Source organism: Janthinobacterium sp. ROICE36, assembly GCF_002869965.1.
Taxonomy (GTDB): domain Bacteria; phylum Pseudomonadota; class Gammaproteobacteria; order Burkholderiales; family Burkholderiaceae_D; genus Janthinobacterium.
The window spans coordinates 1-57671 of record NZ_PEBS01000030.1; the positions used below are offsets into that span (position 1 = coordinate 1).

49 protein-coding genes and 2 pseudogenes (1 of these 51 running past the window's edge) are annotated in these 57671 nt (G+C 59.6%); 27 read left to right on the forward strand and 24 right to left on the reverse strand.

From position 1 onward, the window contains the following. Positions 1-729: 729 nt before the first annotated feature. The 15 genes and pseudogenes from CSZ94_RS13765 (at position 730) to CSZ94_RS13835 (ending at position 18462) form a co-directional block, all read left to right on the forward strand. Positions 730-1881: a DegT/DnrJ/EryC1/StrS family aminotransferase gene (locus CSZ94_RS13765; RefSeq protein ID WP_258000971.1), complete on the forward strand. Its 1152-nt coding sequence runs from the start codon at positions 730-732 to the stop codon at positions 1879-1881. Positions 1882-1886: 5 nt separating this feature from the next. Continuing rightward, positions 1887-3017: a DegT/DnrJ/EryC1/StrS family aminotransferase gene (locus CSZ94_RS13770; RefSeq protein ID WP_180977471.1), complete on the forward strand. Its 1131-nt coding sequence runs from the start codon at positions 1887-1889 to the stop codon at positions 3015-3017. Between the two features lie 40 nt (positions 3018-3057). Next, positions 3058-4071, forward strand: coding sequence for a nucleoside-diphosphate sugar epimerase/dehydratase (locus CSZ94_RS13775; RefSeq protein WP_070254302.1), 1014 nt, complete (start codon positions 3058-3060; stop codon positions 4069-4071). Positions 4072-4179: 108 nt separating this feature from the next. Further along, positions 4180-5688: a lipopolysaccharide biosynthesis protein gene (locus tag CSZ94_RS13780; RefSeq protein ID WP_102122020.1), complete on the forward strand. Its 1509-nt coding sequence runs from the start codon at positions 4180-4182 to the stop codon at positions 5686-5688. A gap of 58 nt (positions 5689-5746) precedes the next feature. Further along, positions 5747-6931, forward strand: a complete 1185-nt coding sequence (locus tag CSZ94_RS13785) for a glycosyltransferase family 2 protein (protein ID WP_102122021.1) — start codon at positions 5747-5749, stop codon at positions 6929-6931. Positions 6932-7038: 107 nt separating this feature from the next. Then, on the forward strand, positions 7039-8079 hold the full coding sequence (locus CSZ94_RS13790) for an EpsG family protein (protein ID WP_102122022.1): 1041 nt from the start codon (positions 7039-7041) through the stop codon (positions 8077-8079). A gap of 3 nt (positions 8080-8082) precedes the next feature. Further along, positions 8083-8889 (forward strand): glycosyltransferase family 2 protein, encoded by an 807-nt coding sequence (locus CSZ94_RS13795; RefSeq protein ID WP_102122023.1) that lies wholly within the window; start codon positions 8083-8085, stop codon positions 8887-8889. A 102-nt stretch (positions 8890-8991) separates the two neighbouring features. Then, a complete protein-coding gene (locus CSZ94_RS13800; RefSeq protein ID WP_102122024.1) occupies positions 8992-10083 on the forward strand; it encodes a DUF1972 domain-containing protein in 1092 nt (363 codons plus the stop codon). A 75-nt stretch (positions 10084-10158) separates the two neighbouring features. After that, positions 10159-11103 (forward strand): UDP-glucose 4-epimerase family protein, encoded by a 945-nt coding sequence (locus CSZ94_RS13805; RefSeq protein ID WP_102122025.1) that lies wholly within the window; start codon positions 10159-10161, stop codon positions 11101-11103. Further along, a complete protein-coding gene (locus CSZ94_RS13810) occupies positions 11104-11664 on the forward strand; it encodes a sugar transferase (protein WP_102122026.1) in 561 nt (186 codons plus the stop codon). A 40-nt stretch (positions 11665-11704) separates the two neighbouring features. Then, the gene (locus CSZ94_RS13815; RefSeq protein ID WP_102122027.1) at positions 11705-13612 is read left to right on the forward strand and encodes a polysaccharide biosynthesis protein; all 1908 of its coding nucleotides are present in this window, start codon (positions 11705-11707) and stop codon (positions 13610-13612) included. An 82-nt stretch (positions 13613-13694) separates the two neighbouring features. Beyond that, a complete protein-coding gene (locus CSZ94_RS13820; protein WP_102122028.1) occupies positions 13695-14921 on the forward strand; it encodes a lipopolysaccharide biosynthesis protein in 1227 nt (408 codons plus the stop codon). Between the two features lie 261 nt (positions 14922-15182). Beyond that, positions 15183-16034 (forward strand): GNAT family N-acetyltransferase, encoded by an 852-nt coding sequence (locus tag CSZ94_RS13825; RefSeq protein WP_102122029.1) that lies wholly within the window; start codon positions 15183-15185, stop codon positions 16032-16034. 110 nt (positions 16035-16144) lie between these two features. Next, positions 16145-17119: pseudogene (locus CSZ94_RS13830) on the forward strand (IS30 family transposase); the annotation flags it as partial. 296 nt (positions 17120-17415) lie between these two features. Beyond that, positions 17416-18462 (forward strand): alginate O-acetyltransferase AlgX-related protein, encoded by a 1047-nt coding sequence (locus CSZ94_RS13835; protein ID WP_180977472.1) that lies wholly within the window; start codon positions 17416-17418, stop codon positions 18460-18462. Here CSZ94_RS13835 and CSZ94_RS13840 read toward each other — a convergent pair. The 4 genes from CSZ94_RS13840 to CSZ94_RS13855 form a co-directional block, all read right to left on the reverse strand. Beyond that, a complete protein-coding gene (locus CSZ94_RS13840; protein WP_102122031.1) occupies positions 18459-19769 on the reverse strand; it encodes a hypothetical protein in 1311 nt (436 codons plus the stop codon). The genes CSZ94_RS13835 and CSZ94_RS13840 overlap by 4 nt on opposite strands. Positions 19770-19830: 61 nt before the next feature. After that, a complete protein-coding gene (locus CSZ94_RS13845; RefSeq protein WP_102122032.1) occupies positions 19831-20169 on the reverse strand; it encodes an EamA family transporter in 339 nt (112 codons plus the stop codon). A 113-nt stretch (positions 20170-20282) separates the two neighbouring features. Next, positions 20283-21242 carry a glycosyltransferase family 2 protein gene (locus tag CSZ94_RS13850; protein ID WP_258000972.1) on the reverse strand — a complete coding sequence of 320 codons (960 nt, stop codon included), beginning with the start codon at positions 21240-21242 and terminating at the stop codon, positions 20283-20285. Between the two features lie 166 nt (positions 21243-21408). Continuing rightward, positions 21409-22290 (reverse strand): sulfurtransferase, encoded by an 882-nt coding sequence (locus CSZ94_RS13855; RefSeq protein ID WP_102122034.1) that lies wholly within the window; start codon positions 22288-22290, stop codon positions 21409-21411. Between the two features lie 137 nt (positions 22291-22427). On the opposite strand from CSZ94_RS13855, the gene dnaE reads away from it, so the two are divergent. Continuing rightward, positions 22428-25967 (forward strand): DNA polymerase III subunit alpha, encoded by a 3540-nt coding sequence (dnaE, locus tag CSZ94_RS13860; protein WP_102122035.1) that lies wholly within the window; start codon positions 22428-22430, stop codon positions 25965-25967. Positions 25968-26030: 63 nt separating this feature from the next. On the opposite strand, the gene CSZ94_RS13865 is transcribed toward dnaE, so the two are convergent. From CSZ94_RS13865 to CSZ94_RS13880, 4 genes are all read right to left on the reverse strand, one after another. Next, positions 26031-26261, reverse strand: a complete 231-nt coding sequence (locus CSZ94_RS13865; RefSeq protein WP_102122036.1) for a DUF6139 family protein — start codon at positions 26259-26261, stop codon at positions 26031-26033. Between the two features lie 178 nt (positions 26262-26439). Beyond that, the gene (locus tag CSZ94_RS13870; protein WP_180977474.1) at positions 26440-27438 is read right to left on the reverse strand and encodes a VirK/YbjX family protein; all 999 of its coding nucleotides are present in this window, start codon (positions 27436-27438) and stop codon (positions 26440-26442) included. Positions 27439-27484: 46 nt separating this feature from the next. Continuing rightward, a complete protein-coding gene (locus tag CSZ94_RS13875; protein ID WP_102122038.1) occupies positions 27485-28045 on the reverse strand; it encodes a universal stress protein in 561 nt (186 codons plus the stop codon). A gap of 88 nt (positions 28046-28133) precedes the next feature. Then, positions 28134-28955, reverse strand: coding sequence for a MipA/OmpV family protein (locus tag CSZ94_RS13880; RefSeq protein ID WP_180977475.1), 822 nt, complete (start codon positions 28953-28955; stop codon positions 28134-28136). Between the two features lie 157 nt (positions 28956-29112). Here CSZ94_RS13880 and CSZ94_RS13885 point away from each other — a divergent pair, with 157 nt between their 5' ends. The 4 genes from CSZ94_RS13885 to CSZ94_RS13900 all read left to right on the forward strand — a co-directional run bounded on the left by CSZ94_RS13885 (position 29113) and on the right by CSZ94_RS13900 (position 33490). Next, positions 29113-29799 carry a response regulator gene (locus CSZ94_RS13885; protein ID WP_102122040.1) on the forward strand — a complete coding sequence of 229 codons (687 nt, stop codon included), beginning with the start codon at positions 29113-29115 and terminating at the stop codon, positions 29797-29799. Continuing rightward, a complete protein-coding gene (locus tag CSZ94_RS13890; RefSeq protein WP_102122041.1) occupies positions 29796-31184 on the forward strand; it encodes a sensor histidine kinase in 1389 nt (462 codons plus the stop codon). The genes CSZ94_RS13885 and CSZ94_RS13890 overlap by 4 nt, the downstream gene beginning before the upstream one ends. Before the next feature lie 112 nt (positions 31185-31296). Then, positions 31297-32892, forward strand: a complete 1596-nt coding sequence (locus CSZ94_RS13895) for an ATP-binding protein (RefSeq protein WP_102122068.1) — start codon at positions 31297-31299, stop codon at positions 32890-32892. After that, positions 32879-33490, forward strand: a complete 612-nt coding sequence (locus CSZ94_RS13900; protein WP_102122042.1) for a response regulator transcription factor — start codon at positions 32879-32881, stop codon at positions 33488-33490. The genes CSZ94_RS13895 and CSZ94_RS13900 overlap by 14 nt, the downstream gene beginning before the upstream one ends. A gap of 13 nt (positions 33491-33503) precedes the next feature. On the opposite strand, the gene CSZ94_RS13905 is transcribed toward CSZ94_RS13900, so the two are convergent. The 4 genes and pseudogenes from CSZ94_RS13905 to CSZ94_RS13920 all read right to left on the reverse strand — a co-directional run. Further along, entirely contained in the window at positions 33504-34604 is a 1101-nt protein-coding gene (locus CSZ94_RS13905; protein ID WP_102122043.1) for a glycosyltransferase family 9 protein, read from the reverse strand. A 35-nt stretch (positions 34605-34639) separates the two neighbouring features. Next, positions 34640-36373, reverse strand: coding sequence for a lipid A export permease/ATP-binding protein MsbA (gene msbA / locus CSZ94_RS13910; protein ID WP_102122044.1), 1734 nt, complete (start codon positions 36371-36373; stop codon positions 34640-34642). Between the two features lie 51 nt (positions 36374-36424). Beyond that, positions 36425-37798 carry an O-antigen ligase family protein gene (locus CSZ94_RS13915; RefSeq protein ID WP_258000973.1) on the reverse strand — a complete coding sequence of 458 codons (1374 nt, stop codon included), beginning with the start codon at positions 37796-37798 and terminating at the stop codon, positions 36425-36427. Positions 37799-37894: 96 nt separating this feature from the next. Next, positions 37895-39133: pseudogene (locus tag CSZ94_RS13920) on the reverse strand (malic enzyme-like NAD(P)-binding protein); the annotation flags it as partial. A gap of 207 nt (positions 39134-39340) precedes the next feature. On the opposite strand from CSZ94_RS13920, the gene CSZ94_RS13925 reads away from it, so the two are divergent. Next, entirely contained in the window at positions 39341-40366 is a 1026-nt protein-coding gene (locus CSZ94_RS13925; RefSeq protein ID WP_102122047.1) for a LacI family DNA-binding transcriptional regulator, read from the forward strand. 1 nt (position 40367) lies between these two features. Next, positions 40368-40973 (forward strand): hypothetical protein, encoded by a 606-nt coding sequence (locus CSZ94_RS13930; RefSeq protein WP_258000974.1) that lies wholly within the window; start codon positions 40368-40370, stop codon positions 40971-40973. Here the strand turns inward: CSZ94_RS13930 and CSZ94_RS13935 are convergent. The 11 genes from CSZ94_RS13935 to CSZ94_RS13985 form a co-directional block, all read right to left on the reverse strand. Next, on the reverse strand, positions 40949-41572 hold the full coding sequence (locus CSZ94_RS13935; RefSeq protein WP_102122049.1) for a LysE family translocator: 624 nt from the start codon (positions 41570-41572) through the stop codon (positions 40949-40951). The two genes, CSZ94_RS13930 and CSZ94_RS13935, sit on opposite strands and share 25 nt — an antisense overlap. Positions 41573-41651: 79 nt before the next feature. Next, the gene (locus CSZ94_RS13940; protein ID WP_102122050.1) at positions 41652-42440 is read right to left on the reverse strand and encodes an AraC family transcriptional regulator; all 789 of its coding nucleotides are present in this window, start codon (positions 42438-42440) and stop codon (positions 41652-41654) included. 2 nt (positions 42441-42442) lie between these two features. Next, positions 42443-43906, reverse strand: coding sequence for a ribonuclease G (rng, locus tag CSZ94_RS13945; RefSeq protein ID WP_102122051.1), 1464 nt, complete (start codon positions 43904-43906; stop codon positions 42443-42445). Positions 43907-43949: 43 nt separating this feature from the next. Further along, on the reverse strand, positions 43950-44570 hold the full coding sequence (locus CSZ94_RS13950) for a Maf family protein (protein WP_102122052.1): 621 nt from the start codon (positions 44568-44570) through the stop codon (positions 43950-43952). 7 nt (positions 44571-44577) lie between these two features. Next, positions 44578-45048: a 23S rRNA (pseudouridine(1915)-N(3))-methyltransferase RlmH gene (rlmH, locus tag CSZ94_RS13955; protein WP_102122053.1), complete on the reverse strand. Its 471-nt coding sequence runs from the start codon at positions 45046-45048 to the stop codon at positions 44578-44580. A 6-nt stretch (positions 45049-45054) separates the two neighbouring features. Next, entirely contained in the window at positions 45055-45741 is a 687-nt protein-coding gene (rsfS, locus tag CSZ94_RS13960; protein ID WP_102122054.1) for a ribosome silencing factor, read from the reverse strand. After that, entirely contained in the window at positions 45742-46413 is a 672-nt protein-coding gene (nadD, locus tag CSZ94_RS13965) for a nicotinate (nicotinamide) nucleotide adenylyltransferase (protein ID WP_102122055.1), read from the reverse strand. Next, the gene (hemF, locus tag CSZ94_RS13970) at positions 46410-47324 is read right to left on the reverse strand and encodes an oxygen-dependent coproporphyrinogen oxidase (protein WP_102122056.1); all 915 of its coding nucleotides are present in this window, start codon (positions 47322-47324) and stop codon (positions 46410-46412) included. The genes nadD and hemF overlap by 4 nt, the downstream gene beginning before the upstream one ends. A 103-nt stretch (positions 47325-47427) precedes the next feature. Beyond that, the gene (locus CSZ94_RS13975; protein WP_102122057.1) at positions 47428-48222 is read right to left on the reverse strand and encodes a hypothetical protein; all 795 of its coding nucleotides are present in this window, start codon (positions 48220-48222) and stop codon (positions 47428-47430) included. A gap of 133 nt (positions 48223-48355) precedes the next feature. Beyond that, positions 48356-49624, reverse strand: a complete 1269-nt coding sequence (gene purD / locus CSZ94_RS13980) for a phosphoribosylamine--glycine ligase (RefSeq protein WP_102122058.1) — start codon at positions 49622-49624, stop codon at positions 48356-48358. Positions 49625-49697: 73 nt separating this feature from the next. Then, the gene (locus tag CSZ94_RS13985; RefSeq protein ID WP_102122059.1) at positions 49698-50423 is read right to left on the reverse strand and encodes a YebC/PmpR family DNA-binding transcriptional regulator; all 726 of its coding nucleotides are present in this window, start codon (positions 50421-50423) and stop codon (positions 49698-49700) included. A gap of 156 nt (positions 50424-50579) precedes the next feature. On the opposite strand from CSZ94_RS13985, the gene CSZ94_RS13990 reads away from it, so the two are divergent. From CSZ94_RS13990 to CSZ94_RS14005, 4 genes are all read left to right on the forward strand, one after another. After that, entirely contained in the window at positions 50580-53051 is a 2472-nt protein-coding gene (locus CSZ94_RS13990; protein WP_102122060.1) for an alkaline phosphatase D family protein, read from the forward strand. A gap of 73 nt (positions 53052-53124) precedes the next feature. Further along, positions 53125-54045 (forward strand): DMT family transporter, encoded by a 921-nt coding sequence (locus tag CSZ94_RS13995; protein WP_102122061.1) that lies wholly within the window; start codon positions 53125-53127, stop codon positions 54043-54045. A gap of 29 nt (positions 54046-54074) precedes the next feature. After that, positions 54075-54464: a methylglyoxal synthase gene (locus CSZ94_RS14000; RefSeq protein WP_102122069.1), complete on the forward strand. Its 390-nt coding sequence runs from the start codon at positions 54075-54077 to the stop codon at positions 54462-54464. A gap of 93 nt (positions 54465-54557) precedes the next feature. Continuing rightward, on the forward strand, positions 54558-55487 hold the full coding sequence (locus CSZ94_RS14005; protein WP_258000975.1) for a quinone oxidoreductase family protein: 930 nt from the start codon (positions 54558-54560) through the stop codon (positions 55485-55487). Positions 55488-55656: 169 nt separating this feature from the next. Here the strand turns inward: CSZ94_RS14005 and CSZ94_RS14010 are convergent, their stop codons facing one another. Continuing rightward, a complete protein-coding gene (locus CSZ94_RS14010) occupies positions 55657-56286 on the reverse strand; it encodes a DUF4136 domain-containing protein (protein ID WP_102122063.1) in 630 nt (209 codons plus the stop codon). 196 nt (positions 56287-56482) lie between these two features. Here CSZ94_RS14010 and pepN point away from each other — a divergent pair, with 196 nt between their 5' ends. Then, positions 56483-57671: the 5' portion of an aminopeptidase N gene (gene pepN / locus CSZ94_RS14015; RefSeq protein ID WP_102122064.1), read on the forward strand. 1466 nt of this gene lie beyond the right edge of the window; the window shows 1189 of its 2655 coding nt (coding positions 1-1189); it begins with the start codon at positions 56483-56485; its stop codon lies off the right edge, out of view.

Here is a 57671-nt window from a genome sequence, read left to right on the forward strand (position 1 = left end):
CGGCTGTGAAGGGCTTGGGTCATGGCGCTGGCGGTGAGGTGACAGGAATCAACAGTGTACTCAACAGGCGCCTGGCTTTGAAGTAGGGCAAGCTGCGAATAGGAATATGATCACCCAATTCTAAACATGTAAGTATTCTTGAGAAATTTAATATGTGCATTGCTGACGTGTTGTATTTTCTGTTGGGGCGTGATTTGATTTCCGATGCCGAGCTCTGGTAATAAATGTGCGTTTCATTTAAAATGGATATCCGAATTTTGCGTTGCACGATGTTGATTTATTGGCAATTTTCAGTGCCGGGTTTGTTTTTCTTCCATAATGGAATGCTTAACCCAACACAAGGATTCGTTGATCTTTCTTGTAAAGGCAGTGCGTGCGAGCCTCTCGCACGGTAGTGTCTGGAGTGCGATTGACGGCGCGAGTTGCATGGCAGCGCATGCGTAGCACAGCCGATTTGCATCCAGCTTGGGGCGCATGTGTGCCTGGTGTGGTGTCGCCAGCCGGTGCGGCTTTGACAGTGCACAGTCCCCATGATCGTGGTGCGATCAAAGAAAATTGATTTCGCAAATGATTGTCAATGCGTAAGCAATTGCCTATGCATGGCGATGGGTCGCCCGCCCGTGGCAGTGCCAGCCTGGCCTGTCTTCGTTCATTGCTTGCTGATACGGGGCAATGTGTGGTGTGACCACTTTATGCCAGCATTGATGTATGGTATGCCGGGAAGTCGGGGTGCTGCTGCGCCTTAGCGTTGCTGCCCATTGTTTAGTGCCTTTGGTAAACCGAGAGTTGAAGATGATTCCTTTAGTAAAAGTTGGCTTCCCTGACAAGCAGGTTCTGATGCCTGCGCTTGAGCAAGTGCTGTATAGCGGCCAAGTTGGGGAGGGAGAGCCGGTCTACGAGTTTGAGCGGCGTTTCGCCGAGCATTTTGGTTTGCCTTTTGCATTGGGGATGAGCAGCGGTACCGCCGCATTGCACGCGGCATTGCATCTGGTTGGCGTAAGGCCAGGCGATGAGGTCATTTCGACCAGCATGACGGCGGAGCCAACGAATGTCGTTATCCTGCAAATGGGCGCGGTGCCCGTGTTTGCCGATGTCGATGCGCTTTCCGGCAACCTTGATCCCGCCGCCATCGAGGCAGGCATTACCAGCAAGACCAAGGCTATCCTGATTGTGCACTATGCCGGGATGCCGGTGCGACTGGCCGAGATCGCTGCCATTGCGCGTCGTCACGGCATTGCGTTGATCGAAGATTGTGCGCATGCCATGGGTGCGCGCTACGATGGCGCGGCAATTGGCACCATTGGCGACTTTGCCATTTTCTCGTTGCAAGCCATCAAGCACATGACGACCGTTGACGGTGGCATGTTGACCATGCGCGATGCGTCGCTGATCCGGGAAGCAAAGAAATTCCGCTGGTTCGGATTGGAAAAGGGCGTGCCGCGTACCGAAGTCGACATCACGTCCATCGGTTATAAATACAATATGAATAATGTGACGGCCACGTTTGGGCTGGCGCAACTGCAAGACATTGATGCCCGTGTACTGAACCCGCACAAGGAAAACGGCCGTTATTTTGACCGTGCTATCGGCGCCATCCCGGGTCTTGCCGTGGCCGCGTTCGATGCGCTGGCCGAGCCCAGCTACTGGCTGTACACCGTCTTGTCGGACGACTCCGCCGATGTCGAGCGCCGGCTTGCCGCCATCGGGGTATCGGCATCGAAGCTGCATCGTCCGAACCACTTGCACAGCATTTTCAAGGAACTGGCCGGTCCCCTGCCGCAGCTGGATACCTATTATCGCCGCATGGTGCATATTCCGTGCGGCTGGTGGCTGGGTGCGGAAGATCGCGAGCGCATTGTCGATGCCTTGAAAAAAGGGTGATGTCCATGTCCGTACTGCCTTTGTTTGGCGTGGTAAATACGCCCGAGATGGAAGCGGCGGCCCTGGCCGTATTGCGCTCGGGCCGCATTGCGTCCGGCCCGCACGTTGCGGCATTCGAGGCTGGCTTGGGGGAATTGCTGGGCCAGCCGCATGTCGTGACCACCGTGGACATGACCAGTGCGCTGCACCTGGCCTTGTATCTGGCAGGCGTACGCCCGGGGGATGATGTGCTGACCACGGCTTTCGCCTGCATGTCGACCAATTCGGCCATTGCCGGATGTGGCGGGCGCCCCGTCTGGGTGGATGTGGCACCCGCATCGGCCTGTATGGACGTGGCCGATTTTGAGCGTGCCATCACGCCAGCCACGCGCGCCGTGATTCTGTATCACCTGGCCGGCTATCCGGGCCCGGCGCAGGCGATCGCTGAAATTTGCCGCCAGCGCGGCATTGTTTTGATTGAAGACTGCGACAACGCCTTGCTGGCGACAATTGATGGAGAGCAGGTGGGTACGTTCGGTGATTTCGCGGTGTTTTCTTTTTATCCTAACCGGCAAATCAATACCACCGAGGGGGGCGCGCTGGCGTGCCGTGATCCCGACGATGCTGTGCGTGCGCGCAAGCTGCGTCGTTTCGGTATCGATGCCGGCAGTTTTCGCACTGCGGCAGGTGAAATCAATCCGCAGTCCGATATTCCCGTCATCGGCTGGTCGATGGCCATGAATAATTTGTGCGCGGCGCTGGGCTCTGTACAATTGCAGGGAGTCACGCAGCGCATGGCACAAACGCGCCTGCATGCACAGCAGATCAAAGATGGGCTGGCCTCCTGTGCCGGCTTGACCCTGTTGACGCCGAGCGTCGGAGCGTTGCCATCATATTGGGCCGTATTAATTGCAGTTGAGCAACGTGACCTTGTCCTGGAAGCGCTGAAAGCGCGCGGCGTAGCAGCGTCAATATTGCATCAACGTAATGATATTTATTCCGGGTTTGTGGCTTGTCGCCGTGAATTGCCGAATACCGACATATTACAACGTAACATAATCGCCCTGCCGTGTGGCTGGTGGCTTTCCGCGCAGGACATCGAGCAACTGATCGCTGCAGTGGAGAGCGCGCTGCACGAGTCTGCCGGTCAAGCCTGACGGCAGCGCCATTTTTAATTCTACCTTTACCTGGACTGACATGTTTGATAATAAAGTTTTAATGATTACTGGCGGCACTGGATCCTTTGGTAATACCGTGTTGAACAGATTCTTAAACACGAATGTCAAAGAGATTATTGTTTTTAGCCGCGACGAAAAGAAGCAGGAAGACATGCGGATCGCGTTGAACAACGATAAGGTCAAATTTCATATTGGCGATACGCGCGATTACCAGAGTGTCGCGCAGGCGATGGCTGGCGTAGATTATGTTTTCCACGCGGCGGCACTCAAACAGGTACCGTCATGCGAGTTTTATCCCATGGAAGCGGTGCGGACCAATGTGCTGGGTACGGAAAATGTCCTGAATGCAGCGATTGCCAACAACGTTCAAAAAGTCATTTTGCTGAGTACGGACAAGGCAGTGTATCCAATTAATGCGATGGGTATCTCCAAGGCCATGGCCGAAAAAGTGCTGGTCGCCAAGTCGCGCATGGTGCGCCCAGGTGGCCCGGTGATGTGCGCCACGCGTTACGGCAATGTGATGGCATCGCGCGGTTCGGTGATTCCGCTGTTTATTGAAAAGCTCAAGGCTGGCGTACCGCTGACGGTGACCGATCCGGAAATGACCCGTTTTCTGATGTCGCTGGAAGATTCGGTTGACCTGGTAATTCATGCTTTCGAGCATGGACAGCAAGGCGATATTTTTGTGCAGAAGGCGCCTGCCAGCACCATCGAAGTATTGGCGCAGGCTATACAGGAACTGTTTTCCAGCAATGTGCCCGTCAAGGTGATCGGTACCAGGCATGGTGAAAAGCTGTACGAGTCGCTGGTGTCGCGCGAAGAGATCGCCAAGGCAGAGGACATGGGCGATTATTATCGCGTGCCGGCCGATAACCGCGACTTGAACTACGATAAATTCATCTTGGACGGACAGCCCGAAGTGAATCAGGCGCAGGACTACACCTCGCATAATACGCAGCGCCTTGATGTCGAAGGCGTCAAGAAATTGCTGCTGTCCCTTGATTATGTGCAACAGGAATTGAAAAATAGCTGATAAGCAGCGGAAATGGTACGGCATCGATGACCGATGCCGAACATATTGCTTTAAGAATTATAATAAAAATGAAATCTTCCATCTTGCTGCACCATTCCCCGGATATTCATGATTAAGCGGAATATCACTGCCAATATCGTGGGACGTGCATGGGGCTTCATTTCAGTGTATCTGTTTGTGCCCCTGTATCTGCACATGCTGGGGGCGGAAGCGTATGGCCTGGTAGGGTTTTATTCCACGCTGCTCGGTGTCATGGCGTTTGCCGACATGGGTTTTTCCGCCACCTTGAATCGCGAAATGGCGCGCCTGTCAGCGAGTGCGAATGCCGCGCAGGAGCGGCGCGACCTGTTGCGCACCTACGAATTGAGCTACCTGGTGATTTGCTGTGTGATCGCTGTGGCGCTGTGGCTGGGCGCACCATTGATTACCGAGCATTGGCTGCAGGCCGGCACTTTGCGTTCCGACGATATCACGCTGGCGATCCGGCTGATGGGCGTGGCCATTGCGTTCCAGTTGCCATCAGGACTGTATATCGGTGGTTTGATGGGCTTGCAGCAACAAGTGCGTGCTAACTTCTTGCAGATCGCCTGGAGCGCCTACCGGGGCTTTGGCACCCTGTTGGTGCTGTGGCTGTTTTCGCCTACGATCGTCACCTTTGCTGTCTGGCAACTGGTGGCGAATGCGATTTATTGCCTTACAGTACGGCATGGCTTGTGGCATGCGCTGAGAACCGATGGCGTGCGCGCTGTCGGCTTTTTCCGTAAGCAAGTGTTTCATAATACCTGGCGCTATGCGTCAGGGATGGCGGGTATGGCGCTGCTGTCGATTTTGCTGACCCAAATTGATAAGTTGACGGTTAGCAAGATGTTGTCGCTTGAAATGCTGGGCTTTTATACGCTGGCAGGAACGCTGGCATCGGTCCCGTTGATATTGGCAAGTCCAATCGCCTCGGCAATTTTCCCCCGCTTTACAGAATTGGTCGCACGCAATGAGCCCGAGCAACTCATTGCCTTGTATCACCGGACCTGCCAGTTTGTTGCCATCGTGACCGTGCCTGGCTGCCTGGTGGTGGCGCTGTTTTCGCATGATGTGATTTATTTATGGACAGGTTCCGCAGCTAGTGCCCAGGCCGCTGCTATCGCCGCCTCGCTGTTGCTCGGCGGACAAGTATTGCAAGCGCTGACCGTCGTGCCCTATTACCTGGCCCTGGCGCATGGCAATATTCGCTTGAATTTGCAGGTCGGCATGGTGTCCGTGGTCGTCGTGACGCCGATGATGATTTACCTCGTGCTGCACCACGGTTTGGCCGGGGCTGGCTTGTCATGGCTGATCATGAATCTGTGCACGATGCCGCCGTATATGTATTTCTTGCATCGCCATTTTTTGCCGGGTCAGTTTGGACGGTGGTTCCGGGAAAGCCTGGCATTGCCGGTCCTGGCCAGCTTGCCATGCCTGATGTTGGGTTACTGGTGCCTCTCTACCATCGATGGCCGGTGGCTGCGCTTGTTGCTCATCGCTGTGACGGCAGTGCTGTCTATTGGATGCAGCGCGTTGTGCGCACCAGATATCCGGCGTTGGCTGGCTAACACCAAATTTTCCCGACGGCTGCAGCATTAAAGCAGCATCTGATTGCATTGTTGATACACCACCCATTTGTTTATACATCATACTTATAATGCCTCTTCTGTCTGCAATCATTCCTACGCATAATCGTCAACGCTATGCGATCAATGCGATTACCACTATTCTGACAAACTTTCCGGACACGGAAGTCGTTGTGTCGGATACCAGCGATACCATGCAAATCGCTGAAGAATTGGGGCATTGGATCGAATCGGGACGGCTGATTTATCACCATCCGCAACGTCCCATGGATGTGGTCAGCAATTTTCAGAATGGACTGCGCCTGGCAACTGGCGATTATCTGATCTTCCTCGGCGATGACGATTGCCTGGGACCCGGTGCAGAAGAGCTGGCGCGCTGGGCGCGCGATACGCAGGTCGAAGCGGCCGCTTGTTCCCTGGGTGCGGCTTATTTTTGGCCGGACTTCAAGTCCCTGTATTTTGGGGCTGACTTTACGGCCAAGCTGACGGTGCAGCCATTTGCCGCCACTATTTCCCGGCTCGACGGACCGCAGGTGCTGCAGCAGGCGTTGAAAAATCTGGGAACGGGCGTCATGTCCATGCCACGCGCCTATCTGGGCATGATGTCGCGTGCGCTCGCCGGACGTATCGAGCAAAAATATGGTGCGCTTTTTGGCGGAGTCAGCCCTGATATTTATAGCGCGGCGCTGATTGCCGAGGAGTCGCGCAGCAGCGTGCAGATCGACTTTCCCTTTATTATCGCGGGTAGTTCGGGGGGCAGCACCTCGGGACAAAGTGCGGAAGGTGGGCACAAGGGGGGCTTGCGCGACAATGCGCACATCGGCGCCTTCAGCAATCTGGTGTGGGATCCGTTGATCCCTGAGTTCTACAGCGTGCCAACGGTGTGGTCTTACTCGTTCAAGGCGGCGATCGATAAGATCGGCAAAGCCGATTATCGTCCCAATCTGCCCCGCCTGTATGCCAAGTGCTGTCTGCATCACCCTAAATATTGGCGTGAAACGAAGGCTTCCCTGTGCGCCTATGTCAAGCGCGAACGTTATAGCCCTGCCTGTTTATCGTTCGTATGGGAACTGTTGCGCGAGTTTTCACGCCGTGCCTATCGTTTTATGCAGATCAAATTCAAACCGGCAATTAACCGCCAGGCCTATGCCAAGCAAGAGCTGACGAATATTGGCGAGGCATATGCGCATTTGTTGACGCATGTGCAACCGAGTCTGAGCCAGTTGCAATCCGCCATGAAAGAGTTCAAGCGCTGAGATGTTGCCGAAGTGCGTAGCCGGGCCCTTCGGTGCCGTGCACGCAGCGCTGCAGGTGTTGCGTTTTTGTAGCGCAAGTTCGGCACCGCCCGTTTGAAAAAAGAAAAATGCCAATCGGTCAAGTTTATATACTCGTTTTCCTGCCTGTCTTGATACTCGGGATGTTTACCCAGGATAAGTCGCGTCTGTCATTTCAGATTGCGATGTGCTGCCTGATCACTTTGTGCGCCTTTGCCTTCCGTTCGCCGGAATTCGGCACGGATTCCTCGACATACCTGAACTATTTCTTGACGGCTTGCCAGGGAGGCGGCGGGGCCATCGAAGCCGATGACTATTCCTTTTATGTGATGGACTTCTTTTTCTCGATGGCGCCCGGGGTATTGTGCAACCGGTATGCTTTCGCAAGCATCTGGATTCTCTTCATTGTGTTACCGATTTTGTTTATGAAGGGCAATATTCGGGTCAAGTTCTTCATGCTGTTCTTCCTGGTTGTTTCCCCGGTTGGCACCGAGTTCTTTACCAATGCATTCAGGCAATCCGCATCGGCCATCCTGTTTTGCGTGGCTGTCTCGCGCGGAATGAAACACAAGTCTGGCCTGCTCTTCCTGGTCCTGTCGCTGCTGTTGCACAAAAGTTCATTGCTATTGCTGGCAATTTATCTGTTGTCCTGCTGTGACATGCGGCGCCTGCTCCAAGGCGGTTTGGTGGCCTTGCTCTGCCTGTTTATTGTGCCAGCGGACAGCGTCCTGTATGCGCCGGTCAACGGTTTTATCTACGAGGTCACGAAATATCTGGCGCATGATAACGATGAAATTTTGGCGCGGATCAGTATCTATGCCAGTTTTTTCTGCCTGTATGCGTTCATGCGTCATTTGAACAAGCGCGACTATATTGACCTGAAGCCCTATGCGAGCTTCCTGCGGCTGCTGTTTATCGCCAGCGTCCTGCTATTCCCCCTGCCGTACTTCAGCTATCGCTTTGTGTATTCGATTTATCCGATCTTTGTGTGGTGCTTTGCCTATGAGCTTGAGCGCAGCCGAGCCTTGGAGATGTACCCGCGCGTGTACTGCTATGTGCTCGCGTCATTTGGCCTGACCATCGCTTTCCTGCTTGGTTCGTCTTCCATTAATTCGGTAAGCTTCTTTTAAATTATGACTATCGGAAAAACATTTGGCATTACCGTGGTCATTCCCGCATATGCGCGCTATGACGCTTTGCTTGATGCCATTGAGTCGGTCACGACCACCGCAATTGAACAGGTTGAGATCGTGGTCGTCGACGACTGCTCGCCCAATCTACTGCTGGCCGAGAAGTTGCCTGTTTGCAATTCCTCGGGTGTGCCGGTACGGGTTTACCGCCTGGCGAAAAACAGTGGTCCCCAATCGGCACGCAACCTGGGCGTGCGACGCGCGCGCTTCAGCTTCGTGGCGTTTTTGGACTCCGATGACCGGTTTTCTCCAGAGAAAATTGATTTCCTGCTTGGCTACCTGAAGCAGGGTAGGTGCGACATTGTTTATCATCCCGTCGATACGCCGACCAATATCAATGCCATCAATGCGCGCTGGTATACGGGGCGCCTGCGTCATTTGCCGTTCAAGTATCTGCTGGCGGCGCTCAATCCCGTGTATACCCCTTGCCTGGCAGTGCGGCGTAACCTGGGCCTGGGCGTGCCGTTGATGCGCTATTGCGAAGATTATGCGTATCTGCTCAATATTAATGCGCGGGCCAAGGCCGTGCATTTCGTTCCTTTGCCGATGACGACGCTGTCGCGCGCGCCTGGCAGCACGGGCGGCCTGTCTTCTGCACTGTTCAAGATGCGTATGAATGAATTCCGCGCAAAGAAAGTGATGCTGCGCCATTGGCGCTTTTATGGCATCGGCTGCCTATTGATTTCCGTCGCATTCGGTTGCTTGAGAATATTGTCCGATGTGCTGAAGCTAAGGTATTTCCGGAAATAATTACCTGTATTGCCTATCGGATCGTCTTGCTGCAGTCAGTGTGCAGCGTATCCGGGAGAGGGCATTTGTGTTGAATGACAAGTTTAAAATGAAGGTTGGTAAATGAAGATTGCAATTATTGGAACGGTGGGCTTGCCGGCAAAATACGGTGGATGGGAAACGCTGACCGAGCACCTGACGGATAATCTGTGCGACAAGTTTGATATCACCGTATACTGCAGTGGTAAAAAATATGCCGAGCACCCGCCAACGTACAAGGGCGTCCAGCTGAAATATGTCAATCTGGACGCGAATGGTGTGCAGAGTATTCCATACGATATCGTTTCCATGCTGTCCGCACTACGCTTTGCGGACGTGCTTGTGATCCTCGGGGTTTCAGGCTGTATTTTCTTGCCTGTTATTAAGTTGCTGAGCAAGAAGAAAATCATCGTCAATATCGATGGCATGGAGTGGCGCCGCGCCAAATGGGGGCGTTTCGCCAAATGGTTCTTGAAGCTTTCCGAAGCGACGGCGGTGCGTTTTGCCGATGTGACGATTGCCGACAACAAGGCGATTCAGCAATATGTCAGCGCGCAATATGGCCGTCCCAGCGAATTGATTGCGTATGGTGCCGACCATGTGACGCAGCAGCCCATCAGCGGCGAAGTATTGCAGCGCTTTCCCTTCTTGCGGCATGATTATGCCTTCAAGGTATGCCGCATCGAGCCGGAAAATAATGTGCAATTGATCATCGATGTCTTTGCTTCGCAGACGCGCATGCCCCTGGTTATTGTCGGTAATTGGGCCAATAGCGCATATGGGCAGGAGCTGAAGCAAAAATATGCGCAGGTGGCGCATGTGCACTTGCTTGATCCGATTTATGACCAGAGCATCCTGAACCAGTTGCGCAGCAATTGCCGCATGTATGTGCATGGCCACAGCGCCGGTGGAACGAATCCTTCGCTAGTGGAAGCGATGTACCTGGGCTTGCCCATTCTGGCATTTGGCGTGAGTTATAACCGGGAAACAACGCAAAATCAGGCCCGTTACTTCGACGATGAAGCCGGTTTGCTGGCCATCCTCAATACCGTGCAGCCAGATGAGCTGCAAGCAATTGGGCGCACCATGAAGCGGATCGCCGAAGAAAATTATACGTGGAGCACAATTTCGGCTAAGTATGCCGCCTTGTTTGACACGCCGCGCCAGGTGCGCTAATGGCAGGATAAGCCGCTCATGCGGCGGACAGGATGCCGGCCCGGTGTCCTGCCCGATGTTTTTGATTAGGAATGTATTGTGGTGTTATTGACTGGAGCGACCGGATTTGTCGGCGCCGCATTGATTGAACGGCTGGCCCGCATGGGCGATGGACGTATTCGTGCCTGCACGCGCGATGCCGGTGCCGTGTTTCCTGATACGGTGGAAACGTTTGTCATTGACGATCTGTCCAGCCAGACATGCTGGGATCATGCTTTCGACTCGGTGAATGTCGTCGTGCATGCTGCGGCGCGCGTGCATGTGATGAACGAGACGGCGGCCGATCCCTTGCAGGAATTTCGCCGTGTAAATGTCGATGGCACTCTGCACCTGGCACGTTGCGCCGCCCGCGCGGGCGTACGGCGTTTTGTGTTTATCAGTTCCATCAAGGTGAATGGCGAAGCGACGCTGCCTGGACAGGCATTCTCTGAAAGTGATGTTCCTGCACCGTCGGATCCGTATGGTATTTCCAAGCTGGAAGCCGAGCAGGGATTGTTTGCGCTGGCCCAGGAAACCGGCATGCAGGTGGTGGTGGTGCGGCCGCCGCTGGTGTATGGGCCTGGCGTCGGGGCCAATTTCCTCAGCATGATGCGCTGGCTGCGGCGCGGCGTGCCGCTACCGCTGGGAGCGATCAAGAATCGGCGCAGCCTGGTCGCGCTGGACAATTTGGCTGACCTGGTAGCCGTGTGCGCGGAACACCCGGCGGCGGCCAATCAGGTCTGGCTGGCGGCCGATGGCGAAGACTTGTCGACGAGCCAGCTGCTGCGCCGTATGGGTCTGGCGCTGGGCAAGCCCGCGCGGCTGTTGCCGGTGCCGGCATGGATGCTGGGTGCGGCATGCGCCATGATTGGCAAGCGCGGCTTCGCGCAGCGCTTGTGCGGGTCTTTGCAGGTGGATATTTCTAAGGCGCGACAGTTGCTCGGCTGGGTGCCGCCGTTGAGTGTGGATGAAGGTTTGCGTCGTGCGGCGCGGGGAAATTAAATGAAACGTTTGTTTGATGTAAGTGTTGCCTTGCTGGCCGTTGCCGTGCTGTCCATACCGTTGCTGGTGGTGGCCGTACTGGTCAAACTGACCTCGTCCGGTCCCATCGTGTATTGGTCGGACCGGGTGGGGCGCCACAACCGTATCTTCCGGATGCCAAAATTTCGCACCATGCGTGTTGATACCCCTGCGGTCGCGACCCATTTGCTGGCCGATCCCAAGCGCTTCCTGACGCCGGTCGGCCCGTTCTTGCGTAAATCCAGCCTGGATGAGTTGCCGCAGCTGTGGAGCATCCTTGTCGGTGACATGAGTTTTGTCGGCCCGCGTCCCGCCCTGTTCAATCAGGATGATTTGATTGCCTTGCGTACCGAGTATGGAGTAGACCAGGTATTGCCTGGCTTGACCGGCTGGGCGCAAATCAACGGCCGCGATGAATTGCCGATACCGGACAAAGTTCGCCTGGATGCCGAATATCTGCAGCGCCAGTCGTTTTTCCTCGACTTGAAAATTATCTTCCTGACCTTCCTGAAAGTGGTGCGTCGCGATGGCATCACGCATTGATGCCCAGGTTGCGCCTGCATATTGAGATTGGTAAGAATTGATGACTCCTTTATCGAATTTCCCGCGCTTGCAAAAGCAGCTGATCGCCGCATCTGCGGACATGTTCTTTTTGCCACTGACATTTTGCGTGGCGATACTGCTGCGTTTTGACGGTGTCAGTCTCGCTGCATTCCACCCGTACTTCTGGCTGATTATCCTGGCGCCACTGATCTCCATTCCGATCTTTATCAAGCTGGGACTTTATCGTGCGGTGATCCGTTTTATCGACTACAAGATAGTCTACGTGGTGGTGCTGGGCGTGACGCTGTCGGTGGCAGTCATGCTGGCCTTTGCGGCCTTCTCGACGCATATGATCGGCCTGTCGCGCGGAGTCTTTGGCATTTACTGGGTCAGTGCGATCATGTATGTGACTGCCAGCCGTTTCATGGCGCGCGGCTATTTCGCGCGGGTATCGGGCGTGACCGGTGGCATTCCTGTCGCCATCTATGGCGCCGGTGCTTCCGGCAGCCAGTTGGCACAGACGCTGAGCTATGGCACCGAGTACCGTCCGATAGCACTGATCGATGAGAAAAAAGAGTTGCACGGCGCAATCATCGCCGGCATTCGCGTGTATGCCCCCGAAGATTTGCCGGAACTTGTGGTGGACAAGGGCATCACCAAGATCCTGGTGGCCCTGCCATCCTTGACGCGTGCGCAGCAGCGCCGTATTCTCGACAAGCTGGAGCCCCTGAAGATCAAGACACTGGTGACCCCGCCGATCAAGAGCCTGATCAGCGGTCTGGTTCGCTTGCAAGACTTGCGCGAGATCGAGATCGAAGATTTGCTGGGCCGTGACGCAGTCGAGCCTGACCATGACTTGATGGCCATGTGTATCACTGGAAAGACCGTCATGGTCACGGGCGCCGGCGGCTCCATCGGTTCCGAATTGTGCCGCCAAATTCTGCGGCAGCGGCCTGCGCGCCTGATCCTGCTTGAGATGTCGGAATTTGCCCTGTATACCATCGAACAGGAATTGCAGGGCTTGCGCAAGGCGCAGCATAGCGAACTCGAGCTGTTGCCATTCCTGGGTTCCGTCCTGGAAACCGAGAAATGTGAAAAGATTCTGCGCACGTTCAAGGTGGAAACGGTGTATCACGCAGCTGCATACAAGCATGTGCCGTTGGTGGAACACAACCCGATCGAGGGAATACGCAACAATGCCTTGGGCACCTTGAGCATGGCGCGCGCTGCCATTGCCGCCGGGGTGAAACGCTTTGTGCTGATTTCCACCGACAAGGCCGTGCGGCCAACCAATGTCATGGGTTCGACCAAGCGCCTAGCGGAATTGATCTTGCAGGCATTTTCACGCGAACAGGACAAGACGCGTTTCTGCATGGTGCGCTTTGGTAATGTCCTGGGCTCATCCGGTTCGGTCGTCCCCTTATTCCGCAAACAGATCATGGCAGGCGGCCCCATCACCATTACCCATCCGGAAATCACCCGTTACTTCATGACCATTCCGGAAGCCGCACAACTGGTGCTGCAAGCGGGCGCCATGGGCGAAGGGGGCGACGTCTTCGTGCTCGACATGGGCGATCCGGTGAAGATCGTCGATCTGGCCAAACGCATGGTGCATCTGAGCGGCCTGGAAGTGCGCAGCGAACAGACGCCGAATGGCACCATTGACATCCATCATGTGGGCTTGCGTCCCGGCGAAAAATTGTATGAAGAACTGCTGATCGGCGATAACGTTGAAGGTACTGATCATCCCCTGATCATGCGTGCCCAGGAAGCCGAATTGCCCTGGCCGCAGCTGGAGTTACTGCTCGATGAGTTGACGCAAGCATGCGCACGGTTTGATCATGAAGCGGTGCGCGCCTTGCTGCTGCAGGCGGTAACAGAATATGCACCTCAGTGCGGTATTGAAGATTTGATCTGGTGCGCCCGTGGCGATGCTGCGGCGTCGTAGCCTTGAACAATCAGGTACAGCCTGTGCGCCTCTTGCCTTGCGGTACCGGTGGATTGATATATTTACTTTCTAAAGAAGAAACATGGAAAATTTGAATCAGCTTGACAAGCACAATGGCGAGAATGTTGTTAATTATGTCAAATCATTGCGTGACGCGCGCAAGTGGATTGGCACCGCTACGATAGCGGCCATGGCCATCGCCGTGTCCGGAGCCTTGTATCTGGGGCAGTATCGTAGCGAAGGCTTCTTGCAGTTTGGCGGTCCGATACCCTTGCCATTGGAGACGCTGGGCAAGGATGCGAAAAAGGACAAGGAAGGTAATCCGGGTATCGTATTGGCTGATTACAAACGCTATGCCGCTGCTTTCAGTACCAGCGAGCGCTTTGACGCTTTTGTGCAGGCGAACAAGCTGCAGGCAGTCGACGGCATCGGGGGACTGCGCAAGGCCATGGCCAGCGGTGATGGATTTAACAAGATGGTGGAGCCGATTTTCTCCTTCACCAAGATGGACGCCAAGGAGCTGATGGAGCAACCCAAGGACGGCGGCAATAATGTGATTGGTTTGCGTATTTCCTATGCAGCAGGCAATGCCGAGAGTGCCCAGCGCATGGTGGGCTTGTTGGGGCGCTATACCATCGACAGCATCATCTACTCCGATTATTCCGATGGGCTGCGTTTCAACCACATTGAATTATCGGCCAAGATCACCAAGCTTGATAACGATATCATCGGCATGAATGAGCGGCTGGAGATGTATCAGCGCAAGGGTGTCGTGCTCAAGAAGATCGTGAACAATTATCCGGAAGCGGCGAACAAGTCGGCAACCTCGGTGATTTCAGTCACGGAAGACAGTGCCCGTTATTTGTCCCCCATTACCCATCTGATGTCCGGCGAAGTAGAAGCCTTGAGCACCAGCGAAACCATCATCCGCCTCAAGCGTGAGCAGGCACAGAGTATTCTATTGCGCGAATACTACGACCAGGCCAAGAGCCTGATCGATACCAACCAATCGGGCGAAGCGCTGCTGCGCGGCCTCGAAGCGGTGAAGGAAGGCGTCTTCAAGACCAAGAACCTGAACGATGAAGTGGTCAAGGAGGTGTATAACATGCTTACGATTGATAACCAGCGCTCCATCAATTTGTATCTGGAAAAAAGCCGCTTCATCGCTGGTCCTACCTTGCCGGAGAAACGCAATATCCGCTTGTCCGCAGTATTGCTGTTAAGTCTGCTATTCGGTTTCTTCCTGTCCTCGGCGATCGTATTGCTGCGTAAATGGTGGGCGCTGAATATGGATGGCGCCCGTTCTTGAGTGGAACAGGGCAGTCGCGAGGTGCCTGGAAGCTGTGTTGGCAGATCAATGCATCGGCTGATGGCAGCTGTTGCACGCGGCGAGCGCATTGATCTGTGTCGCGTGGCTCGCCACGCTTCCGTTCCTTCTTGCTCGTTCTCTCCATACGCTGCCCGCAGACGCGACCCTCTGACGCGATAGGCAGCTTGATACGCATCGGGCAGCTGGCGCGAATGCCGTCTGCAGCTTCTTTTCACTGTTCATTTTGGAGCGGATTAACTGATGGAATCGTCGAAAATGGTTCATACAGAGGGCGTGACAATCACACTCTCCACGGTGGCATCCGAGGCCTTGAAAGCATTGTTTTGGGGCGTTTTTTTCCAAAGCAAGAACCGTGGAGTGACGCTACAGCGTCATTTTCCCTGGTTGTCGGCGGCGTCGAAAGGCGTGATTTTTGCAGAAGCGCGTATCGGCACGGTGACCATCGGCGGACTGGTATTGCGGGAAAAGCAGTACCAGCTGGGTGAGCGCACGCTACGTATCGCGATGATCGGCCTCGTCTGCGTGGCACAAGGGGAACGCGGCAAGGGTATCGCCAACAGCATGCTGGAGGTTATTATTGCCCATGCGAGAGAACAGCAGTTCGATTACCTGACGCTGTGGACCAGCCAGTATTCAGTGTATGAAAAGCACGGTTTCCAGGTGGCTGACCGCTGGATGTATGGTTGGGTCAGGGGCGCCGAGGATGACGATCGGAAAGATCAGCCACCATTCGAGCCCGATAGCAAACTTGTGCCCGACAACAGCTTGCCCTTGCCGCCGTTTGCGCGCGCCGTATATTGCTATAGCGATCCGGTGTGCTCGATGGTCGTGCTGGAGGATGCCCATGGCGCCATTGTCACGGCATACGACGGCTTGCCTGCTGCCGCCGCCTCGGCGATGGTGCGCCATCTCCCCTCTTGCTGGCGCCTGAACGTGCTTGCGCAGGATGCGATATTGCAAGCATTGCAGCGCCATGGAAAGACGCTCGAGCTGGCCCCCGTTCGGCTTCAGATGTGGCTCCCACTGCGCGATTTCCTGCCCGTGGAGCAGCTACTCGATCACGTGACGTTCCCGGTGCTGGATAGAATTTGACGCAATCCTGCTGCTCGATAATACTTGAAAGCTTTTGTTTTTAAGTAAGCATATTGTTATGTGGGCGTTCTCAAAAACCAAGTGCAACACCTTTGCTGTAAGGTGCCGCCATGGCGAGAAATTACAAACATTTGACTACCCAGGAGCGCGCCGTCGTCATGACCATGCGCGACGACCTGTGCTCCATTCGATCCATTGCTAAACGCCTTTGTCGTTCGGCCAGCACGATTGGCCGCGAAATCAAACGTACCGCCGACACTGGCCTCTACGATGCCAACCGGGCACATCTGCAATGTCTGACACGCCGGACAACGCCTCGGCGCCTGCCGAAACTACACGCCGATAGCATCTTGCTTGAAGTCGTCCGGCATCAGCTCAAACTGCTCTGGTCGCCTCAGAAAATAGCGCGCAAACTGCGGCTCCTATGGCCCAACACCCCTGAGAAGACCGTGTCCCACGAGACCATCTACAACGCCATCTATTTGCATCCGCGCGGCGAACTCAAGCGCGAACTGATCGCCTGTCTGCGCCACCACAACCAAGTGCGCAAGCCGCGCAGCCGAGGCACCGACCGACGCGGCCAGATCCCGGACATGCAGAGCATCCACATACGCCCTCCAGAGATCGAGGACCGCATCATCCCAGGCCACTGGGAGGGCGACCTCATCAAGGGCGCCGGTAATCGCTCATCGGTGGGTACGCTGGTCGAGCGCACCACCGGCTTCGTGGTGCGGGCCAAGATGGATAACGCTACAACCAAGGCCGTCGTCCACAGCTTCTTCGCAGTGCTCAACCGCGAGCCAGCGGCGATGCGAAAAACCATGACCTACGACCAGGGACGCGAGATGCACGGACACAAAATACTCACTGAGCGTACCGGTGTCCAGATCTATTTCGCCGACCCGCATAGCCCTTGGCAGCGGGGATCAAACGAGAATACCAATGGCCTGCTGCGCCAGTACATGCCCAAGGGTTCCGACCTGTCGATCTACTCCCAAGACGAACTCGATGCCATTGCGCTCTCGCTCAATTCGCGCCCGCGCGCCAGGCTCGGATTTGAATCTCCTCTGGTCGTTTATACTCAGCAAATAGCCCCACCCAGCCAGGTGACGATAGGTCATGATGGCTGGTTGTATCTGGGGGACCAATATGAACAGACGCTGACGCTGACGGTGACTCGGCGCGGCAGCATACCTGCCGATGTCGAAGCGGCGAGGAAAATTGCGCTGGCCACCGCAGGCTGGGAGCAATGGCTGGCATCGCAAGGCGTGCAGGCCTTCTACATCGTCCTGGGGCCGAACAAGGATAGCGTGTATGGCGAATGGCACCTGGCTGGGCGCAAGCGCTCGAGCCATCGGCTACCGATACCCTCATCGCTGGCATGAAGCCAGGCCAGTATGTCGATGTGCGGCCTGCCATGCTGAAAGCCAGGACAGAATTTTCGCAAGCCCTTTACTACAAGACCGACACCCATTGGAACCGGCTTGGTGGATGGGTTGCCATGCGAGCGCTCGGCGACGAGCTGGCACACACTGCACCGGGACTGCATACGCTCTCCGGACAACAGGTGCAGCCCGGTACTGCCAGTCAGCGCAACGGGGGCGATCTGGCCAACTTCCTTAAGCTGAGCGAGACCTTGCATGACAGCGAGATTCCTGTCGAGATTGATATCGGGCGTCCAGTGGAGACCGCGAAATATGACTTTGATACAGGCCGTCTGCTGGAATCGGGCGGGAATCCGGAAGTGGGCGCGCCACGTGCGCCGGTGCTTGTCAAATCACCCAATGCGCTGAATCGAAAGAAAGTGCTGTGGCTGCGAGATTCTTTCGGTACTGCCATGTCGCCCTATATGGCAGCGACGTTCAGTGAAACCTTGCAGATTCATTATGGGGTGAGCGATGCCGCCATGGTGGTGAAGCTGGTGCAGAAGTATCAGCCCGATTATGTGTTTTTCACCGTTGTCGAGCGCAATGCGAGAGCACCCCGCTTCGAACAGGCGCCGCCCCTGCATGTGACGGCCAAGCCGGCCAATTTCGTGGCCATGGCGCGTGGCACGGAGTCCTCGGCAAATGACCTTGCAGCAGTGCCTGCTTCCCGGGCTTACCGGGTCACCGGTGGCGATGCTTTCCTTACTTTCAAGCTCGCACCGGCAGTACGCGCCGCCGAGGCGTCCAGAGTGACGTTTAATCTGGGCTGTGACGACAAGTCCGTGGCGGTGCCGGTACAACTGTTGTGGCATGCCGCGGACGGCCATCCGAGTGAAGCGCTCAGCGTACGTTTCATGGCTACGCCAGGCAGTAATTCCATCGATCTGGCGACGTTGCCGGCATGGCAGCCAACGGCCACGATCACCGCGGTGCGCATCGATCTCGACTCTCCCGACGCTTGCTCTATGCTGACGATCGATGCGGTGGAGCTTGGCCGCTAGTGTTTGGCCAGGCCAGCGTGCGCGCCGGCGCGCGCCGCCAGCCAGATGATGATGGACAGGCTGGTGGCGATGATGCACCAGTAAATATAGCGGAAATCGGCTGACGGTACGCTCGCCAGATAGCCCAGGAAGTAGCCGAGCGCAGAGGCGTTCAATGCCAGTATCTGGGTCTTTTCCAGCGATGGAGGCATGCGCCAGCCAAGCACCATCATGGCGATTGCCAACAGAAGCCAGGAATACGGTTTGAAGAGTTCTGCCAGCGGCGTGACTTGGCAGCCTTCGACATAGGCTTGCATCAGGTGCGCCAGTTTCGGATTGTCCAGTTTGATTCCCAATTCATTGCCCATGATGCCTGGGTGCCAGGCATAGTAGGGTTCCAGCGTAGGCGAGCGCAGGAAATACAGGAATGCTCCGCCCTTGATCTGCAGGTACGGCAGAGGATGCTCGAGGATGGTCTTTTTCCATAAGGCATGGGCCTCCGTATGCGGCATGCCGGCAAACAGGCTGCCGCTAGGGTCGTAACCTTTGCGTACAAAGCACATCGCCCGTTCATATTGGATAGGCATGGGTGAGCAAGCGGCATTATCTTCAGGCTTTACCCAAGGCATCAAGTTTTCGCCCGTCATGAAGGCGATCTTGGCCACTTCATCCCCCATCGTTAGTGTTTCAAAGTGTTTTCTCTCCGCATGCAGGACGTTGTAGCTGAGAACCGATGTGGCCAGGGGCAGGGTGGCGGACAGCAGCACGCTCAAGATCGCCACTTGTACGACGGATCGTGTCGGCCAGAAGTAGCGCAGTGCATAATAGATGAGGGGCACGATGGCCAGGATCGCATTGTGCCTGACAGCGGACGCATAGAAAATGAAGGGGATGCCCAGGGCGGCCACGCGCCAGTTCTTCGTTTTCGTGTACAGCAGTCCCGTCGCCACGAGCAGGGCGAAGGCCATGCCCACGTCTTTCCACAGCACCCCGGCAAAGTTGACGACCCATGGCAGCAGGCACATGGCGGGAATCAGCAGAGCCCAGCCACGCTGTGGCATATTGCCGTACCATATCAGGATGCCTGCCGCCAACAAGGCGAGGTGCAGCATCAGCAGGCTTTGCGGGCCAGAAACCAGATACATGCACAGATGCCACACATAGGACATGATGGCGGGATTGCTATCCGTATAATACTGATTCAGTGCCGTCTTGTATTGCACCATGGAATCATATGACATGAAGCCGGGGGCAAAGCAGAACCAGATGACAGCCAGGACGATGGTTGTCAGGGCAATGGCCAAGGGAGTGAAAACCTGATTTTTCATGGGTAACTTCAAATTCGAGCAAGAGAATGGACCCGCACCGTGAGTGGCGGTAACAGTGTGCTTATGCCTTCGTTGCAACAAGGATGCCGACGATGATCAGCGCGACACCGATCATGTATTGGGTCTGGAAACGCTCACCAAAGAGAAAATGGCTGCCGATCGGCACCAGCACGAAGGCCAGCGCCATCAGCGGGTAGATCCGGCCCAGTTCGACGCGCTGCAATACCCAGACCCAGGCCAGCGTCGTCAACCCATAGAGGAAGATTGCCGCCGACAGTGCTGCCAGGGTTTTGACGGAAAAAAAGCTGCCGCTTTGCAGCAATCCATTGGCACTGATTTTAAACAGGATTTGTCCGGCTGCAATGCCAAGCACACATAACAGGGCCACGATGTAAGTCATACTTTATCTCCATAGAGTTGCTGGGACGCGCTGCCCGGTGCGCCGTATCCATCGCACGGACACAGTTTTCTGCCATTGCCTGCGTTTTCTCTGTCAGGCGATGCATCTAGCCTTCACTTCCTGCCACGCCGAATGCGATGGAATGGTTTTTTAGGGATCGAGCTGATATCGTGTCCGAGAAAGGCCAGTATTAATTGCAGGCCGATAATCACCGGCAAGCCTGACAGCATGACTGTTCCTGCCGAAGCGGGCATAGCGTCATGTACGGAATGCAGCCATTGTGTCGCACCAAACACGCACCCGAAGGCAAGCATCAGAACACCGATGGGCAGTTCAATGGAGGCAATGGACAGGTCCCGCAAATAATAGTTGTAGAAAATACGTTTGAAGAAATTGCGCATATGTTTGGCAAAAAATTCAAGCACAACTTGGGAAACCTTCAGATTGCTGACTTCATCGCCGTATTTTGCATCCATGGGGATATCGGCGACGACTGCGCGCAATGTATTGAGGCGAAACAAGATATCAGTTTCAAAAAAATAACGCCGGCTGATTTTTTGCATCGGCAGGTGGCGTACCACCTCGCAGTGGATGGCGGTATAGCCGTTTGTCGGATCGAAGATGTCCCAATAGCCGGAAGAGATCTTGCTCATGAAAGACAGGATTGCATTGCCAAAAAGACGCACCTTGGGCATGCTGCGCACGCTTTCCAGATCGTAGAAGCGGTTACCCTTGGTGTAGTCGGCTTCGCCAGCGACAATCGGAGCGATAAAGTCGGGAATGCATGCGGGATCCATCTGGCCATCGCCATCGACCTTGACGATGATATCCATGCCATCGTCCAGTGCGGCGCGATAGCCAGTCATGACGGCGCCGCCGACGCCCTGGTTTTCGGCGTGGCGTAGCACGACCACGCGTTGGTCGCGGCAGTGCCGCTCCACTAGGTCGCCGGAGCGGTCCGGGCAGCAATCGTCGACGACGTAAATACGGCTCACCTCTGCGCCAATCTGAGCGATGACAGAAAGGATGTGCCTATCTACTTTGTAACTGGGTATGACGACCGCGATGGCCAAGCACTGTTTTGTCATTTTTTTATTACTTGTCTTTACTATGCATGGTGGCGTTTCCCGGAAGCGGGCAATAGCGTGAATTATGACATGCGCAGTTGGCACGCCTCTGGCGCGCTGGCGGGAGTGACGCTGTTGCGCGCCACCTAGCGCGCATGGGCAAGGCAGGGGGCTAGTTCTTGTTGCCGTAGCAATGCGGGCAAGACACCTCATACACATATTCCGGCGCCAGTTGCTGGCGCGGCGTGACGACTGCGCGGCAGACGAAACATTGCACGGTTTCCGTCGGTTCCAGTTTCGGGTTCAGGGCCGTGCGGTAGTCGAAGACGAAGCAGTCGCCCGTATAGTGCTCGCCGCCCACTTCCTCGAAATATTTCAGGATGCCGCCGTCGAGCTGGTACACGCTGTCGTAGCCGATTTCCTTCATGTGGATGGCGGCCTTTTCGCAGCGGATGCCGCCCGTGCAGAAGGTGACGACGGTCTTGCCTTCCAGTTCATCCTTGTGCGCGGCGGCAACGGCCGGGAATTCTGTAAATTTGTCGATACGGTAATCCAACGTGTTGTTGAACGTCCCCACGTCCACTTCAAAGGCATTGCGCGTTTCCATCATGACCACGGGTTTGCCCGCGTCGTCGACGCCGGCATCGAGCCAGCGCTTGAGCGTATGCGCGTCGACGGATGGGGCGCGGCCCAGTTCCGGCTTGATCAGCGGCATGCGCATGGTGATGATTTCTTTTTTCAGCTTGACCAGCATGCGCTTGTGCGATTGCTCATTCGACAAGCTTTCCTTCCATTCCAGATCGGCCAAACGCTCGTCGCTGCGGACCCAGGCGAGGAAGCTGTCGATATGTTCGCGCGTGCCCGACAGGAACAGATTGATGCCTTCCGGCGTCAGCAGGATCGTGCCCTTCAGCGCCAGCGCCAGGCATTGCTCTTGATACAAGGGACGCATGGCTTCCGTATCGGCTAGCGTAATGAATTTATACGCTGCGATATTGACAAAAGTACTGGCGGCGGCGGAAACGGCGGGTGTGGCTTGCGTGATGGCTTGCATGATGGCGATCGGCTTAGACTGAACAGCCGATATTATAAGCCCGAGAGGCCAGGTAGGATACCCGGTGCACACCCGCGACGCGGTAGAATAGACCCCATTGAATTTTGCACGAAACGGTACACAGGATGGAAATGGTTATGCAAGAGGCCGGCACTCCGGCAGGTTCACAGCAAGCGATGCAGCCCGGTCCTGCCTTCGTCCATTTGCGCGTGCACTCGGAGTACTCGATCGTCGATGGTTTGGTGCGCATCGACGATGTCGTCAAGGCTGCGGCGAAGGACAAGCAGGTGGCGCTGGCCGTCACCGACCTGTCGAACCTGTTTGGCATGGTCAAGTTCTACAAGGAAGCGCGCGGCAAGGGCATCAAGCCCATCGTCGGCGTCGACGTGTGGATCACGAATGACGACAACCGCGAAAAGCCGTCACGTTTGCTGTTGCTGGCGAAGAACCGCATGGGCTATTTGCAACTGTGCGAACTGCTGTCGATGGCCTGGCTGACCAACCAATACAAAGGACGCGCCGAACTGCGCGTCGAGTGGCTGCAGGCGCTGGCGACGAATACCTACGAGCTGTACCCGGGCGAAAGCGCGGCGAATGGCTTGATCGTGCTGTCCGGCGCGCATTTCGGCGATGTCGGCATCGCCATCGAAAATGGCAATTTGGCGCTGGCCGAGCGCAACGCGCAGCGCTGGGCCGAGATTTTCCCTGGCCATTTTTATATTGAAATCCAGCGCGGCGGCCAGGCCAACCAGGAAGCGCAGGTGCGCCATGCGGTGGCCCTGGCAGCCAAGCTGGGTCTGCCCGTGGTGGCCACGCATCCCGTGCAATTCATTTCTCCTGAAGAATTTATCGCCCACGAAGCCCGCACCTGTATCGCCGAAGGCGAAATGCTGGCCAACGCCAAGCGGGTGAAACGTTTCAATGACAGCCAGCGCTTCCTGTCGCAGGCCGACATGGCGCAATTGTTTGCCGACCTGCCGGCCGCGCTGGCCAATTCCGTGGAAATCGCCAAGCGCTGCAACTTGACCTTGACGTTGGGCAAGCCGCAACTGCCGAATTTCCCCACGCCGCCCGGCATGACGATCGACGAGTTCCTCGTTGCCGAATCGCAGGCCGGCCTGGAAAAGCGGCTATTACAGCTGTATCCCGATCCCGAGCGCCGTGAAAAGGAGCGCCCGCGCTACGAGTCGCGTCTGAAGTTCGAGACGGACACGATTTGCAACATGAAGTTCCCCGGCTACTTCCTGATCGTGGCCGAGTTTATCCAGTGGGCCAAGGAAAACGGCGTGCCCGTCGGCCCGGGGCGCGGTTCCGGTGCCGGTTCGCTGGTGGCGTATTCGCTGCTCATTACCGACCTTGATCCATTGCAGTACAACCTGCTGTTCGAGCGCTTTCTGAATCCTGAACGCGTCTCGATGCCCGACTTCGATATCGACTTTTGTCAGGAAGGGCGCGACCGCGTCATCCAGCACGTCAAGGATTTGTATGGCAAGGAGGCGGTCTCGCAGATCGCCACCTTCGGTACCATGGCGGCCAAGGGCGCGATCCGCGACGTGGGCCGGGTGATGGATTTCGGCTACAACTTCTGCGACGGTATTTCCAAGCTGATTCCGTTCAAGCCGGGCAAGCCCGTGTCGATCGCCGACGCCATCGAGGAAGAGCCGCTGCTCAAGGAGCGCCTGGAAAACGAGGAAGAGGTCAAGCAATTGCTGGAGCTGGCGCAGCAAGTGGAAGGCATCACGCGCAATATCGGCATGCACGCGGGGGGCGTATTGATTGCCCCGGGCAAGCTGACAGACTTTTGCCCTCTGTACACGCAGGGCGGCGACTCGGGCGTCGTGTCGCAGTACGACAAGGATGACGTGGAAGCCGTCGGCCTGGTGAAGTTCGACTTTTTGGGTTTGACCACGCTGACCATCCTCGACCGCGCCGTGCGCTACATCAAGCAGCTCGATCCCGCGCAAGCCGATTTTGACCTGGCCACCTTGCCGCTGAACGACAAGCCATCGTACGACTTGTTGACCAAGGCCAAGACCGTGGCCGTGTTCCAGCTCGAGTCGCGCGGCATGCAGGGCATGCTGAAAGATGCGCGTCCCGACCGCTTCGAAGACATTATCGCGCTCGTGGCCCTGTACCGTCCCGGCCCGATGGACCTGATTCCCGACTTCTGCAAGCGCAAGCACGGCGAACGCTTCGATTATCCCGATCCGCGCACGGAAGCGATTCTGTCCGAAACCTACGGCATCATGGTGTATCAGGAGCAGGTGATGCAGATGGCGCAGATCGTCGGCGGCTACTCGCTGGGCGGCGCCGACATGCTGCGCCGCGCCATGGGCAAGAAGAAGGCCGAAGAGATGGCCGAGCACCGCGAGATCTTCCGCGCGGGTGCGGCCAAGGATGGCTTGACGGCGGCCAAGGCCGACGAGATCTTCGACTTGATGGAAAAGTTCGCCGGCTACGGTTTCAACAAATCGCACGCCGCCGCCTACGCCTTGCTGTCGTACCACACAGCTTACTTGAAGGCGCACCACACGGCTGCCTTCATGGCCGCCAACTTGTCGCTGGCCATGGACGACACGGACAAGATCAAGATCCTGGTGGAAGACGCGCTGGACATCTGCAAGCTGACCTTGTTGCCGCCGGATATCAATGAATCGGACTACCGCTTCACGCCGAGCGGCGCAGCGCCGTCCGTGAGTGGCAAGAAAGTCACGCAGATCCGTTACGGCCTGGGCGCCGTGAAGGGCTCGGGCCAGAACGCCATCGAAGCGATCATTGCCGCGCGCGAGGCCGGTGGGCCCTTCACCAGCCTGTTCGACTTCTGCAAGCGCGTGGATAAAAAGCAGATCAACCGCCGCACCATCGAGTCCTTGATACGCAGCGGCGCCTTCGACTGCCTGAAGGTCGACCGCGCCATCCTGCTCGCATCCGTGGCGTTCGCCATGGAATGCGCCGACCAGGCTGCCAAGGCGGCGAATCAGGTGAGCCTGTTCGGCGGCGACGACAGCGACATGGTGGCGCCGCCCGAGTACGTCAAGGTGCCCGTGTGGACCGATAAACAGCGATTGACGGAAGAAAAGATCGCGCTGGGCTTCTACCTGTCCGGCCATCTGTTCGATTCGTATGCGCCCGAGGCACGCCGTTTCGCGCGCACGAAATTGTCCGAATTGTCGCCATCGCGCGAACCGCGCATGATGGCCGGCGTCATCACGGGCTTGCGCACGCAGATGACGCAGCGCGGCAAGATCCTCATCGTCACCCTGGACGACAAGAGCGGCACGGTGGAAGTGACGGTGTATGGCGAATTGTTCGATGCCAACCGGAAAATCTTCAAGGAAGATGAATTCCTGGCCGTCGTGGGCAAGGTGTCGGAAGACCGCTTTTCGGGCGGCTTGCGCATCACGGCCGAGAGCGCCTTCGATATCATCGCCGCGCGCGTGCAGTATGGCCGCCAGCTGGGCCTGACGTTGCCGGCCACCCTGGACGCCAAGCGCATCCGTGACGTAATCATGCCGTACCGGGCCGAGACGGGCTTGCCGATCGCTGCGCGGGTCAGCCCGCAAGGCGTCAGTTGCGTGCTGCAGTTTGGGGATGAGTGGAAAGTGGCGCCATCGGATGAATTGCAGATGGCGCTGGAGCAAATGCTGGGTGCGCAAGAGGTGGCGGTCGAATACTGACCGGCACCGCCCGGCGCATACAATAAAGCCAAACCGCAGACATGCTGGTTTGGCTTTTTTCGTTTACATGTCTTTCAGGCCCGTGATCGCATAGCCCTTGGCGGCGATCTGCTGGTGCGGCTGTTCGATATGGTAGTCGGGCAAGGCCTGGGCATCGTCGGCCACTTCGCTGGCGCGTACTTCGAGTTGCCAGTCGGTATTGGTCACTTCTTCAGGAATGATCTTTCCTTCCGGCACGGCGAGGTAGGAAAAAATGCCGTCGTGCTCGGCCCGGCGGTAGATGTCTACACGCATGAATGCCTCCTAGTAAGCGTTGGGGGAACCGGTACACCGCAGTGCATACCGATAGTGCTAGCGTAACAGGATTACGTCGCGCACGGGTTGACGCGTGTGGCGCAAGCGGGAGGGCGGTGTGGCTAGTGACGGAGAGTCACGACGCGGGGGCGGGGCATCGTGCTGTGGACAGGGCCGTTCAGGCGGCAGCGGAAACGTAGTCGTCGTCGTCGAGGCCGACTGATTGCCGTACATCGTTGGCCGCTGCCGCAGCGCCTGCCGTGGGGACCTGCACCGTGCTGCGATGGGCGTGGAAACCGCTACGCAGGCTGGCGATCATGGCCAGCGTCAGTTCGTGGCGTTTGCGTGCTTCCGAGCGTTTTTTTGAAGGAATTTCTTGCAGCGCAGGCAAGGGAAGGTCTTCGCACGCCAACTCAAAATCGCCATCCTGGCGCGCTTGCGCTCCCAGTTCTTGCCATAAGGCATTGTAGTCGGCGAACAAACGGCCTTTCTTGGCAGAGTGGTGCACGGCGCGGTTGATATTGCCGACAAGTAGCATTTTGCGGCAGCCGTGTTCGTGTCCCAACTGGCGTACCAGGCGCACCATCAGCGTCTTGGGACGCATGCCGTGCAGGTCGCGCGTTGCCTCGCGCACGCGGTGCGCGCTTTCCTGGCCTTTCGGGCCTTGCACGCAGCCGACGCTCACGCCCAAGGTGGCGCGCAGGGGACAACCGAAGAAAGAAAAGGCGATCGAATAGAGTACGTCGTCGTCATGCATCAGTTGCAGCACTATCTCGCCTTCGCGGTCCATGGGGTGCAGCGAACACAGTTGCAGGTGGTAAGGCGCGCCCGATTTTCCCGGTACCGTGCCGAGGCGCACGGGGCCGCGGGCCGCTTGGCTCATCAGCTTGCCCCAGCCTTGCTGCAAGATGAAGTGGTAGTGCTCGATCAGCAATTCCACGCGCTGGCGGCAATTCAGTGTAAGGGTCACATAAGGCCGGTAGACCTTGTGGATCATGTGCGGATAAGCTTGTATCAGCTCATGAAAAACCGGATGCGAGTTCAGCAGTTGTAGCCAGAGGCGGGTTTGGCGCTGTTGCACGCGGGCGCGCAGATGCAGCTTGAACATTTCGCGCCAGCGGCGCATGCCGCTTGGCATCGCCATCAAGCCGTCAGACAGGGTAATAGTTGGCATCATCGTGCGCATGTCCATGATAAAGAGAGAACGTCCAAGCCGTTTTGGCTCAGACGGGTACCGGGCTGCTGACGCCCTCGTGGTTTGCCAGCAAGATGGTGGTGCTGCGGGTGCTACGCGCCAGCCGGGCGGCCAGTCCGCCCGAAAAATGACGGGGCCAGCCGCTGTGCCTGTGCGCGGGCAAGATAACTTCGTGGCAACCCAGCAGTTCAGCCGTGTCGAGTATCGTGAACAGCAACTCGCCGGCAAAAATATGGGTGCTGAAGGCGAGATGAGAACGGCTCAGGTAGAGTCCCGCCTCGTGCATCATCTGCTGCGTAGCCAGGTCCAGCACATGGCAGTCGCTGGCGCTATGCTGCGGCAAGCCATCGGCCTGGTAAGGCAGCGCCGGTGTCACGTGCAGCAGGCTGACGCGAACCTTGATGCCCCATTCCTGCAAGCGCCTGGCGTAGCGCGCACCGTAGATGATGTCGCTGGCGCGTTTGACTGGCAAGAGCAGCTGCAGGGTATCCTGCTCCGGCTTGCCGCCCGTGTATTCGCCCTCGGCGCTGTCGTGGGCGCGGTGGGGTTGCGGGGCAGGGCGCGATGCATGCATGGAAGCGATGGCCATAGTCGAAAAACCATGTCATGTTATCCATGCCCTCACCCCCTGTAAATTGGCGAAACAGCGTACGGGTTCCCCTTATGCCGCCCCGGTTTTAATAGCGGTAGGTGACATACACGGCGCCGATCGGGGATGTCTTGCGCTGCACGATGGGGCTCTTGGCCGCGTCGCCCATGCGGTGCTCGACGCCGACCAGGGTATTGATACCCCAGCGTGCATCGAAGCGGTGCTCCCAGTTGACGGTGGCCTGCGCTTCATAGAAACCACCCTTGGGCGTGTATTGCTTGAACGAAGTATTTGCGGCCTGGGTGGCCGTCACGCCATACATGGTCTGTACGTACTTGCGCTCGCCCCAGCCCAGCTGGCCGCCTATGTTCACGCTGTCTTGCTGCGCCCCCTTGGCATCGGCGCGGCCGTAGATCTGGCCTGTCGCGCCGAAATGCACGTTCGCGCCATTTTCGCGATTCGACAGGGGAATGTCGCTCGACACGCTCAGCGACAGGCCCGGCAATGGCGAATAACCCGCGCTCAGCAGGGCGCTGGCGTTGCCCTTGACTTCACCCATGCCCTTCAGATAATCGCTGCCGCCGAAACCGTTGATACCCGTGCGCTTGTGGTCTTCGCGTTTGCCGCGGTAGCCCAGTGCGGCGCTATAGCTGAGGGGGCCGGCCTGGCCGCCATAGCCGATACCGCGCGAAGTGCTGATGAACAGGCCATTGGCCATGGCGTAATCGAGGATGATCAGCGGCGAGGCCGACAATTTTTCGGAGCCGGAATAGCTGGACACGGCAGCGACGCCGCCGCCGATGGTGAAGACATTTTCCGCCGCCGGGTCCGCCGCTGCAGCTGCCAGGGGGTTCAAGCTCAGGCCGCAGGCCAGTGCCAGCGAGGTCAACAAGGTTGTAGGTGCGTGCATGGAGTGTTCCGTCAGGTAGAGAACCGAGTCCGGATTGGCTCGATTGACAGCCGACAGTATCCATCCTTGCCATGAAGGAAAAATGAGCCTTTTATTAAGATTGCATGAAGATGGCTTCTTTACCCATTCTTCAGCTTGCGGTGGTTTAATACTCATCATGAAGATACTGCTGATTGAAGACGATATGGACCTGGGCAATGGCGTGCGGATCGCCTTGCGCGACCAGGGCATGCAAGTGGTCTGGGTGCGCAGCCTGGAGGATGCGGCGCGCAGCATCGAGCACGACAGTTGTGAGCTGGTGCTGCTGGACCTGGGCTTGCCGGACGGCGATGGCCTCGATTTGCTGGCCCGGCTGCGCGCGGCCCGCTTGCCGGTGCTGATCCTCAGCGCCCGCGACACGCTGGAACAGCGCTTGCGGGGTTTGGACGGCGGCGCCGACGATTACCTGGTGAAGCCCTTCGTGCTGGCCGAGCTGCTGTCGCGTGTGCGTGCCCTGGCGCGCCGCAGCTATGGCTTCGATGGCGACACCATCGAATTGCGCGGCCTGCTGCTGCAAGTGCCCACGCGCCGTGTCAGCGTACATGGCCGGCCGGTGGAGCTGACCGCCAGTGAATACGCCTTGCTGAAGACCTTGCTGATGCGCGCCAACAGAGTCATCACGCGCCGCGTGCTGGAAGAACATATCCTGCCCGGCGGGCTGGCCAATGCCAGCAATACCCTGGATGTGCATATGGGGAATCTGCGCCGCAAAATAGGCGAAGGCTATATCCGTACCGTGCGCGGCGTTGGCTATGTTATCGACCAGCAAGGCGAAACCTCCACCCCGCCGGGGGGCGGCGCATGATGGGGCGTTTCTGGGCCATGCTGCGCCGGCCTACGCTGGTGCGCCGCCTGATGCTGGCACAAATGCTGATGCTGACCGTGCTGTGGAGCCTGGCGGTCGCGTATGTGCTGATCGAGGGCACGGGCGAAGCGAGCAATGTCAGCCGGGGCGTCTTGCACGCCATTATCAGCGTGGCCGATAACCTGGCCGAGCAGCCGCAGCGACAGGAGCAAAGCTTGCGCGCGATCGACGAAGCCTTGCGCGAAGAGTTTGAAATGGGGAAAGTGCCGGAGCTGGCGCCGCGCATCCTTGTCTGGCGTGAGGGCGCGCTGGTCTACAAGTCCCCCGCAGCGCCCAGCGGTATCCGCAGCGCCGGTCCCGAGCAGATGGAAGTGGTCTACATCAAGGGACAGGCCTGGCGCAGCCGCAGCCTGACCGAGGGTGTCACGCGCGTGACGGTGCTGGAGGTGGGCGGCCCCTGGCAGTTTTTTATCACGATCAATTCACATGGCTATTACCTGCTGCCCCTGCTGATCAGCCTGCCGTTCTTGCTGGTGCCGGCCTGGCTGTCGATCCGCCTTGCGATGCTCCCGTGGCGCAAGGTGGCGCAGGAGGTAGCGGCGCGCGGGCCGCAGGATTTGCGTCCGCTGGCGTTCAAGCCGCCGCATGGCGAACTGGCGGGACTGGTCGACAATATCAACGCCCTGCTGCAGCGGGTCGATGCCAGTGCGGCGCGTGAACGCAGCTTCATCGCCGACGCTACGCATGAGCTGCGTACGCCGCTGGCGGCCATGCGCGTGAATGTCGAGGCCTTGCAGGGCCAGGCGCATGACGCACGCCAGCAAGAGCTGCTGGACGGTATCTTGAACAGTGGCAACCGTGCCGCGCGCCTGGTGGGCCAGCTGCTGCAGCTGACGCGCAGTGAAGTGCAGGCCGGTGCTGGCGAGTTGCCGCGGCGGCAGGCGCTCGATGCCTTGCTGCAAGACCGGCTGGCGGCGCTGTCCGGCCTGGCTCAGGCGGGCGATATCGAGCTCGAGTTGCAAGCCAGCGTATCGCTCAGCGTGCCCGGACAGCGCGAGAGCCTGGTGTCGCTGATCGACAACCTGGTGGAAAACGCCATCAAGTACAGCCCGCGCGGCAGCAGCGTGACAGTGTCGCTGCATGCGGAGCGGGGCCAGGCCGTGTTGCATGTGGCCGATCAGGGGCAGGGCATCGCGCCGGCGCTGTATGCGCGCGTGTTCGACCGCTTTTTCCGCGCGCCGCAGCAGCCGCAGCCGGGCAGTGGCCTGGGCTTGTCCATCGTCGCTTCCGTCGTGCGCCAGCATGCTGGCACGATTCAGTTGCATAGCGGCAATGGCGGCCTGGGCTTGCTGGTGGAAGTCAGGTTGCCGTTGGCCGAGGCCTGAGTGCGCTGGCGGGCTTTCTGATATGGCATGACGATGTGCGCTTGTAACGCAAGATGGCATGGCGTGGCGCACGCCTGCGATGCATAATGCAGAACAGTCAAAAAACACCGTTATGCACCCATTCCTGTCCCGCTACCTGCCGTATCCCGCCTTTGTCGGCCTGTATTTGCTGTTTGACTGGGCGACCTATATCAACCCGATGTACGGGTTGAACATCACCCCCTGGAATCCCGATCCCGCGCTGGGCCTGGTGTTTTGGCTGATCCACGGCCGCAAGGCGGCGCTGCCGTGGTTTATCGCCTTGCTGGCAGGTGAGGTGCTGGTGCGCGGCATGCCGGCAGGTCTGCCCCTGACCTTGCTCTGTTCGGCCTGGCTGGTGCTCGGCTATGGAGGTATCGGCGCAGTCTTGCGCCGCAATTTCAGCAGCAGCGATATCTTCGATAACCGGCGCCGCCTGGGTACCTGGGTCGCCGTGGTGCTGTCGGGCACCATTCTCAATGCGCTCGGCTATATTTCTTTGCTATCGCTGACGGGGCGCATCCCTGCCGGCGAATGGGGGACGGCAGTATGGCGTTTCGGCATCGGCGATACAGTAGGCATGCTGGTGTCGATGCCGCTGATCTGGGTGCTGTTCAGCGAGCGCGGGCGGGAGCGCCTGCATGCTGCCGTCTGGCGCTGGGAAACCCTGGCGTATCTGGCCCTGGCCAGCTTCGTGCTGTGGAGCCTCTTCGGCTCTATCGTGCGATCCGAATACAAGCATTTCTATTTCCTGTTTCTCCCCGTGATCTGGGCCGCCTCGCGCCAGGGCTTGCATGGCGCCGTGCTGGCCGTGTTTGTATTGCAACTTTGCATCATTACCCTGGTGAAATGGACGCATGCGGTCGATATCCAGTTTTATGAATTGCAACTACTCGATGCCGTGCTGGCGCTGGTGGGATTTTTTATCGGCATCGTCGTCGATGAAATGCGCCAGGTGGCCGACGAACTGAAGCACACGATGCGCCTGGCGGCCGCCGGCGAGATGGCGGCCGCGCTTGCCCATGAGCTGAACCAGCCGCTGACAGCCTTGTCGACGTATGGCAAGGCGTGTGAATACTTGCTGGAGCGGGGCGAGACTGGCGCCTTGCTGCAGGGCGCAGTGGGACATATGATCGTCGAATCGGGACGCGCCGCAGACGTGGTGCGCCGCCTGCGCGACTTTTTCCGCACGGGTGCGATGCAGCTCGAAGCGGTGGAGGCGAGCGCCTTGATCGAGGGCATGGCGCGCCAGTTCACGCCGCTGTTCCATGAACATGGCATCGAGCTGGTGCTGGCGCCGCCGTCGCCGCTGGCCGTCAACGCCGATCGCCTGCAGATCGAGCTGGTGCTGCGTAACTTGCTGGCCAATGCGCAGGATGCGGTGATGGGCCAGCGGCGCGGCCAGCGCCGCATCACGGTGTCGGTCGAGCGGCTCGAAGGCGGGCGGCTGCGCCTGTCCGTGGAAGATAGCGGCCCCGGTATTTCCAATAGCCTGGCGGCACGCCTGTTCGAACCGTTTGTCTCGACCAAGGCCAGCGGCCTGGGGCTGGGACTCGTACTCAGCCGCAGCATCGTCGAAGCGCATGGCGGCCAGCTCTGGGCCGAAGTGGGTAAGCATGGTATTTTTCGTTTTATCCTGCCCCTGGCGCGCGCCAGTGCGGCCGCTACAGGAGAGCATGGTGACAAGTAATTTGACGGTGTTTATCGTGGACGACGATCCCGCCGTGCGCGATGCGCTGGGTTTGCTGTTGGGCATACGCGGCTACCGCACTGCCCTGTTTTCCTGCGGCGAGGATTTCCTGCACAGCTGGCGGCCCGAGTGGGCCGGCTGTCTGTTGATCGATATCCGCATGTCGGGCATGGATGGCCTGAGCCTGCAGCGCCGCTTGCTGGAACTCGAGTGCATGTTGCCCGTCATCATTATCACGGGGCACGGCGATGTCGCCCTGGCACGCCAGGCATTCAAGGCACAGGCCAGCGATTTCCTGGAAAAACCATTTGATCACGACAAGTTGTTGGCAGCCATCGATGAAGCGTTCTCGCGCGAGGCGCATGCGCGCGGCCAATTGCAGCGGCAAGCGGCGGGGCTAGCCTTGCTGCGCGCCTTGACGCCGCGCGAGCGGGAAGTGATGCACCTGGTGGTGACGGGTCAGCACAACCGCGATATCGCACCGCTGCTGGGTATTTCCGTGCGCACGGTGGAAGTGCACAAGGCGCGCCTGATGGACAAGCTGGGCGTCGATAATGTGGCCGACCTGGTGCGCATCAGCATGCTGGGCACCGGCTAACCGTTAAAGAGCTCTAGGCGATGGTTTTCAATACCTGATCGACTGAAATCGCCTTGACCCAGTCGCTGCGCCGCGCCACCGTGATGACGGTGCTGTTGGCGCTGTCGAAGGGGGCCCATTCGGGATTTTTCTTGCGCATCAATGCCACCACGGGCACATGCACGGCGTTCGCCAGATGCATGATCGACGTTTCCACCGAAATAATCAGCTCGCATTGCGACAGCATGGCCGGCAGCTGGAAAAAGTTGTCGATGGCACTGAAGGCTTGCGTGCGCGGCAAGTTGTGCGCCTGCACGACGGCATCCACCTTGGCCAGTTCCTGCGGCATGGCATTGATCAGGAAGCAGGCGTTGCGCCATTCGGGCATCGTTTGCATGCGTGCGATCAGCTCGGCAATGCGCTCCAGCGGCCAGCTGCGCTTGTGCGATTTGGCAAATGGATTCAGGAGTACGAGCGGACCCTGGCGCGGGGCAAAGTCCAAGGCGCTCAGCTGTTCCTGTGCCTGTTGCAACGCCAGTGCGGGAATGTGCACGAAGGGATAGCGTTCTGCCACGGGAATGTCGAGCCCCGTCAATTGATGGAACCAGTCCGCATACACGCTGCTGATATGGTGCTCGCCGGCATCCTGACCCGCATACGAGGCCAGGACGGCATCGATCTTGCGGTAGGCCAGGTAATGCCAGGGGCGCAAGGGGCTGAATGGCTTGCGCGTGCCGATCACCAGCCCGTGCGGACTGATCGCGCGGGCAAGGTCCGCATATTGCTGCGGCCGTACGTGGGCCAATGACACGACGACAGGATAGTGTTCCGCTTTGGCTTCGCGCAGTGACTCTTCGTACAGCGCCGGGCTGTAGGTCTTGCGATACACCTTGGAGAACAGGCCCGACTGTTCGACCCAGTCGTACAGTGAATAGGTGCGCAAGCCTTCCCATTGCCTGGCGTCGGACGTGCGCCGCACTTCATCGACCCACAAGTGGATCTGCATATGGGGATAGGCCGCGGCAAAGGCGCGGAAACCGTTTTGCAGGTAGGTAAAGTCTCCCAGCGCCAGATGGGCGATGAAAAGAATTTTGTCCGACTTTTGTAGAAGTTCGGCGGGAATCAAAGGCGTCATGTATCAGTACGATTTCAGGTATTCATTCGATGGTGTCAAAGCACTTGCTGGGAAAATTGCAGGCGATGCAGATTGGCATACGCGCCGTTGGCATCCAATAATTGCTGGTGAGTGCCGGTTTCCATTATTTTCCCATGTGACAATACCACGATACGGTCCGCACGTTCAATTGTTGATAGCCGATGAGCAATAACCAATGTAGTTTTACCTTGCATCAGGTGCTCCAGTGCCGCTTGTACGGCCCGTTCCGCCTCCGTATCCAGTGCCGACGTGGCTTCATCGAGGATCAGGATGGGCGCATCCTTGTAGATCGCGCGGGCGATGGCCACGCGTTGGCGCTGGCCGCCGGACAGGCGCGAGCCGTTGTCGCCCAGGCGCGTTTCCAGGCCGTCGGGCAAGCCGTCGATCACGTCAGACAGGAAGGCGGCGGCGGCCGCCGCTTCGACGCGCTGCCGGTCAGGGGCTGCATCGCCATACGCAATATTGGCGGCCAGGGTATCGTCGAACAGCACCACCTGCTGGCTGACCATGGCGATCTGGCTGCGCAGGCTGGTGAGGGCGATGGCATCGATATTCTGCCCATCGAGCAAGATTTCACCACTGCTGGCAGAGTAAAAGCCGGGTAGCAGACTGACCAGGGTCGATTTGCCGCCGCCGGACATGCCGACAAAGGCGACCGTCTGTCCTGGCGCGATGCTTAGATCGATGTGTCGCAGGGCTGCTTCCTGATGCCCAGGGTAGGCAAAGCTCACGTCCTTGAATTCGATGCGGCCTTTGCTGCGGGCAGCGAGCGGCTGGCCGCCCGTGCGTTCCGGTGTCTTGTCGATCAGCTGGAAGACTTCCTCGGCGGCGGCCATGCCGCGCTGCAGGGGGCCGTTGACTTCGGCTAGTTGCTTCAAGGGCGTCAGCAGCATCAGCATGGCCGTGATGAAGGAAACAAAACCACCGACCGTGATCTGGCCCTGCTCCGACTGGAACAGGGCCATCACGATGACCAGGGCCACGGCGGCGGCCGTGATCACCTGCGTGATGGGCACGGTGGCGGAAAAGGTGGTGGTCATGCGCATGCTGTAGCGGCGCAATTGTTCGGCGCGCTCTTCGAAGCGGGCCTTTTCGTAGTCCTGGCCACCGAAGATCTTGATCACTTGCTGCGCGCGCGTGGTTTCCTCGATGACCTGGGTCAGCTCGGCATTCACGGCCAGCGAGTCGCGGTTGAGTTTTTTCAGGCGCTTGCCCGTGGTACGCACGACGATGGTCAGCACGGGCAGCAGCACCAGGGTCACCAGGGTCAGTGCCCAGTTCAGGTACAGCAGCCACGCCAGCAGGCCCAGCACCGTCAGCGAGGAGCGCACGATCGAGGTAAACACCTTGGTCACCATTTCAATGATCTGCTGCACTTCGAACATGATGGAATTGATGACTTTGCCCACCGTGTGCGTGTTGTAGAAGTCGATGGGCAAGTTGAGCATGCTGGCAAACATCCTGCGCCGCAACTCGTTAAGGATGCGCGTGGAGACATAGCTCATCAGGTAGCTGCTGGCAAATGTCGAGGTGCCGCGTATGGCAAAGATGCCGATGACGATCAGCGGCACCAGCCAGAAGGAAAAACTCACCTTGCCGCCAAAGCCATTGTCGAGCAGTAACTTGAGCGCATACGGCAACAGTGGTTCCGTGGCTGCCGTGACGACCATCGCCAGCAAGGCCAGGGCCAGGTGTTTCTTATAGGGCGCGTGCAGCGCGGTGAGGCGCTTCAGGTCGGGCGTGAGCATCGGTATGGTTCCTTGCAGGGGACAGCAAAAACGGTCAGGCGGAAAACGAGCTCAGGCAATGCGTTCTTGCTGGCGCAGCATGGACCACAATATCACCATCGGGAAAACCAGCATGATGATGCCGATATTGAGAGTAAGCGAATTCGTCGTCAAGCCGAATGTGATATAGCAGGAAAGCAGGATGACACCGGCCAGCGCGTAGGGTTGTGCCGTTTGTCCATGTCCAGCCTCCCGCAGGGACTGGCTGAACAAGCGCAGTGGGAGGAAAAACAGCACCAGCAATGCTAACAGGCCCAGCATGCCGCGCTTGACTAGCGAATCGATATAGTCGTTGTGCGCATTCGTGAAATCGCGCGCCACGGCATTCATCTTGCCTTCGGCTGCCAGCTCTTGCTTTTGCGCCAGATAGCCATTGCGGCCTATGCCCAGCAACAGGTTTTCGTCCGACATGCGCAGTGCGGAACGCCACATTTCCACGCGTTGGCCAACGGAAGAGTATATGTTGCCGGAATCGTTGAAACTGTTGAGCTCGTTGATGGCGGCGACGCTGCGCTCCCGCACCGGTGAGTTGGGGAGGGCATACACCAGGGCTCCCAATACAACAAAGGCGGCTGCGACACTGAAAAGATAACGCTTGCCGTGTTTTTTAGCCTGATGCAGGGCGATGATGCAAACACAGATCGGCAATGCCAGCCAGCCGCCACGGCTACCGCTGATGATCGAACCTGCCACTCCCGCGACGCAGCCGCACAGCATCAGCACTGTCCACAGGCGCTGGCGCGATTGAGCGCGTGCCCACGCGACGCCGCACAGCGAGAGCATGCCCAGCAGCATGCTCACATTGCCATAATGGATGGCGTTGCTCGTGGCCGCTTGGGGGCGGCCCATATCACTGGCAAAGAATTGCCAAAAAGCCAGTGCGGCACCGCTGATGGCGCCAATCGCAACACCGCTCCACCATGCCTCAGGCCGCGGCGGATACGCGAGCAGCAGCAGCAGCACGGGCGCGGCCAGCAGTGCACGCAGCGGAATGTCGAGTTCGCGCGCTGGATCGGCGTGATAAAGCATGTTGGCAGTAAAAATGAAGAAGTACAGCAACAGAGTGCCGAGCAGCAGATAATCCCGGCGTTGCAGGTTCAGGCGGGGGCGTTTCCATAGTAACCAACTGCTGGCCAGCAGGAGAACCAGTGCACCAAGGGAATATCCGCTGGTGACAGCCAGCGCCAATGCCAAAAAAAGAAAAACAGAAACAGAAGTCAGGCCGAGCATGAAAATCCTTGGTAACGCACGTCGTCGCCATTCTGGCAACTGTAGCAACATAAAGTAGGCGTCATTGTAATCGAAGGCTGCGGCAAAAACGCCCCTGGAAATTTTCGATTTGATAACTATATGGGCGGTCTCAGGGGGGGGGATGAAAAAAACCATGGTTTTTAGCCATGGTTTTTTTGTAAGCAATGGTAACTTGCTGTTATTTTGCTAATTCAGCAAGGCCTGTCATGCGACTCAGGCGATGACTGGCACGCGGGTGGCCACGCCGGTGGCGATGGCCGCTTGCGACACGGCAGGCGCGACCCAGCTGCGCAGACGCTCGTCGAACGGCGACGGTATCAGTTGCAGCGGCGTCAGCGCGCTGCTCTCATGACCCGGTAACGGCTCCTTGGCCAGCGCGGCGATGGCGCGCACGCAGGCCAGCTTCATTTCTTCGTTGATGGTGGTGGCACCCACGTCGAGCGCGCCACGGAAGATGTACGGGAAGCACAGCACGTTGTTGATCTGGTTAGGGTAGTCCGAGCGGCCCGTGGCCACAATGGCGTCGTCGCGCACGGCATGGACTTTTTCCGGGGCGATTTCCGGATGCGGGTTGGCCAGGGCGAAGATCAGCGGCTTGGCGGCCATCGATTCGACCATCTGCGCGCTGACCACGCCACCCTTCGAGACGCCGATGAAGATGTCGGCACCGACCATGGCGTCGGCCAGGTCGCGGTCGCTCGTGTCGTTCGCGTAGCGCGCCTTGTTCTCTTCCATGCTGGCATCGCGGCCCGGGTAGATCACGCCCTGGCTGTCGCATACCTTCAGCAGCGACTTGTTCAGGCCCAGCGAGACGAGCAGGTCCAGGCAGGCGATCGAGGCCGCGCCGGCGCCCGAGACGGCCACTTTCACGTTGCCGATGTCCTTGCCCACCAGTTCCAGGCCGTTCAGGATGCCGGCCGCGACGATGATGGCCGTGCCGTGCTGATCGTCGTGGAAGACGGGAATGTTCATGCGCTTGCGCAATTGCTGCTCGATATAGAAGCAGTCGGGCGCCTTGATGTCTTCCAGGTTGATGCCGCCGAAGGTCGGCTCCATGCGCACCACGGTGTCGATGAACAGGTCGGGATCGTTCTCGGCCAGTTCGATGTCGAACACGTCGACGTCGGCAAATTGCTTGAACAGGCAAGCTTTGCCTTCCATCACCGGTTTGCTGGCCAGCGGGCCGATATCGCCCAGGCCCAGCACGGCTGTGCCATTCGTGATCACGGCTACCAGGTTGCTGCGCGAGGTGTAGATGCCGGCCGTGCGCGGCTCTTCCACGATGGCTTCGCAGGCGAAGGCCACGCCCGGCGAGTACGCCAGGGTCAGGGCGCGGGCATCGCCCAGCGGTTTGGTTGGCGTGACGGAAATCTTGCCTGCGCGGGGTTCGGCGTGATAGGCGAGGGCGGCTTCTTTCAGGTTGAAGGTTTCGCCATTCTGGTCGGCGTGCTTGCTGTGGGAAGTAGACATAAGAATTCTGGGAAGGGCATACAGGGCCCGAGTGGTCAATCCGGGCCATGTTATGCAAGCGTTTGCACGCTGTCAAGGCTCGTTTGATGCGAAGTCCATCAAAACCGCTTTGGACAATGGCATTATTTCATTGCAAGCGTTTGCTCGGTTTTTGACGGAAAGAGGAATTTTTACGATAAAATCACTGTATTGCGATCCGGGAAGCCCATGACAAACAAGAACCCCACCTTAAGCGACGTTGCACGGGCCAGCGGTGTGCACTTTTCCACCGTCTCGCGCGTGATGAATCCGGAAACGCGGCAAATGGTCAGCGCCGAGGTGGCCGCGCGCGTGCTGGCCGAAGCGGGCCGGCTCGGCTATCGGCCCAACCGCGCCGCCTCCACCCTCGTCACGCGCAAGTCGCGCATCATCGGCGTGGTCTTGCCCGACATCACCAACGCTGTGTTTCCACCGATACTGCTGGGTATCGAAGAAGGCTTGCGCAAACATGGCTACCTGGCCATCGTCGCCAACGTGGGCGCCGACGAGGAAGAGCAGTTGTTCGTCATCAATCGTCTGCTGGGGCAGCAAGTCGATGGCCTGATCCTGGCCACGGCACGGCGCAACGATCCCGTCATCAAGATGTGCATCGGCCAGAATGTGCCCGTCGTCACCGTCAACCGCAGCGACGAGACGGGCGTCGCTTCCTGCGTCGTCAGCGACGACGTGGTCGGCATGCGCCTCGCCGTCGAGCACTTGCTGGCACTGGGGCACCGCCATATCGCGCACATTGCGGGACCGGAAAACCTCTCCACGGGCCACGTGCGCCGCCTCGGTTTCCTGGCCGCCATCCAGGCCAGCGAACTCGATCCCTCGCAAGCCTTCGTCTTTGAAAGCAGCGGCTATTCGCGCGAATGCGGCAAGGCCGCCCTGCTGGCGCTGCTGCACCAGTCGCCGCAGACGACGGCCGTGGTGACGGGCAGCGACCTGGTGGCCCTCGGCTGCTACGACGCCATCCGCGAACTGGGCTTGAGCTGCCCCGAGGATATCTCCGTGGTGGGCCACAACGACATGCCGTACATGGACATGATCCGTCCGCCCCTGACCACCATCCGCATCCGCCACCATGGCATCGGCACGGAAGCGGCGCGGCTGATCCTGCAAACCATAGCCTCGCCCGATTCCGCAGTGCTCGACGTGCGCCTGAAACCCGAGCTGGTGGTGCGCGAATCGACGGCGGCGCCCAGAGTTTGAGGTGGCGGCAGAGCCGCAAGGTGGTACACTGGCGGCCCTCCTCGATTTCCTTGCCCTCATCGCCATGACCAAAACCACCACGCCTTCCCCGAAACGCCGCGAAGAGGGCGTTGCCAAGCTGACCGTCAATCCTTTCCTCGATGCCGAGTTTTACGCGCGCATGCGCGATTACACGGAGCGCGATGCGGCCATCATCAAGGAATTGAAAGCGATCGCCGAGATCCGTGCCGGCAACAAGCAGCCCGATCCCCGCCTGGCGCCGTCGCTGGCCGCCCTGCGCAACACCGTCAAGAAGGGCTTGAGCTTCGGCGACATGCTCGACCGCATGGCCGCAGGCAAGGAAAAAGGCCTGTGGGAGCCCTGGATGACGACATTCGGCATTGAAATTCGCGCCGTCAGCTATGCGCCTACTGGCCCGCGCAACGCCTGCCTGGTGCTGGACCTGGCCGCGAATGCGCCCGCGCACGCGGTGTTCGCCAAGGCTGGCATCCAGAACTGGCGCAGCCTGGCGGCCGATGACTGCTCCGTCGTGCGCTCGGAAAAGGCGACGGAAACGTCGCCCCTGAAAGTGTATGCCGTGTTTTACCTGGACCCGTTGCCAGCCTGAAGCAGCAGCACCATCGCCAGCACGATCAGCATCACGCCCGACAGCCGTTCCAGCGACGGCAGTGCGCGCGCAAAGCGCTGCCGCAGGGCGGTGCTGCCGATGGCCAGCGCCACCGCCATATCCCACGCCAGCACGGCAACGACCATCCATGCGCCATACGCTGCCATCACAGCGGGACTCGTCTGCCTGCCTGCCAGCACGGTGGCCAGGCTGACATAGAACAGCGCATTCTTCGGATTCAGGATGGCGGAGACAAACCCCATCACGATACCGCCGCGCCAGCGCGCCTTGCCAGTGGCGGGCTTTGCATCCAGGCGGCTCTTGCCCGCATGGCGCAAGAACAAGCAGCCCAGGTACAGCAGATAGGCGCATCCCGCCAGCCGCACCACCATGAATGCTGTACTGCCCGCTTGCAGCACCGATAGTCCGCCAAACGCCGCCACGATAAACACCGCATTGGCCACGGTAATGCCCACGCACGTGCCGGCGGCGCCGCGCCAGCCGTGGGCCAGCGAGGTGCGCGCGATCAGGAAAAAATCGGGGCCGGGCGACAGTAGGGAAAGAAAATGGGCGGCGGCGATGAAGAGGAAATCGTGCATGGAGTTCGGCTCCGGTAATGGCGATGCGCGAGTATGCAGGGGCCGGCGAGAGCCTGTATTGAAGAAAATTGCAGGCGCTTCAGCTGTCCTGGCCGCGATAGCGCCCCGGCGTGATGCCCGCATGCGCCTTGAAGACGCGCTGCAGATGGCTCTGGTCGGCAAAGCCCAGCTCATGCGCCAGCTGCGCCAACGCCGTCCCTGCCTGCAAGCCGCTGCGCGCGCGGTTGACGTGCGCGTTCAACTGGAACGCATGCGGCGTCATGCCCGTGGTGGCGCGAAAGGCGCGGATCAATTGATAAGGGCTCAGGCCTGCCGCCTCTGCCAGTTGCCGCAGGCTGGCCGAAGGCTGCGCCTGCAGCGCTTCGAGCACTGGCGCCAACTGCTGCGGCAGCGGCTTGCGTTCCGACGGCAGCAGATCCGCACGGGCGCCGGTGCAAGCGCCCAGGAACGCCAGCAGCGCCGCATCCTTCTCCGCCGCGCTGGCCGTTGAAAACAGCAGCGCATTCATGGCGCAAAACTGCGCGTACAGCGGCGAGCAATGCAACACCGCCGCCGTGTCGCCATCGAGCGCCGGCGCGTGCGCTTGCAGCCACTGCGCATCGAGATGCAGCATCTGGTAGCTCCAGGGGGTGCCAGGCAGGGGATTGCAGGCGTGCACGCAGCCGGCCGGCACCAGCACCAGGCTGCCAATGCCGAGTGCGACCTTGCCGTCTTTGCTGCCCGTAAAGATGCTGCCGCCCGCATCGACGGCGCCGATGGAAAACGTGGGATGGCTGTCGGGCTTGTAGCACGCCCGGCTGTGGCAGGCGCGCCGGCTCTCCACGTGGGGCAGAAACGGGTCGCGCCAGAAGGCGGTGGTGCCCGGCATGGCTACATCAAAATCACGTCGTATTGCTCCTGGTGGTAGGCGTTCTCCACCTGCAGCGAAATTTTCTTGCCAATGAAATCACCGAGCATGGCCAGGTGCTGCGACTCTTCTTCAAGGAACAGATCCACGACTTCCTGCGAGGCGAGGATGCGAAATTCGCGCGGGTTGAATTGTTTTGCCTCGCGCAGCAGTTCGCGCAGGATTTCATAGCAGATCGTGCGCGAGGTCTTGACTTGACCCTTGCCGGCGCAGGCGAGGCACGGTTCGCACAGGATGTGAGCCAGCGACTCGCGCGTGCGCTTGCGCGTCATTTCCACCAGGCCCAGCGGCGAGAAATTGCTCACCCACACCTTGGTACGGTCGCGCGACAAGGTGCGTTTCAGCTCGGCCAGCACGGCGTTGCGGTGCTCGGCGTTGTCCATGTCGATGAAGTCGAGGATGATGATGCCGCCCAGGTTGCGCAGGCGCAGCTGGCGCGCGATGGCGTGCGCCGCTTCCAGGTTGGTCTTGAAGATGGTGTCGGCAAAATTGCGTCCGCCCACAAAGCCGCCCGTATTGACGTCGATGGTGGTCATCGCTTCCGTCTGGTCGACGATCAAGTAGCCGCCCGATTTCAGGTCGACTCTGCGGCCCAGCGCGCGCAGGATTTCTTCTTCCACGCCGTACAGGTCGAACAGGGGGCGCTCGCCCGTGTAGTGCTGCAGGCGCGTCAGTTCGCTGGGTGTGTAGATTTCCGCGAATTCGCGCAATTTCACATAGTTTTCGCGCGAGTCGACCTGGATGGTGGCCGTTTCATCGCCGACGAAGTCGCGCAGCACGCGCTGCGCCAGGCTCAAGTCCTGGTGCAGCAGGCTGGTGGCGGGACGCGTGCGCGCGCCGTGCGTGATGGTGCTCCAGGTCTTGCGCAGGTAGTCGACGTCCGCCTTCAGGTCCGCGTCGGAGGCGTCTTCGGCCATGGTGCGCACGATGTAACCACCCTTTTCATCGGGCGGCAGCAGGCTTTGCAGGCGCACGCGCAGCTGTTCGCGCTCTGCCTCCTTTTCGATTTTCTGCGAAATGCCGATGTGCTTGTCTTGCGGCAGGTAGACCAGCATGCGCCCGGCGATGGAAATCTGCGTCGACAGGCGCGCACCCTTGGTGCCGATCGGGTCCTTGATCACCTGCACCGTCAGCACCTGGCCGTCGAACAGGATTTTTTCGATCGGTGCCGGTGTCGCGTTCTGGCCATCGTGGCCGCGCGCTTCCCAGATGTCGGCCACGTGCAGAAAGGCGGCACGCTCCAGGCCGATGTCGATGAAGGCCGACTGCATACCTGGCAACACCCGCACCACCTTGCCGGAATACACATTGCCGGCCAGGCCGCGCGTGAGCGTGCGCTCGATGTGCAATTCCTGCACGGCGCCCTGCAAGATGAGGGCGACGCGCGTTTCTTGCGGCGTGATATTGATCAGGATGTCTTCGTTCATGGAGGCGCGGTAGTGGAGGCAACGAATGACATCATACCCGGGATCAGGGCAGGGGCAAACCTGCTAGCCTTAGCAACTGTGCAGTTTCGTACAGGGGCAGGCCCATGATGCCGGAATGGCTGCCTTCGATATGCTCGACGAACAGCGCGGCGCTGCCCTGGATGCCGTAGCCGCCGGCCTTGTCGTACGGCTCCGGCGTGGCGCAATACGCAGCGATGGCGGCGGGCGTCAGTACGCCGAAGCGCACTTGCGACACCTGCGTGCGTTGCTCGGCGAAGTTCTTGTAGTGTACGGCGATCGAGGTGAGTACCTGGTGTGTGCGGCCAGACAGCTGCTGCAGCATGGCCACGGCCTCAAGGCGGTCGGCCGGTTTGCCGAGGATGATGCCATCGATGGTGACGGTAGTGTCGGCCGCCAGCACGGGGCGCGGGGTCAGGTGGCGGCGGCGAACTAGGTCCCAGGCAAAGGCGGCTTTTTCATTCGACACGCGGGCGACATAGTCGAGCGCCGACTCGCCGGGGAGGACTTCCTCGGTGACGTCGGCGCCGCGCGGGCCGTCGCTGCGCAGCAGCAGCAATTCGAAATCGATGCCGATCTGACGCAGCAGCTCGCGCCGGCGCGGGCTTTTGGAAGCAAGGTAGATCTTGTGATCAGCCGTTTTCATGGGGAATTCAGACGCGGTGGTAGGGGTGGTTTTGCGTGATCGACCAGGCACGGTACAACTGCTCGGCGAGGATAACACGCACCACGCCGTGCGGCAGGGTCATGCTGGAAATGCGCAGCATGCCTTCGGTACGCGCCTTGAGTTGCGGATCGAGGCCGTCGGCGCCGCCGATCAAAAAGGCGGTGTCGCGGCCATCCTGCTGCCACGCCATCAATTGCTGCGACAGGCCTGCGCTGGTCAGGTCCTTGCCGCGTTCGTCGAGGGCGATGATGCGCACGCCCTTGGGCAGGACGGCTTCGATGCGTTCGCGTTCCAGCGCCATCGCCGTAGCGGCGGTCTTGCTGCCGGAACGCTCCACCGGCTTGATTTCTTTCAGCACGATGCGCAATTCCGGTGGCATGCGCTTCGCGTATTCCGCGAAGCCCGTCTCTATCCAGGCCGGCATTTTATGGCCGACCGCAGCGATGATGAGCTGCATCGAGGCTTACGCTTCGACTTTTTTGATACGCTTGATCACGGTTTTTGCCGGTGCAGCATCGGCTGCCGGTTTGGCCGCGCGCGGGGTGCGCACTTTTTTCTCTGGCAGCGCTTTCAGGGCTTTCACGGCAGCTGCTTCGGTCTTGGTCGGTGCGATTTTCACGGTTTTGCCGACAGCTTTCGAGGCGGCTTTTTTCGCCGGGGCTTTCTTCGCAGCGGTGGCTGCCGTGGCTTTCTTCGCCGGTGCTTTCTTTTCGATCACGGGCGAAACTTCAACCTTGGCCTTGCTGGCCGCCAGATGGCCGCTGATTTTCTTCGGCTCGTCGTCGCTGACTTTTTTCGGCGCGCGCTTGGCGGCACCGAGCTTGATCGGGGTGTCGCCCCAGATTTCTTCCAGGCGGTAGTAGGCGCGGATAGGCGCTTGCATGATGTGGACGATCATGTCGCCCAGATCGACCAGTACCCATTCACCCGTTTCCTCGCCTTCCATGCCGATGATTTGGCCGCCGGCGTCCTTGACCTTGTCGCGCACCGAGGCGGCCAGCGCCTTGGTTTGACGGTTCGAGGTACCGGAGACGATCGCGATGCGGTCGAACAGGCTGGTCAGGTGACTCGTTTCGAAGACGGCGATGTCTTGGCCTTTGACGTCTTCAAGGGCGTCAACGACGAGGGTTTGCAGTTTTTTGATGTCCATTTAGCTTTTGTATAAATTATGTTGTTCAATATAGTCTAGCACTAGCGGGGAAACAAGCGAGTTTGCCCAATTCCCCCGTTGTAATGCCGCACGTATTTCGGTGGCGGAGATATCCACCGCGAAGTCCTGTGCCAGATAAGTCAGACCGTGCGGCGTGTTGCGGATGCTTTCCAGAGACCCCAGGCGGCGCGAAAATTCGTCGGCGACCACTTGCGGTACTGCTGTGTCATTCAGCGCGAAGCCGGGGCGGGCCGCGACGCAGATATGCGCGTATTCAAATAATTGCAGCCATTCGCGCCATGTCGAGAGGCGCTGCAACTGGTCGGCACCCATCAGGAAAACGATGGAAGCGCGCGGTCCCAGTTCTGCGCGTACCTGGCGCAAGGTATCGATGGTGTAGCTGGCCTGGCCATGTTCGCTGCGCTCGATTTCCTGGCGGTCGATCATCACGGGCAGGGGCAGGCCGGCAAACGCCAGACTGGCCATTTCGGCGCGCTGCTGCCCGGTGGCGCCCAGATTGCCCTTTTGCCAGGGCGCGCCTGCCGGAATCACGCGCAGCTCATCGGCGTGCAGCAAGCTGGAGAAATGCGTGCCCAGCGCGACATGCCCCGTATGTACCGGATCGTAGCTGCCGCCCAGCAGCGTCACGCATGCCGTGCTACCTTCGCTCACGCTTGCAGCCAGTCGCGATGCACGAGGAAGTCAGTATACAACGCCGCTTCGGGGCTGCCCGCTTCCGGGTGCCAGTCGTAGCGCCACTTGACCACGGGCGGCATCGACATCAGGATCGCCTCGGTGCGCCCGCCCGACTGCAGGCCGAACAGGGTGCCACGGTCGAACACCAGGTTGAACTCGACATAACGTCCGCGCCGGTAGCACTGGAAATCGCGTTCGCGTTCGCCGTAGGGTGTGTCCTTGCGGCGCGCCAGGATCGGCACATAGGCGTCGATGAAGGCGTCGCCGGCGCTGCGCAGCATGGCGAAGCTGTCGTCAAAGCCCAGGGCACTGAAGTCGTCGAAGAAAATCCCGCCCGCGCCGCGCGCTTCGCGCCGGTGCTTCAGGTAGAAATAATCGTCGCACCACTGCTTGAACTTCGGATGCAGTTCGGCGCCAAACGGCGCCAGCGCATCATGGCACACCTGGTGAAAGTGCTTGACGTCGCCCGCGTCGCCATAATATGGCGTCAAATCCATGCCGCCGCCGAACCACCATACAGGTTCGCCATTGGCATTGACGGTGCTGAAAAAACGCACATTCATGTGCACCGTGGGCGCATACGGGTTGCGCGGATGCAGCACCAGTGACACGCCCATCGCTTCCCACGCCTTGCCACCGAGTTCAGGGCGCGCGGCTGCGGCCGATGGCGGCAGTGCAGTGCCGGTGACGTGCGAAAAATTCACGCCGCCACGCTCGAACACATTGCCCTCCTCGATCAGCCGCGAAATGCCGCCACCGCCCTCGGGGCGTTGCCAGGCATCGGTCAGGAAAGGCTTGCCGTCCTGCGCTTCGAGCGCCTGCACGATACGGCTTTGCACATCGAGCAAATAAGCCTTGACGGCCGAAGGAGAGGGAGTTGACGACATCGCGTGGGCCGACGAGGCCGAAATAAAAAAGTAAGGACGGATTGTACCCTGTTACGCGTTTTTGTGATAGGGCGGCGCTGGCGCTGTGCGTTTGTGTTGTGATTCAGCGCGCCGGCGGCGCGGCGTCGTCCTGCACTACGGTGATTGACAGGTCCGGCCCGGCGCCGGGCAGGCGCGCACTCTCCACGGCCTGCACGGCGCGCTGCTGCAGGTCGCGCCGCTCGACGCCCTGCTCAGCGACGGGGGCTGCGGCGGGAGCGGACATCTGCCTGGAGACGATGGCGCGGGCCGCAAAGGCCAGTACCAGCAGTAGCAGCGCGGCCATCACCCACGTTGCCGGACGCGCATAGGCGGGGCGCTCCCGGCGTGCCTGGCGCGCGGCGCCGTCGACGATGATGCGGGCCAGCTCCGAGCCGTGCTGGCGCGTGCGCAGTAGTTCGAATTGCTGCGCCGACAAGGTGCCTTGCCTGAGCATCTCGCGCAGGGCGGCAATCGGCGAGGCGAGCAGGCGGTCGGCGGGCAAGCTGGCGTGGGCGGCGTCGCGCTGCCACTGGTCGATCACATCCTCGTCGTACAGGGTGTCGATGGCCAGGCGGTTGACCTGGCGCAGCGCGTCCGCGGCCAGTTGCTGGCGTTCGAGCAGGTCCGCGCCGCCATGCTGGCGCGGCAGGTCCTGTATGCGCTGCAGGAAGTCGTCCTGTGGCAGCAGGTCAGTGCGCAGCAGCCATGCCAGCGCCTCGGCGGCACTCGCGTCGGCCGCCAGTCGTGGCATGTCGATGTCGTCTTCCTCGTCCAGGGCGAGGATATCCAGTTCGTCGATGGCGTCGTCGAGTTCATTGTCCGTGATCAGGCGCAGTTGGCGCAGTTCGGCGAGTGCAGGATGGGGGTGACTGGTCATGGGCTGCAGCTTTGTCTGAAAGGCAAAATCTTAGCGCAAACGCCATTTTCCCGGCGCGCCTATGCAAACGGGGCCGGGGCGGATGCATTCCGCGCCGGCCCCGCCGTTTGCCGCCAAGGGGCGTGCTTAGTGCTTAGTGCTTCAGGCCGCGCCAGCCGATGTCGCGGCGGTATTGCGCGCCGTCGAAATGGATTTTTTCCACGCTTTCATACGCCTGCTTCTGCGCCATCTTGATGCTGTCGCCCAGGCCCACCACGCACAGCACGCGGCCGCCGTTGGTGACCAGGCGCTCGCCTTCGATGCGGGTGCCCGCATGGAAGGTGACGGAGTCGACCGTTTCGGCCGGGATGTCGCCGATCGGCGTACCCTTGACGGGATCGTCCGGGTAGCCGGCGGCAGCCATCACGACGCCGACGGCCGTGCGGCGGTCCCATTCCAGCTCCACTGCGTCGAGCGTGCCGTTGACCGCGTGTTCCATGACGGTGACCAGGTCGGTTTTCAGGCGCGTCATGATGGGTTGCGTTTCCGGGTCACCCATGCGGCAGTTGAATTCCAGGGTCTTCGGCGTGCCCTTGTCGTCGATCATCAGGCCGGCGTACAGGAAGCCCGTAAACGTGATGCCGTCCTTGGCCATGCCCTGGATGGTTGGATTGATGATTTCGCGCATGACGCGCGCATGCATGGCCGGCGTGACGATGGGTGCCGGCGAATACGCGCCCATGCCGCCCGTGTTCGGGCCCTGGTCGTGGTCCTTCAGGCGCTTGTGGTCCTGGCTGGTAGCCAGCGGCAGGATGTTCTTGCCGTCGCACATGACGATGAAGCTCGCTTCTTCGCCGGCGAGGAATTCCTCGATGACGATGCGCGCGCCGGCGTCGCCGAACTGGTTATCGGCAAGCATCATGTCGACCGCCAGATGCGCTTCTTCCAGGGTCATGGCAACGACCACGCCCTTGCCGGCGGCCAGGCCGTCGGCTTTGATGACGATGGGCGCGCCCATGGCATCGATGTAGGCATGCGCGGGCGCGACGTCGGAAAACGTCTGGTAAGCAGCAGTCGGAATGCCGTGGCGCTGCATGAAGGCCTTGGCGAAGTCCTTCGACGATTCCAGCTGCGCCGCCTCTTTCGTCGGGCCGAAAATTTTCAGGCCGCGCGAGCGGAACAGGTTGACGATGCCCGCTGCCAGCGGCACTTCCGGACCGACCACCGTCAGGCCGATGTGTTCCTGCTGAACGAAGTCGGCCAGCAATTGCGGGTCGCTGATGTCGAGATTGACCAGGCGCGCATCGCGCGCGGTGCCGCCATTGCCCGGCGCGACATACACCATCTGTATGCGTTCGGACTGGGCCAGTTTCCAGGCCAGGGCGTGTTCGCGGCCGCCAGAGCCGACTACCAGAATTTTCATAGGGACCGTTCGTTCAGTGTGGGTTGCAGGGCGGCGGTGCCGCCCTTGAGTGCAGAGTGATTAATTCTCTAGATTAATTCTCTATTAACGCGTTAGTGAAGACTTCCTGGACGTCGTCCAGCAGCTCCAGCGCATCGATCAGCTTTTGCATCTTGATGGCGTCGTCGCCCGCGTACACGGTTTCCGTCGCCGGCTTCATGATGACTTCGGCCACTTCGGCCTTGAAGCCGGCCGCTTCCAGCGCTTCCTTGACGGTGGCGAAATCGTGCACGGGGGTCAGCACTTCGAAGCCGCCTTCCTCGTCGGCGATGACGTCTTCGGCGCCCGCTTCCAGGGCCGCTTCCATCAGCTTGTCTTCATCGGTGCCCGGCGCGAACAGCAATTGGCCGCAATGCTGGAACATGAAGGCGACGGAGCCTTCGTTGCCCATGTTGCCGCCATTCTTGTTGAAGGCGTTGCGCACTTCGGCCACCGTGCGCACCTTGTTGTCGGTCATGCATTCGACGATGACGGCCGCGCCGCCCACGCCGTAGCCTTCGTAGCGCACTTCTTCGTAGTTGGCGCCATCGACGCCGCCGCTGCCGCGGTTGATCGCGCGCTGGACGTTGTCTTTCGGCATGTTCGCGTCAGCCGCCTTGTCGACCGCCAGGCGCAGGCGCGGATTGGTGATGGCGTCGGCGCCGCCCATGCGGGCCGCGACCGTGATTTCCTTGATCAGGCGCGTCCAGATTTTGCCGCGCTTGGCATCGGTGGCAGCCTTTTTATGCTTGATATTGGCCCATTTGCTATGTCCTGCCATGTCGAATCTTCCTTAGACGAGGTGTTCAATTGTGGCCGACATTTTAGCATATCGGCCCCCGGCCAAGCGGCATGGCCCCGTCATCAGGATGACACAAACTGTTGCTAAAGTGACGCGCTTTCACCATATCGAGGGCACGACATCATGGCAAGTCAAATGGATAGACGGCAATTTCTGAAATTGGGCAGTTTTATAACTGTCTCTGTCGCCACTGTCGGCCTCGCCGCCTGCGGCAGCACCGATTACAGCGATCCTGGCGTGCCCCTGGCGTCGGGCAGCGACTGGAAATTCCCGCAAAGCGTGGCCTCGGGCGATCCGCGCGCCGACAGCGCCATGCTGTGGACACGCGTCGTGCCCGCCAGTTTTGACGCCGTCGCCCCCGCCGTGGCCGGCAAGTCGGACGTGGCCGTGCGCCTGATCGTCAACGTGGCGGACAATACGTCCGCCCTGGGCAGCAACACGGCCCTGGCCGGCACCCCCATCGTCGACGCCAAGTTGCCCTTGAAGGCCGATTTCGACAATACGCTGCGCCACAAGGTGACGGGCTTGCAGCCGGGCCAGGTGTATTTTTACCAATTCATCGCCGGCGACGTGCGCTCGAACGTGGGCCGCTTCAAGACGGCGCCCGCCGCCACGGCCGACGTGTCGCAGTTGCAGTTCGCCTACCTGACGTGCCAGGACTGGAGCATCAACCACTGGGGCGCGCTGTCGCACATCGCCGCCAACGAGGCGCTCGACTTCATCGTTCACCTGGGCGACTACATCTATGAAACGGTGGGCGAGGCCTTCCAGAGCGGCGCCGTGGAAAGCCGCCACGACCGCTTGATTCTGCCGGACGGCACGTACAAGAGCGGCAACGCCGGCGCCAAGTACGCGACCACGCTGGCCGACTACCGCTACCTGTACAAGAAATACCGCACCGATACGCGCCTGCAGGCCGTGCACGAGCGCTTCGCCTTCATCGCCATCTGGGACGATCACGAATTCACGGACGACGCTTGGCAGGATGCCTCCACCTATGAAGGCATCGTGGCGACGGACGGTAGCGATTTGCACCAGCCGGCGCGCCGGCGCAGCGCCAACCAGGCCTGGTTCGAATACATGCCGGCCGACGTTACCTTCGATGCCGCCGCGACGACGTTCCAGAACATCCAGATTTACCGCGATTTCCAGTTCGGCAAACTGATGCAACTGGTGATGACGGACGAGCGCCTGTACCGCGCCGACCACGCGATTGCCGAGGCTACCATCAATCCCGCCACGGGCAAGCCGCTGGGCAGCATCGGCAGCCGCTACCTGGTGCCGCAAGCGCTGTTCGACAGCGTGGAAGGGCAGAAAATGGCCGCCGCCACGAAAGCCGGCGCCGACCCGCTGGCCGCCGTGGGCATGCTGGGCACGACCCAGCGCGACTGGTGGAAGGGCAAGATGAAGGCGGCCACGTCCACCTGGAAGCTGTGGGGCAATGAAGTATCCCTGTTGCGCATGGGCCTCAATGGCACGGATGCGATAGCCACACTGCTGGCCCTGAGCGCCATGTCGAACCTGGGCCAGGCCATCGCCAACACCCTGCCTTTGGTCGGTGGCAGCGTGCCGCTGGCCTGCGCCATCGTGGCCGCCTCGACGACGGGCGCGTCATCGACCGTGGCGCAAACGGCGGCCATGGCAATTGCCGGCGCCGCAGCGAACGCCGGCGCGCAGGGCGCCGCAGCCGTGGGCGCCGGCTTGAGCGCGGCCCAGGCCGGCATCACGTTGGCCGCCTACAACAGCGCTTCGCCGGCCGCCGCCGCGCAAATGATCGCCTTTGGCTGGATCAAGCCCGACGTGCAAGCCAAGGGCGCCGCATCGGGCTTTGTCGCCGCTTCGGGACAGCAAGCGGCACTGACGCCATTCTTCACGCGCTTCCTGCTCAATTGCGACCAGTGGGATGGCTACAACAGAGAGCGCAAGAATCTGATGGCGCACCTGAAGACGAATGCCATCGGCAACGTGGTGGCGCTGACCGGCGATATCCATTCCTTCTTTGCCGGCACCGTCAGCGATGACTTCGATGCGGCCGGCGGCGGCACGCCCGTCATGGTGGACCTGGTGTCGGCCGGCATCAGCTCGGATTCCTTCTTCAGCTACCTGAAGTCGGCCGCCGGCGCCATGGGCGACATTGGCACCCTCGTCAGCTATCCGCTGGCCATTCCCGTCACGGGCCTGGGCATGGTCAACCTGGACATCAACTTGCTCGACTACACCATGGGCAAGGCCGCGCCCACCCTCGACAGCCTGCTGGAGCAATTGCGCGTGCAGTTGCGCGGCGCGCTGGCCGCCAAGGGTGTGCCGGAAGCGCAACTGGATACGACAGTCGCTGGCGTGCAGGCTGGCTTGAAAGCGAGCACTGATTTCAGCGCGACCCTGCTGGGCCTGGCGCAGCAATTGTCCGGCCTGGGCAACAATCCGTGGATCAAGCATCTGAACACGGATGCCCAGGGCTACACGGTGGTCACCTTGACCCCGGGCAAGCTGGTGGCGCAGTTCAAGCAAGTAAATAAACTGATCGGCACGGCAGCACCAAGCAACGTGATTGCGCGGGTGACGACGGCCACGGTGGCGGCCGGCACGGTGGCGGTGGTGGTGGCGTAAATGTAAGTCCAAAGTAAGGGCCGGGGTCAGACCCGTCGGGTCTGATCCCCAACTTTTGCCTTACAATCTGGGCATGAGCTCCAGTTCCCCGCAAGCGTCCCCTGCATCGATTCCCCGTTCCGTCTACCTCGGTGGCCTGGCCATCGCCGTGGGCGGGGCGGTGCTGTTTTCCACCAAGGCCATCGTCGCCAAGCTGCTGTACCGCTACCAGATCGATGCCGTCACCCTGATCGCCTTCAGGATGATTTTCTCGCTGCCCGTGTTCGCCGTCATCGCCTGGTGGCAGATGCGCACGGAGCCACCGTTGTCGACCAGCGACCGCTGGCGCCTGGTCGGGCTGGGTCTCGTCGGCTACTACCTGTCCAGCTATCTGGACTTCCTGGGGCTGCAATATATTTCCGTGGGACTGGAACGCCTGATTCTGTTTCTCACGCCCACTTTCGTGCTGCTGATCACCACCGTGTATTTCAAGCAGACCATCAGCCGCTTGCAGTGGCTGGCCTTGCTCACCTCGTATTGCGGCATCGTGCTGGTGTTCGTGCACGACTTGCAGGGCGGCGCCAGCAATGTGGCGCTCGGTTCGACCCTGGTGCTGGGCTCGGCCTGTTCGTATGCCGTGTATCTGCTGGGCTCGGGCGAACTGGTGAAACGCATCGGCTCGATGCGGCTCGTTTCCTACGCGATGTGCGTGGCCAGCTTTGCCTGCATTGCCCAGTTTTTCATTTTGCGCCCCGTCGAACTGCTGATACAGCCCATGCCCGTGTATGGTTTGTCTTTATTGAATGGCATCTTTTGCACGGTGATGCCCGTCTTCATGACGATGATCGCCGTCGAACGCATCGGCGCGCCCGTCGCTTCGCAAGCGGGCATGATCGGCCCTGTGTCTACCCTGTTCCTGGGCGCAATGATTCTCGATGAACCGATCACCAACTGGCAACTGGCTGGCACCAGCCTGGTATTGGCCGGTATTTACTTGCTGTCGAAAAAGAAATAATTCCTCCACCCACTGAATTGGTCTTCACCATGAAAACACGCATCGCCCTGATTGCCCACGATAAGAAAAAAGATGACATGATTACCCTGGCGGGCGAATACCTGGACTTTCTCAAGGGCTGCGAACTGTCGGCCACGGGTACCACGGGCGGCCGCCTGATCAACGAGCTGGGCTTGCAAGTGGAGCGCAAGCATTCCGGCCCGTTCGGTGGCGACTTGCAGATCGGCTCCCTGCTGGTGGAAGGCTTGATCGATTGCGTGATTTTCCTGCGCGACCCGATGACGCCGCAGCCGCACGAGCCGGACATCAACGCCCTGGTGCGCGCCTGCGACGTGCACAACGTGGCGTGCGCGACGAATCTGTCGTCGGCGCACCTGGTGCTGTCGCAGCTGCAGGCGCTGGCCCGTGCGGCTGCCTGACGTTTCCCCCGATTCTTCTTCAAGGAGCATATTGTGAGCGCAACGATTACCACCAAAGCCATCCGCGTACAGCGCGTGGGCGGCCCGGAAGTGATGGAATATGTGGATGTGGAGCTGCCACCGCCCGGCCCCGGCGAGGCGCGTGTGAAACACGAGGCGATCGGCCTCAATTTCATCGATGTGTATTTCCGCACGGGGCTGTATCCGCAGCCGCTGCCAAATGGCCTCGGTGTCGAGGGCGCGGGCATCGTCGAGGCGGTGGGCGAGGGTGTCACGGAAGTCAAGGTGGGCGACCGCGTGGCCTACGCGGCGCGCATCAATGGCGCGTATGCGCAGCAGCGCAACTTGCCGGCGGCCCTGCTGCTGGCGCTGCCCGAGCGCATCGGTTTCGATACGGCCGCCGCCATGATGCTGCAAGGCTTGACGGTGCAATACCTGTTCCACCGCACGGTGGCCCTGAAGGCGGGCGATACCATCCTGTTTCACGCGGCGGCGGGCGGCGTGGGCCTGATCGCCTGCCAGTGGGCCAAGGTGCTGGGCGTAAACCTGATTGGCACGGCCGGCTCCGATGAAAAGGTCGCGCTGGCCAAGGCGCACGGCGCGGCCCACGTGATCAACTACAACACGGAAAACTTCGTCGAGCGCGTGCGCGAGATCACGGGCGGCAAGGGCGTTTCCGTGGTCTACGATTCCATTGGCAAGGATACATTTACGGGCTCGCTCGACTGCCTGGCGCCGCTGGGCATGATGGTCAGTTTCGGCAATGCCTCCGGCCCCGTGCCGGCGTTTACCCTGTCCGAGCTGGCCTCGCGCGGTTCGCTCTTCATCACGCGTCCGGCCCTGTTCAGCTATGCCTCAAACCGCGCCAACCTGGAAGAGATGGCGGCCTCGCTGTTCGGCGTCGTCAGCAGCGGCGAAGTCAAAATCGAGATCAACCAGCGCTACGGCCTTGCCCATGTCGCCCAGGCGCATGCGGACCTGGAAGGGCGCAAGACTAGCGGCTCGACCATCATCGTGCCATGAGCGGCAGCGATGACGGCACGCCGAAGTTCGGCCGCCTGCTGATTGTGTTGGTATTGGCAGTGGCCCTGATCGGCGTGCTCACTTTTGCCGCCGAGGCATATTATTCCTGAATGAAAAAAAACCGGCTTGCGCATTGCTGCACCAGCCGGTTTTTTGAATTGTCACGCCATTACTCTATTTTGACTTCCACCTTGCGCGGCACGCCGCTCTGGCCGGGGAAGTCGGCAAAGGCGCTCGCTACCATGGCCGGCATCACTTGCGAGGTGGCGCGCTTGTTGCTGCTCGATTGCACGGTCACGTCGTACAGTTTCTTGCCGCTGCGGTCATTGATCGTCACGTGCAATTCGCGTTCGTATTTATGGCGCACGCTTTCTTCCACGTCCATCGGGCCATACCAGTAGGGGTTATAGCCAAAGCGGCCATAGCCTGGCCACGCGCCATAGCGATAGCCGTAGCGGCCAGGCCAGTAGCCGGGGCCATACCAGAATGGATCGCTAGCCTGCAGCACGCGCTCAGGATAGTCGACTGTCGAAAAATGCATCGCCACGCGCAAATTGGCTGCCGCAGGGCCGGAAGCTTCGCCGATGCCGTGTTTTGCCAGTTCGGCGCGCACCAGGTTCTGGTAATTGCGGTATTCCAGCGTGTCGTTTTCCGCCACTGGCGCTTCAAAGACATACGATTTGTCCTGCAATTGCGCAGGCCATTCATGGAAGACGGTCACGTCGCTGCGTACGGTGGTGGCGCATCCGGTCAGCAACACGGTCAATGCGGCCATCATGATGTTGAGATATCGTTTCATTGCATGATCTCCTGATAGTAGATGCAATTCATCGTCTAGTATTATAAGAATAGTTCTATTTGTTTCCATGCATTATTACAGAATGTTACCTGGTATGTCGGCGTGTAAGGGAATCTGACATTCCTGCGCTGAATCGCGACTATCGGGGGCAGGTGTTGGTAAAATAGGCTTTTGCTTCCGCTCCCACCCATTCCCTATGCGCACAGACAGCCCTCAGACGATTTACCGCAAAGATTACACGCCGCCCAGCTTTCTGGTCGACAGCGTCGAACTTGGTTTCGATCTTGATCCCGCCCGCACAGTGGTGGCGAGCCGGATCCGCATGCGCCACAACCCGGCCAGCACCAGTCGCAGCATCGAGTTGCACGGCGAACACATCGAACTGGTGCAAGTGTGCCTGAATGGCAAGCTGCTGAAACCGTCGCAGTACAAGTTGACGGCCGGCATGCTGACCATTCCCAAGGCACCGGACGAGGTGCTGCTCGATATCGAGACCGTGCTGGCGCCGCAGGACAATACCTCGCTGTCAGGCCTGTACGTGTCGAATCATAACTTCTTCACGCAGTGCGAAGCGGAAGGCTTCCGCCGCATCACCTTCTTCCCGGACCGCCCGGACGTGATGGCCAGGTACACCGTCATGCTGCGCGCCGACAAGGACAAGTATCCGGTGCTGTTGTCGAACGGCAACCTGATCGAAGAGGGCGACCTCGGTGACGGCCGCCATTACGCCAAGTGGGAAGACCCATTCAAGAAGCCGTCCTATCTGTTCGCCCTGGTGGCGGCGCGCCTGGTGTGCCAGGAAGAGCGCTACACGCTCAAGTCCGGCCGCGAAGTGTTGCTGCAGGTGTGGGTGGAAGAGGGCAACCTGGATAAAACCGATTACGCCATGCAGTCGCTGAAAAACTCGATCCGCTGGGACGAGGAACGCTTCGGCCTGGAACTGGACCTGGACCGCTTCATGATCGTCGCCGTGGGCGACTTCAACATGGGCGCCATGGAAAACAAGGGTTTGAATATTTTCAACACCAAGTATGTGCTGGCCAATTCGCGCGTGGCGACCGACGTCGATTACGCGGGCATCGAAGCGGTGGTGGGCCACGAGTACTTCCATAACTGGACCGGCAACCGCGTGACCTGCCGCGACTGGTTCCAGCTGTCGCTGAAAGAAGGTCTCACGGTGTTCCGCGACCAGGAATTCTCGGCCGACATGATCGGCACGGACACGGGCCGCGCCGTCACCCGCATCGACCAGGTACGCACCCTGCGCCAGGCGCAGTTCCCCGAAGACGCGGGCCCGATGGCGCATCCCGTGCGTCCCGATTCCTTCGTCGAAATCAATAACTTTTACACCGTCACCATCTACGAAAAAGGCGCCGAAGTGGTGC

Coding starts and splice junctions, on each gene's coding strand:
- CSZ94_RS13770 (WP_180977471.1), top strand. CDS start 1,887: ATGTCCGTACTGCCTTTGTTTGGCGTGGTAAATACGCCCGAGATGGAA.
- CSZ94_RS13775 (WP_070254302.1), top strand. CDS start 3,058: ATGTTTGATAATAAAGTTTTAATGATTACTGGCGGCACTGGATCCTTT.
- CSZ94_RS13780 (WP_102122020.1), top strand. CDS start 4,180: ATGATTAAGCGGAATATCACTGCCAATATCGTGGGACGTGCATGGGGC.
- CSZ94_RS13785 (WP_102122021.1), top strand. CDS start 5,747: ATGCCTCTTCTGTCTGCAATCATTCCTACGCATAATCGTCAACGCTAT.
- CSZ94_RS13790 (WP_102122022.1), top strand. CDS start 7,039: ATGCCAATCGGTCAAGTTTATATACTCGTTTTCCTGCCTGTCTTGATA.
- CSZ94_RS13795 (WP_102122023.1), top strand. CDS start 8,083: ATGACTATCGGAAAAACATTTGGCATTACCGTGGTCATTCCCGCATAT.
- CSZ94_RS13800 (WP_102122024.1), top strand. CDS start 8,992: ATGAAGATTGCAATTATTGGAACGGTGGGCTTGCCGGCAAAATACGGT.
- CSZ94_RS13810 (WP_102122026.1), top strand. CDS start 11,104: ATGAAACGTTTGTTTGATGTAAGTGTTGCCTTGCTGGCCGTTGCCGTG.
- CSZ94_RS13815 (WP_102122027.1), top strand. CDS start 11,705: ATGACTCCTTTATCGAATTTCCCGCGCTTGCAAAAGCAGCTGATCGCC.
- CSZ94_RS13820 (WP_102122028.1), top strand. CDS start 13,695: ATGGAAAATTTGAATCAGCTTGACAAGCACAATGGCGAGAATGTTGTT.
- CSZ94_RS13825 (WP_102122029.1), top strand. CDS start 15,183: ATGGAATCGTCGAAAATGGTTCATACAGAGGGCGTGACAATCACACTC.
- CSZ94_RS13835 (WP_180977472.1), top strand. CDS start 17,416: ATGAAGCCAGGCCAGTATGTCGATGTGCGGCCTGCCATGCTGAAAGCC.
- CSZ94_RS13840 (WP_102122031.1), bottom strand. CDS start 19,769: ATGAAAAATCAGGTTTTCACTCCCTTGGCCATTGCCCTGACAACCATC.
- CSZ94_RS13845 (WP_102122032.1), bottom strand. CDS start 20,169: ATGACTTACATCGTGGCCCTGTTATGTGTGCTTGGCATTGCAGCCGGA.
- CSZ94_RS13855 (WP_102122034.1), bottom strand. CDS start 22,290: ATGCAAGCCATCACGCAAGCCACACCCGCCGTTTCCGCCGCCGCCAGT.
- dnaE (WP_102122035.1), top strand. CDS start 22,428: ATGCAAGAGGCCGGCACTCCGGCAGGTTCACAGCAAGCGATGCAGCCC.
- CSZ94_RS13865 (WP_102122036.1), bottom strand. CDS start 26,261: ATGCGTGTAGACATCTACCGCCGGGCCGAGCACGACGGCATTTTTTCC.
- CSZ94_RS13870 (WP_180977474.1), bottom strand. CDS start 27,438: ATGATGCCAACTATTACCCTGTCTGACGGCTTGATGGCGATGCCAAGC.
- CSZ94_RS13875 (WP_102122038.1), bottom strand. CDS start 28,045: ATGGCCATCGCTTCCATGCATGCATCGCGCCCTGCCCCGCAACCCCAC.
- CSZ94_RS13880 (WP_180977475.1), bottom strand. CDS start 28,955: ATGCACGCACCTACAACCTTGTTGACCTCGCTGGCACTGGCCTGCGGC.
- CSZ94_RS13885 (WP_102122040.1), top strand. CDS start 29,113: ATGAAGATACTGCTGATTGAAGACGATATGGACCTGGGCAATGGCGTG.
- CSZ94_RS13890 (WP_102122041.1), top strand. CDS start 29,796: ATGATGGGGCGTTTCTGGGCCATGCTGCGCCGGCCTACGCTGGTGCGC.
- CSZ94_RS13895 (WP_102122068.1), top strand. CDS start 31,297: ATGCACCCATTCCTGTCCCGCTACCTGCCGTATCCCGCCTTTGTCGGC.
- CSZ94_RS13900 (WP_102122042.1), top strand. CDS start 32,879: ATGGTGACAAGTAATTTGACGGTGTTTATCGTGGACGACGATCCCGCC.
- CSZ94_RS13905 (WP_102122043.1), bottom strand. CDS start 34,604: ATGACGCCTTTGATTCCCGCCGAACTTCTACAAAAGTCGGACAAAATT.
- msbA (WP_102122044.1), bottom strand. CDS start 36,373: ATGCTCACGCCCGACCTGAAGCGCCTCACCGCGCTGCACGCGCCCTAT.
- CSZ94_RS13915 (WP_258000973.1), bottom strand. CDS start 37,798: ATGGTTTTTTTCATCCCCCCCCCTGAGACCGCCCATATAGTTATCAAA.
- CSZ94_RS13925 (WP_102122047.1), top strand. CDS start 39,341: ATGACAAACAAGAACCCCACCTTAAGCGACGTTGCACGGGCCAGCGGT.
- CSZ94_RS13935 (WP_102122049.1), bottom strand. CDS start 41,572: ATGCACGATTTCCTCTTCATCGCCGCCGCCCATTTTCTTTCCCTACTG.
- CSZ94_RS13940 (WP_102122050.1), bottom strand. CDS start 42,440: ATGCCGGGCACCACCGCCTTCTGGCGCGACCCGTTTCTGCCCCACGTG.
- rng (WP_102122051.1), bottom strand. CDS start 43,906: ATGAACGAAGACATCCTGATCAATATCACGCCGCAAGAAACGCGCGTC.
- CSZ94_RS13950 (WP_102122052.1), bottom strand. CDS start 44,570: ATGAAAACGGCTGATCACAAGATCTACCTTGCTTCCAAAAGCCCGCGC.
- rlmH (WP_102122053.1), bottom strand. CDS start 45,048: ATGCAGCTCATCATCGCTGCGGTCGGCCATAAAATGCCGGCCTGGATA.
- rsfS (WP_102122054.1), bottom strand. CDS start 45,741: ATGGACATCAAAAAACTGCAAACCCTCGTCGTTGACGCCCTTGAAGAC.
- hemF (WP_102122056.1), bottom strand. CDS start 47,324: ATGTCGTCAACTCCCTCTCCTTCGGCCGTCAAGGCTTATTTGCTCGAT.
- CSZ94_RS13975 (WP_102122057.1), bottom strand. CDS start 48,222: ATGACCAGTCACCCCCATCCTGCACTCGCCGAACTGCGCCAACTGCGC.
- purD (WP_102122058.1), bottom strand. CDS start 49,624: ATGAAAATTCTGGTAGTCGGCTCTGGCGGCCGCGAACACGCCCTGGCC.
- CSZ94_RS13985 (WP_102122059.1), bottom strand. CDS start 50,423: ATGGCAGGACATAGCAAATGGGCCAATATCAAGCATAAAAAGGCTGCC.
- CSZ94_RS13990 (WP_102122060.1), top strand. CDS start 50,580: ATGGATAGACGGCAATTTCTGAAATTGGGCAGTTTTATAACTGTCTCT.
- CSZ94_RS13995 (WP_102122061.1), top strand. CDS start 53,125: ATGAGCTCCAGTTCCCCGCAAGCGTCCCCTGCATCGATTCCCCGTTCC.
- CSZ94_RS14000 (WP_102122069.1), top strand. CDS start 54,075: ATGAAAACACGCATCGCCCTGATTGCCCACGATAAGAAAAAAGATGAC.
- CSZ94_RS14005 (WP_258000975.1), top strand. CDS start 54,558: ATGGAATATGTGGATGTGGAGCTGCCACCGCCCGGCCCCGGCGAGGCG.
- CSZ94_RS14010 (WP_102122063.1), bottom strand. CDS start 56,286: ATGAAACGATATCTCAACATCATGATGGCCGCATTGACCGTGTTGCTG.